Source organism: Jeotgalibaca sp. PTS2502, from assembly GCF_001975685.1.
GTDB lineage: Bacteria > Bacillota > Bacilli > Lactobacillales > Aerococcaceae > Jeotgalibaca > Jeotgalibaca arthritidis.
Window position 1 is genome coordinate 57,672 of sequence record NZ_CP019433.1, and the last position, 57,671, is coordinate 115,342.

Sequence of the window (57,671 nt, forward strand, 5' to 3'; positions counted from 1 at the left end):
ATTGGAGCTGGCTTCATTGGTTTGGAGATGGCAGAAAATTTGAAGGCAATCGGTTTGGATGTCACTATTGTTGAGAAAGCACCGCACATTTTGCCAACTTTAGATGAAGAAATGGCTGCTTTTGTAAGTCGTGAACTTGAAGCGAATCAGGTTAAAGTAGTGACCGGTCAATCGGCAACTAAGTTTAGCAATAAAGGTCGCTTAGTTTACTTAGAAGATGGTCAAACAATTGAAACAGATTTGATTATTTTATCTATTGGTGTTCAACCGGACAGTCGTTTAGCTGAAGAGGCTGGTCTTGCATTAGGATTACGTGGCGGTATTGTGGTTAACGAACAGTATCAAACATCAGACCCTGATATTTATGCGGTGGGTGATGCGATTATTGTAAAACAACAATTGACTGGCGAAGATAGCCTGATTTCATTAGCATCTCCTGCTAACCGCCAAGGTCGTCAAGTTGCTGATGTTCTTTCAGCTCTCAATCGAAAAAATAAAGGGAGCATTGGCACAGCTATTGTGCGTGTATTTGGTATAACAGCAGCTTCGACAGGTCTGACTGAGCGACTAGTAAAAAATAGTAACTTGAATTATAAAGCAGTTCATACAACAAACAAAGACCACGCGTCTTATTATCCAGGCGCAACAGATATTCAGTTAAAACTAATTTTTGATCCGACGACAGGTAAGATATATGGTGTTCAAGCTGTTGGAGCTAAGGGTGTCGATAAGCGAATTGATGTCTTAGCAACAGCTATTAAAGGCGGGCTAACGATTTTCGATTTGCCAGAATTAGAATTGACATATGCACCGCCATTTGGTTCGGCTAAGGATCCTGTGAATATGATTGGCTATGTCGCGATGAATATTGCTGAGGAGCTGAGCGATAATATTCAGTGGCATGAACTATCAGATGAACTAGCTAATGGTGCAGTCTTGCTTGATGTGCGATCAAAAGCAGAATTGGCAAATGGTCAATTTAAAGATGCGATTCATATTCCCTTGGATGAGTTGCGACAACGCATCGATGAATTAGATAGAGAGCAAACGTATATCATTAGTTGCCATAGTGGATTAAGAAGTTATCTAGCAGAGCGTCTGTTAAAACAACATCAGTTTAAGGTTAAAAATTTAGATGGTGCTTTTTCAATTTACCAAACAGTAAGACCGGAGGAGATTCGTTATGTATAGATCAAAAGGGATGGATGAATTTTACCAAGAAGATTATCGACAAGGCGCAACGATTATAGATGTCAGGGAAGTTGATGAATTTACACAAGGACATATTCCCTCAGCTAAAAATATTCCACTCAGTGGACTAGCTGAAAGCTTTTCTAAGCTAGAGAAACAAACAGACTATCATGTTATTTGCCATTCAGGAGGACGCTCTGCCATGGCATGTGAGTTTTTAGCTCAAAAAGGCTATAATGTTGTCAACGTTATGGGCGGCATGTCTTCTTGGAAAGGAGAAGTGACTAACGAATGACATCATGTGATAAAAAGGTTCTGAACAGGCTAAAACGAGCAGAAGGTCAAATTCGAGGCATTCAAAAGATGATTGAAGATGAGAAAGAATGCACGGATATTATCACGCAATTAAGTGCGGTCAGATCAAGTGTTGATCGGGTTATGGGAATTATTGTTGCTGAAAACCTACAAAACTGTATACAGAATCCTGATGAGGATCAAAATTTACAAGCGGAAAAAATCCAACAAGCCATCGATTTGATTATCAAAAAATAGATAGTTAAAAAAGATTTGTAAAACATCTCCGCAACTTGTATAATTTGCTTTAATAAGCTAAGTTGTAATGAAGTTGAACTATTTGAGCCAGAAGTTGCAGCGCCAAAATTACCGGTTGCTCGTATTCTATGGGAAGTAAAACCAAACTTCCATGATAGCGTCCGTTCATGGATTGAAGCAGGTGGTGGTCACCATACCGTCGTATCCTTGAATTTAACAACCCAACAAATTATTGATTGGGCTAAAATGGTTAACCTTGAGTATGTGGTGATTAAATAAAAATGAACGTTAAAAACCCCATTTATTTTGCTGAAAGGCAAAGTAAATGGGGTTTTTTTGTAGACTAGGGGATTATAAATTCAGCCATCAACGTCTAGCTCCCAAGTCCTGACCTAGTGAAAAAAAGATAAATTTGCCCCATTGCGCGCTTCGCTGCTCGCTAACGCATATCATTCGACTAACCCGCTGAAGCGTGAAGTCTCCTGACAATTCAGGGTCAAATTTCCTATTTTTTCATAGGCCAAGGCGGACTTGTCCGCTTTTCTTATGCTTTATATGAGACGCAATAAAAATTCCTTGACAACCATAGTTTACGAGTGTAGACTATGGTTGTAGGTTACGATTGTAAACGTAAAAGGGAAGTGAGAAATAATGGTGATGAATATCCAAATTAAAATTACAGACGCTGAATGGGAAGTCATGCGGGTTGTTTGGGCACACGGGTCAGTGACCAGTCGAGAAATCATCGAAATTTTAGAGAGTAAAATGCAATGGAAGGCCCCAACAATCAAAACGTTGATAGGCCGTTTGGTTGAAAAAGGCGCACTGGCTACTTATTCAGAAGGAAGAAAGTTCATTTACACTGCGAAAGTTAGTGAGCAAGAGAGTATGGATGTATACACAGAAGATATCCTTTCTCGGGTTTGTAACAAACATAATGGCAAGGTCATTGCTGATTTGGTAGAGGAAGCAGCACTGAGCAAAAAGGATATTGCAAGTTTAATGGAACTATTGCAGAAAAAATCAGAAAGCGCTTTGGAAGTAGTTCCGTGTGAATGTGTAACGGGACAATGTGAATGTCACTTACATCATACCTAACAGAGGGGGATAAGAATGGAAAGCAAAGTGTTTAATATTGAAGGCATGACCTGTGCGTCTTGTGCACAGACAGTAGAAAAAGCGGCAAAAAAGGTGGATGGGGTCACAAAGGCTTCTGTGAACCTAGCAACAGAAAAGTTGAGTATAGAATACAATGAACCAACTTTTTCGGTAGAAAATCTACAAAAAGCGGTGGATAATTCAGGGTATGAACTGATTGTCCAAGAGGGAAGGACGCAAACCTTTGCAATTGAAGGTATGACCTGCGCATCCTGTGCACAGACAATTGAAAAAGCCGTCGGAAAGTTGTCGGGCGTAGATAAAGCTTCCGTCAATTTAGCGACAGAAAAAATGCAAGTTTCCTATAACCCGGCAGCAATTTCAGTATCTGATGTGACTGGTGCTGTATCCAATAGTGGTTATGCAGCCGTATTAGAGACTACGGATACTCAAGATAATTCACGAGCAGAGAAGCGTGAGAAAAAAGAAAAAAGAATGAAGCAACTTTTAAATCGTTTTGGGATATCCATTATATTTACAATCCCTGTATTAATTATATCCATGGGTCCAATGGTAGGTATACCTCTACCAAATATCGTTGACCCAATGATAAATGCATTTAATTTTTCTCTTTTACAACTTCTTCTGACTTTGCCGATAATGGTAGTAAGCTGGGAATATTTCCAGAAGGGATTTAAAACTTTATTTAAAGGTCACCCAAATATGGATTCCCTGATTGCGCTTGGTACGGCGTCTGCATTTGTTTACAGCCTTGCTGCGACAATCGGGACAGGCCTGGGTTACGGCAATTTTTCCGATTTACTTTATTATGAAGTAACTGGAGTTATCTTGGCGCTCCATACATTAGGGCTATTTTTAGAAGAACGCTCAAAGGGGCAAATGTCCTCAGCTATTGAAAAATTAATTAACATGGCTCCTAAAACAGCTCGAGTAATACGTAATGGTGTGGAACAAGAGATTACTGTGGACGAAGTCGCTTTAGGAGATGTTATTCGAGTTCGTCCGGGAGAAAGTATGCCTGTAGATGGTGTTGTTGTTGAGGGACGCACTTCAGTCGATGAATCAATGCTGACAGGAGAAAGTATCCCCGTGGAAAAGAAAAGTGGAGACGAGGTTATTGGGGCTAGTATCAATAAAAATGGTTCCATTGATTACCGCGCGACTCGAGTGGGAAGTGATACAACTCTATCTCAAATCATAAAATTAGTAGAAGATGCTCAAGGGTCTAAAGCACCCATTGCTCGAATGGCCGATATCATTACCGGATATTTCGTACCGATTGTTATAGCATTAGCCGTTTTAGCAGGGATTGCTTGGTTAATTGCAGGTCAATCTGGTATATTTGCTTTATCCGTTATCATAACAACCCTTGTCATTGCTTGTCCATGTGCCTTAGGTTTGGCGACTCCAACAAGTATTATGGTTGGAACCGGAAAAGGGGCAGAACATGGTGTCTTGATAAAAAGTGGTGAGGCATTAGAAACCACTCATAATTTAGACACGATTGTATTTGATAAAACAGGGACACTGACAGAAGGTAAACCTATCGTGACGGATATTTTGGTAACTCCTCTTATTACTAAAGAAAATCTTTTATATTATGCAGCTTCCGGTGAAACAGGTTCTGAACACCCATTAGGCGAAGCCATCGTACAGAAATCAAAAGAAGAGAACATGACATTAGCTAAACCAGATCATTTTGAAGCGATTCCTGGACACGGGATTCGAGTTGAAATTGAGGGCAAAGATATGTACATTGGAAACCGTAAACTGATGATAGAACAAAAGATTGATTTATCAAGCATGGAAAAAGAATCCGATCGTTTAGCAGACGAAGGAAAAACACCGATGTATCTCTCTGTTGATGGAGAACTAGCTGGAATTATCGCAGTAGCTGACACACTCAAGGAAAATAGTATGAAGGCTGTTAAAGAACTTAGAAGACGCGGTGTTGAAGTAATCATGATTACTGGAGATAACAAACGTACAGCCAAAGCGATTGCTAAGCAAGTGGGTATAGACAGTGTATTAAGTGAAGTATTACCTGAAGATAAAGCAGAGGAAGTCAAAAAACTACAAGAGGCAGGCAAGAAGGTAGCGATGGTTGGAGACGGCATTAACGATGCACCCGCATTAGCTCAAGCAGATATCGGAATTGCAGTTGGGTCAGGTACGGACGTGGCGATAGAATCAGCTGATATTGTCCTAATGCGTAACGATTTAACGGCTGTATTGACTGCGATTGATTTAAGTCATACAACGCTACGAAACATTAAACAAAACTTGTTCTGGGCTTTTGCTTACAACCTTGTAGGTATTCCAGTTGCAATGGGTCTCTTGTATATTTTCGACGGCCCGCTGATGAGCCCGATGTTTGCGGCAGTCGCAATGAGTTTCAGTTCGGTGTCTGTGTTACTAAACGCCTTACGCTTGAAACGATTTAAACCTTCGGCTGTTAAGTGAATCAAATGTTAAAGGATGACAAAGATGAGACCAGGGTTGATTATTGAAGGGATTGGTTGTGTTAAGTGCGCCGAAGCAATAGAAGAGAAGTTTATGGCCAAATCGACCGTTGAAAAAATATTTAGCGGAATACACAAAAAAATGATTTTCGTCCATATAAGTAAGAATGTCACGCGAAAAAGTTTCCTTTCTTCGCTGATGGACGTGCCTCTGTTGTTAAAGGGAATCATTGAAGCGACTCACTGTCACTGTTGTAGAGAAATCCACTTTGACTTTCCGGCCGGTTAATTGTTTATTGGATTTATTTTTGACCTTCTTCGATTTGAAGAAGATAAAAAAATTAAAAGAAAAAGGAGAATGAATGATGAAAAAAGAAGTATTGATTGAAGGTATGAAATGTGAAGGTTGTGCGAACACGGTGCAAGAAAGATTTGCGGAAATTGAGGGAGTAGAATCTGTAAAAATCGATTTGGCTAATAAAAAAGTCACGATCGAAAGCCAATCCGAAATCTTAGAAAATAGATTAGTCGCTGCGCTAGCCGATACGAAATATTCGTTAGTGAAATAGAAACAAACTATAATTAGTGCGAATGTCACACGTATATTCATAAGACGGACCTCACATTTTTATATCAAGAAGAAAAAGTGAGGTTTTTTTTAGAGATTTAGGAGGAGCGTATATGGGAAATAAACACAGTAATCATTCGTCGCATAAACATACCGCGGACAATAAAATGGACCATAGCAAGATGGATCACAGCAAGATGGATCACAGCAAGATGGACCATAGTCAGATGGACCACAGCAAGATGGATCACAGCAAGATGGACCATAGTCAGATGGATCACAGTGAAATGGATCATGGCGCAATGGGAGGGCATGCCCACCACCATCACGGTAGCTTTAAAGAGATTTTCTTGAAGTCACTCCCATTAGGAATTGCAATCTTACTCATTACTCCTTTGATGGATATTCAGTTGCCTTTCCAAATTATCTTTCCTTATGCAGATGTTGTAGCAGCTGTATTGGCAACAATTATATACATTTATGGCGGAAAACCATTCTACATGGGTGCGAAAGATGAGTTTAATTCAAAAGCTCCAGGCATGATGTCCTTGATTACTTTGGGAATAACGGTTTCTTATGCCTATAGTGTTTACGCAGTGGCCGCTCGATATGTGACCGGAGAACATGTCATGGACTTCTTCTTTGAGTTTGCAACGTTACTTTTAATCATGTTATTAGGACACTGGATTGAAATGAAGGCATTGGGTGAAGCCGGAGACGCGCAAAAAGCTCTAGCAGAATTATTGCCAAAAGACGCTCATGTTGTTTTAGAAGATGATTCGATTGAGACTCGTCCTGTGACTGACCTTCAAGTTGGAGATGTTATCCGTGTTCAAGCAGGAGAAAATGTTCCAGCTGATGGTATCATTATTCGCGGAGAATCCCGTGTAAACGAGGCCCTCTTAACAGGTGAATCTAAGCCAATCGAAAAGAATGTTAAAGATCAAGTCATTGGTGGATCAACAAATGGTAGTGGTGTCCTATATGTAGAAGTAACAGAAACAGGGGATAAGTCCTTTATCTCACAAGTACAAACATTAATTAGCCAAGCACAAAGCCAACCTTCTCGAGCAGAGAATATGGCTCACAAAGTAGCTGGCTGGTTGTTCTACATTGCCGTTGTAGTATCTTTAATCGCCCTAGTAGCCTGGATGATCATTGCGGATCTACCTACAGCCGTTATCTTTACTGTAACTACGTTAGTTATTGCCTGCCCACACGCTTTGGGTCTTGCTATTCCCTTGGTAGTATCACGTAGTACTAGTTTGGGTGCAAGCCGAGGATTACTGGTTAAAAATAGAGAAGCTTTGGAGTTAACTACTAAAGCGGATGTTATGGTATTGGATAAAACAGGTACTTTAACAACTGGTGAATTTAAAGTGTTGGACGTCACTGTTTTGAGTGATAAATATTCTGAAGAAGAAATTACAGGCTTGTTGGCGGGTATAGAGGCGGGCTCCAGTCACCCGATTGCCCAATCGATTGTGAACCACGCTGAAGCGAAAGGCATTAAGTCAGTTTCCTTTGATTCCATTGAAATTGTTTCGGGAGCAGGAATAGAAGGGAAGGCGAATGGCCACCACTATCAATTAATCAGCCAAAAGGCATACGGAAAAGCATTGCGTATGGATATTCCGAAAGGCGCTACTTTAAGTATCCTTGTAGAAAATAATGAAGCAATCGGCGCTGTCGCATTGGGAGATGAACTGAAAGAAACCAGCAAAAACTTGATCGAGGTGCTGAAAAAATACGGAATTGAACCACTCATGGCTACTGGTGATAACGAGGAAGCTGCACAAGGAGTTGCAGAAGTTCTAGGTATTCAATACAAAGCCAATCAATCGCCAGAAGATAAATATAACTTGGTAGAATCAATGAAAAATCAAGGTAAAACAGTCATTATGGTTGGTGACGGCGTTAATGATGCACCTTCCCTTGCCATGGCAGACGTAGGTATTGCAATCGGAGCTGGAACGCAAGTAGCTTTGGATTCTGCGGATATTATCCTTACTCAGTCTGATCCAGGGGATATTGAATCCTTTATCGAGTTAGCAAACAAGACGACACGTAAAATGAAACAAAACTTGGTATGGGGAGCAGGCTACAATTTTATCGCGATTCCAATTGCTGCTGGGCTCCTCGCTCCGATCGGCATTACCTTGGGCCCAGCATTTGGAGCAGTCCTGATGTCCCTCTCTACGGTGATTGTTGCGATCAATGCCATGCTTTTGAAATTAGACCCTAAATAAAACGAAGCAGGAACGAAAAAAGCACTGGCTGGTTTGACCCCCTTCCAGAATCGGGTCAGACCAGCCAGTATGCTGTATAAGGAAAATCATAGATCGATAAATTTTCGATAAAAACAGGGCTCCCATGCTTTTGATGGAGAGCCCTGTTTTTCTTATGAACCATAACCTTTTTAATCAACGGCTTGGGGCAGAGATTCGATATTTAGTAGTGAAGTACCCCAGGATTAGGAAGACCTCGATTAATCCAAAGGCCAAGAGGAAACTGTGCATAAAGAACTCGGCAGGTAAAGCTAAGATAATAGGATCAGTAGTGGCATTGAAGAGCCAGGCGTCATTGTTAAAGAAAACTTGATGGAAAAGCACGAACAGCGTGTCGAAGCTAACCAGGAGAGCCAAAAGGATAGCAAGGGGAATAAGGATTCCCCAGCGGAAGTAGGGCAGGAGCCGCCAAGATTGTTGTCTCCTATTCAGATACCGAACAAATCCAAACGTGCCTACGCCGGAAAACAATAGGATTATGTAATCTAAGGCAAAGAGTTTTTTTACTTCAACAAAGTGGAATAGCCCACGCGCTGAACTGGGAAAATCCGGCATGTTAAGTTCTGCTATCCAAGGCATATTCAGGTAATTCAGGAGGATGCGGTAATTTGTTGAAATCTGTTCCTTTGGCATTTTAAGCGTTTCCGTTATTTCCAAATAATCGATGTCAAACGAATAGAGCGGCGTAAAGTTGATGGTGACGGCGATAGAAAGGGAAAGGATGAAAAGCGAAATCATGATGAATCCAGTTATGGAGAATATTTTTTGCCTCAAAACAGCAGCCCCCTTACCATTCGCTTTGGTTTAATCGGGCTTTCGTGTCACTCAGCTCTTCCCTTAATTGCTGGATTTCATCTTCCAGACGCTTTTTATCCTCCGCGTCGCCGGTATGGTCATGTCCTTTATGGTTATGACCGCCATGCATACCAGGCATGAGAAACATCATGAGCATGTGTCCAACCACCATCAGTACCACAAATATAATTGATTCCATCTTCAACACTCCTCTTTTATTTTTATGCCAATGCTACAAACGAAATAGATTGTGAATGGCAAACCCTGAAACAAGCAAACATCAAACCAAATGAGTGAGAACAAAGACTATTTTTCATCCTCTAGATAAGAGTAATAAAAAATTATGTAGATTTTATGGAGATGGGGCAACTCCATAAAATCTACATAATTCATTGGTATAGTCGATAAAAATAAGAAAGGAGGTTCCTATCTCATATAGTTGTAACGGTATAATGATTGAAATAACAGGCAACATTCGTTAACATTCGCCACCCAGCCTGAAACTAGGAGGACACATGGACAGAAAGCAGCTTGTCAAATTTATAAGTATCCCACTCTTATCGAGTTTGCTCATCCTTCCTATGGATGTAAATGCACAAAGTATTGAAGACCTGACACAAGAGAAAGAGCAGCTTGAGAAGCAACTGCAGGAATTAGATGGAGAAAGCACCAGCCAACAAGTAAAGTTGGATGGTTTAGAAGCAAGGAAGGAGCAGTTGCGAACAGAGACCATCGCACTTCAAGAAAAAATTGATGCGCTCACCTTACAAATGGCAGAGCAACAAATACAACTGAAAAATGCTGCGGAAAAAATAAAGGGGCTGGACAAGGAAATAGCTACCCTGGAGGAACGGATTGCGATTAGGAGAGAAAAACTCCAAATCCAAGCACGATCCGTTCAAACAAATGGCAACTCAAATCTCGTTCTAAAGGCAGTCTTTAATTCCGATAATTTAGCAGAAATGGTAGGGAACGTGAGCGTCATCAATCGTATCATGGGCCACAACAGGGACATCATGACAGAACAAAAAAATGATCAAATGATCCTACAAGAGAAAAAAGCAGAGGCGGAAGACGTGAAGCAAGAGCTGGAATTACTGAGTGCGAATGTGGAAGTGGCAAGAACCAACCTCGTGACCCAGAAGGGAGAGTTGGAAAACCAAATCGAACAGATTGCACAAGAGTATGAACTAACGGAAGCCGAAAAGGAAGAAATCGTGCAGCAGCAGCAAGCTATCATTCATTCGGTGAGCAACTTATCCGATGACATGAAGGAAGAACAACGCCGCATTGCGGATGAGGAGGCAAACAAACAAAGAGCGGAACAAGAGAAAGCTGAAAAGATGGCGGGAGAAATGGTTCCTGAAAGTTTCTTTGAAGAGAGTGTTCCGCTGGAATATACCTCGGCCGATCCGACGCCTTCAAATCCGCCTGAAGAGACGATCGTCAATGTGGCTGGATTTGTTGCTCCTAGTAATGGGTTTATATCAGATTCCTTTGGCTATAGGCTCCACCCCATAACCGGGGAATGGAAGTTACATGGCGGGATTGATTTCGCAGGATCCGGACCCATTGTAGCGGCTCAAAAGGGGACGGTTTTAGTGGCTGGCTATCACAGTCAATGGGGATACTATGTCAAATTAGATCATGGAAACGGCATTGAAACCCTCTATGCTCACATGGAGGCAGGAAGTCTTAAAGTCGCACCTGGTCAGGACATCCTTCAAGGCCAGGAGCTAGGGATAATGGGCACAACGGGAGAGTCGACCGGCGTCCACCTTCATTTTGAGGTATATGAGAATGGGACACGTGTAGATCCGGCTCCTTATTTGGGATTATAAAAAGTAGGTTCATAAAAAAAATAGTGGAAACAAGGAGAAAAAAATGGGACTGACATTCATGGGAACAATAAGTCGTGTCGCTCTATCATTTGGTCCATTTACCGTTTATTGGTATGGGGTGATCATCGGTGCAGCGATGTTGCTGGGCATTAACTTGGCTTCTAGAGAAGGCAAGAAACGGGGACTGGAAGAAGATGTAATTATCGATATGATGATATGGGCCATTCCCACAGGTCTTGTGGGAGCCCGTATCTATTATCTTCTATTCGAATGGCAATATTATATCCAAAATCCGGCCGATATTATTGCTATCTGGAAAGGGGGAATTGCCATCTATGGCGGTTTGATTGCAGGGGGGCTGGCCGTGTACTGGTTCACGAAGAAAAAAGGGATCCCTTTTTCATTGATGCTCGATATACTGGCGCCCTATGTTCTGTTGGCGCAGTCCATTGGCCGATGGGGGAACTTTATCAACCAGGAGGCCCATGGGGAAGCAGTGACCCGCACCTTTTTGGAGAACCTTTACCTGCCAAAGTTTATTATTGATCAAATGCAAATTAATGGCACCTACTACCATCCGACATTCCTGTACGAGTCCTTGTGGAGCCTCTTAGGCTTTGCCATCATTATCATGTTGAGGAATCGGAAAAACTTGTTGCGACGAGGCGAAGTGGCCCTCAGCTATGTTATTTGGTATTCGGTGGGGCGCTTCTTTATCGAAGGTATGCGCACCGACAGTTTATGGATAGGTGATTTTTTAAGGGTGTCCCAAGGGTTGTCCCTCCTCTTGTTCGTTGGCGCCATCGCCATTTGGATTTACCGTAGAAGGGATTATCCGCCAAAAGCCTACTATCTAAAAGGCTGGAAGCTGAAGTAAGGGCACTAAATCACATGGGCCACGTCTAAAATATAGAGAGGAGAGTTTTTATCATGATGGAATGTTGGAACAGCTTGACACGGGGCGGAATGGGGTCCATGATGTTTATGGGAATATTTTGGATCATCCTAGTGATTATTGTGGTGTATCTCTTCATTAAACTTGTTTCCGATAAGGGGAATCGGACGGTTGAAAAAGAAACGCCTTTGGAGGTCCTGCAAAAAGAGTTTGCCAAAGGAAACCTGACAGAAGAGGAATACCTGAAGCGTAAAAAGCACTTGGAGTAAACTGCTGACGAGAAGATAAATGGAAAAAGGAGGAAAAATAATGATAACGAAGTACATAAAAATGGTAAAACCCTTTGATGTTATTATTGTCTTCCTCCTTATTGTTTTGTCTTTTTTACCGACGGTTATCTTTGCAGTCCAACAGACGAATAATGATAATAACAACGTTTACGCGGTTATCTCGATTAATGGCGAAGAGGTGGATCGTTTCCTGCTGACAGGAAATGAGGAACACAGACTCATTACCTACTATCCGGCACCCGATAAATACAATATTGTCGAGATAGACGGCGAACGGATTCGAAATAAGGAAGACAACAGTCCGTACCAGATTGCGGTGCGAAGAGATTGGATTCAATCTCCTGGGGAAACGAGTCTCAATCTACCTCACCGATTATTAATTGAAATTGTAACTGAAAATCCAGAAGAGTCAGACATAGATGTGATGGCTCAGTGAAAAAGCAGAACCTTGCCAAACAAAATGTATCAAACTGCCAACAAATAGGGAAAAAAGAGGAGAGTGGGAAAAAAGGCGTTTAGCCCCGAATCGTTGGACCGAAAAAAACGCAGGGTGGCCGTAGACCATCCGAGTATTATTCGGGAAACGCATGTCGGGGCTGCCTTTTTGAGCACATTTGCGCAACAATTATTCGTATATAAAAAAGGGACTGGAGTTATTTCCCAGTCCCTCTTTTATGCTTTTATGTGGATTTCTAGCGGAAGACTGACAACAAAAGTCGTTCCTTTTTCGTATGTGCTTTCGACAGAGATGGTCCCATGGTGGGCGTTCACAATTCCTTTAACAATCGATAAACCAATCCCTTGGCCACCCAGTTTCCTGTTCCTAGAGGGTTCAGCCATATAGAACCTTTCAAAAACTTGATTGATTTCATTTGGAGGGATTCCTTGACCGGTATCGGTTATCTTAAAGGAAGCTGCGCCACTAATTTGGGAAACCTGAAGATCAATGTGGCCACCGGAAGGGGTAAATTTAATTGCATTGTACAAGAGATTAGTTACCACTTGATGAATCTTATCTCTATCAGCAGAAATTAAAACCGCTTCTCCGTTAATGGCACATTCAATGCCCTTCTCAATCAACAAAGCTTGAAAGGTGCCGGCAACTTGTTGCGTAAGTTCTAGCAAATCAAAGGATGACTTCTGCAGCTGGCTTTCATGGCTTTCAATTTCATTGATCCGATCAATTTGTCCAATCAGGCGGGCAATGCGGTTAACTTCCTCGTAACAGTGGTAGAGGCGTTCTTCCGATACTTCCCAGACCCCGTCAATCATGGCCTCAATATTGCCTTTCAAAGTCGTCAATGGTGTCCTGATTTCATGTGCGATGTCAGAGGAAAGGCGGTTACGAATCTCTTGTTGGCGTTGGAGTTGCCCAGACAATTCATCCACGGAATCCAAGAGGCTGTCAATTTCCTGAATCCCTGTTTCCTCAATCGCCAGGTGACTGTAGTGACCCTTCGCAATTTCCGTCGTAAAATTCTGTATTCTGACGATTGGTGAACTCAATTTTCTGGCAATCAATAACGCGAAAAATAAGGAGATAATTAGGGACCCAATCGCTACAAAAATCAAGTTGTTCCTCATATCGGCAAGGAATAACGCATCATGTTCCGAGTAAGCGAAAGGTCCAACGGATTGCACTTCGAGAGAACCGATTGGGTCTGTTTCGCTACCGAGGGGAACGATTGTCTGCACGTAGCCACTCTCTATATCGCCCATTATCTGCTCCATATGTAGGAGGTGGGTTTGAATCCTATTTTTTGACTCTTCTTCCTCTGAGGGAGAGGGGCCCCATACTTGGTTGCCAGCGTGGTCATATACTTTTAGGATGATGCCTTTCTGGAGAGCATCGCGTCCAATATGTTGGATTGTTGGAGGGGCATCTGCCCAAGTACCCGTTTTCTGATAGAAGTTTTCTAACTCAGTCTGGTATGCTGTTAACTCTGATTCTTGCCTTTCGCGCACATAGTCTTCGAAGTGGCTTTCCATTAAGTTTAGTGTTATCCAGCTGAAGGTCCCCACTAAGATAAAGGACAGAGAAACAAACGAGAGCAAGAGTTGCCATTTAATGGTTCGCTTCATTTTTGACCACCAAATCGATACCCCGTTCCATATGCGGTTAAGATGAAGTAGGGGTTGCGCGTGTCGTCCTCAATTTTTTGACGGATATTTTTGATGTGGGTATCGATCACCCGATCCGTTCCATCAAAATCGAGTCCTTTCACAGCGTCCAGCAGCTGTTCCCGTGAAAATAGGCGCTTTGGATGTGAGGCCAGAAGGGCTAATAAAGCATACTCGGTCGAGGTCAAAATGATTTCTTCACCTTGTTTGAATACTTGTTTTCGATCCGGGTAGATAACCAGCAAACCTTCTTCGAAAGACCACTTTTCTTCTCGGTATTCTGGTTGGACACGGCGTAAAACGGTTTCGACCCGAGCAACCAGCTCTTTCGGGCTGAATGGTTTTGTGATGTAGTCATCAGCCCCCAGGCTTAACCCTTCCAAGATATCTTTTTCGGCTGTTTTCGCAGTCAACATGATAATCGGTACAGTGGAGGAGTCCCTTATTTTTTTACAGACTTCGAGGCCAGATAAACCAGGCAGCATGAGATCCAACACAATCAAGTCAGGTTGGACAACATCAACCTTTGTTAAAGCCTCGTTTCCGCTCAAAGCGCGAAACACTTGATAGCCTTTTGCACTCAAATAGGCTTCCACGATATCCAGAATGCTTGCTTCGTCGTCCACAATTAAAATCTTCACGTAATCTTTCTCCTCCTATTTCGTTGGTATCTTCATTCTACTAAAATTTGACCCATCATGCCATTGTCTTCGTGCTCTAGGATATGGCAATGGTACATAAAAATCCCCTTTTCTGGGAATGTGACTTCAATCCTGACGCTATCGCCTGGATAAAGGGCGATGGTGTCTTTCCAACCCTGTTCATTGGCTGGTGGGGCGTTGCCATTCCGGCTTATCACCTTGAACTGGACACCGTGAAGATGGAAGGGATGAATCATGCCGCCCATCATGTCGGGGGCATTGTCGATTTCCCACACTTCTGTGGTTCCTACCTTTGCCCGCAAATCCACTCGCTCCATGTCAAATCGTTTCCCATCAATTGCCACCATGTGCCCCATACCACTGAAGGTGATTACTTTATCCGGGTTACCCGTATCATCCCCTTTAGAAATGATATTTAAGGTAGTTGGCAGGGAAGAGGGTTCTTCTGTGGTCTCCTCTGTGATAGTAAGAGCCAGGACGGGAACATTTTCTTCCATTAATTTGATTTTCTCTCCAGTAGAGTAGCTGCTTAAATCAACAATAATTTCCGCACGTTCTCCCGGAACCAGTTGCAGGTTCTCCATAGGGATAGGCTCATTCAGGAAGCCGCCATCCGAAGCGATTTGGTAGAAGGTACTGTTATCTGACAAACGGAATTGATAGTTCCGAGCATTGGAGCCATTGAGGAGACGCAGGCGGACTTTTTCATTCTTAACCTCAATATAAGAGTTAATGGTCCCATTCACCACCAAGGTATCCCCGTATGTCCCGTCAGGGTTGTAGGCTCTGGCATAGTCCAGTTGGTTATCCCGCTCGAAGAAGCGGTCTTGGATGACTACTGGGAAATCATTGATTCCGTACTCTTTGGGAAGGGGCAAAGTATCCGAGTTCTCGTCTTCAATGTAGATGAGACCTGCCAGCCCTTCATAAACTTGTTCTCCCGCTATGCCCTCCACATGCGGGTGGAACCAGAGCGTGGAGGCCCCCTGGTTTACGGTGAACTGAAGATTAGCCGCTTCTCCTGGTTCGATGGGATTGTGGGGGCCGCCGTCCACGTTGGAGGGAACCTTCAAACCATGCCAATGGAAGGAGGTACTCACGTCCATTGAGTTTTCCGTCTGGATATTAACTTTTTGGCCGCTTCGGATGCGGATAACGGGTCCTAATAGGGAGCCGTTATAGCCATACGTTTGGGTAGGGTTGCCTTTTTTCAGTTGCGTGCTTCCTTCCTGCGCCACGATCGTGTAGGAAATGCTGCCGTCTGGAGAAAGGGTTCCTTCCAGGAGAGGGGGAAGAGCGAGTTCCTTCTCCTTTTCCGTAGTGGTGACCAACTCGGTTGTGACTTCTCCGCGCATGCCCATGTTCGGATTCATTCCCATTTCTGGCATTCTACCATTTTGGCTGGGAAATAGCCCGGATGTACCAGTATCTATTTGTCTGACCAAAACGAAAGAGACGACAGCGAGTAACAGTATCGAAATCGCTAAAAGGGTGACTGCGGTCTGCTTTCTCATAATGCTTCCTCCTTGTTTTTTCTTATTTGGTTTATTATACCATTCAATTGTGTAGGTTTTATGGAGGTAAAGGCTACCCTCCCTCGCGTCCCTACCTAATTTTACATTTTCACCATGGAGTGGATGAGGCATTCATTAGCTTCTTTCAACCCATTGGGAAGGGGGCCTTCCCAATGGGTTATAAGGGCTGCTTCTTTTGCTTTTCTTTAATATAAGGATGATTTCAAATTGGTGTTATCTCTTTATCTAGATGTGTATAATTAAACACAAAGATTAGGACTATGGGTGATTATGAGGCTCATACCAAACATTTTTGTAAACAAGGAAGGGTAAGATAGGTTAAAGAAAGTCCATAATAAGAAAAAGTGACAGAGTCATAATTAGTCTAGTAAAGACCTAAGAGTTGTAGTCGTCTCATTTACATATACAGCCTCCACACAGTACTCGCCAGCGTATTTGCGGCTATTACGATTATTAATGATGAACACAACTATATGGGCATTTGGTGGCGGGAATTCTTGAGTCAGATTGTGACCCTGCTGTTGGAAATCGTATCGATGCTACTTTTTACGCAGATTCTCATGTCTGATGATTTTAATTGGGTGAAGATAGCTGGTCTGATTGGGATGGGGTTTGTCATTATCAAAGGCCCAAGTGTAGCAAAATCCATGTGGTTCACAACCGGAAGTGGAAGGAGCACGATTTCAGGTGCTAAGATGTTGGCGAATGCTGCAATTCGTAGAAGGTAATCTAGAATATAAAACTATCGTTATGACGTTTTTTCAAGGAGCTGTTCAGTGCGAAGCAGCAATTTTTAAGTGTAAAACTGGATATTTCGTATCTCATCATAGTGAACGTTTTGGTTCTTTATATAAACACCCAGCGAGTCGGATTTTTTAATCGATCCGATGATATCTTCCTGATAGAAGCCGTCGCAATCAATGGCTTCTATTTGTATGGCAACTTTTCTATTTGTTTGAATGGCTTCATGCAGCATATAGTAGATTTCAGTTGTCCGCATGCGGCTTTTTTGATGAAGTCCACGGTGTGGCAATTGACTGAATTGTTTTTCTTTCTGTGGTTGTAAGGAATACTAGCCGATAAATATCAAAACTTTTTCCAAAAAATTAATAACTACTATGATTTCAAACTTTGACCTTTAGAGGATTTACAAGAGAAGAGCGTAATTTTTAGAAGAAAATCTGAATTAATGCGTAAATGCGACTCCAATAATATAGAAAAACAAGAGAGAATGTGCTACACTTAATTCAAATGAACATTTGAATGAAAGGAGTGTAAATATGAAAAATATAGATTTGGACGTTTGTAAAACGACGATTATTCATGCAGAAAAAGTTGACCAGGTTCAAACGGAACTGAAAGATAAAGATTTTGCGGATTTATTAGTACTGAGCAAGTGTCTAGGGGATTCTTCAAGGATAAAGATTTTATATGCACTCGCTACTTATAAAGAGATGTGCGTATGCGATTTAGCCGCAATCATTAATGCCAGTATGGCGTCAACTTCTCACCACTTGCGCTTCTTGAAGAAAAGCGGTGTCACAGTATCGTATCAAGAAGGGAAGATGGTTTACTATTCGCTGGCCAACGAAGAAATAGTGACTTTTATTCGCTCGGTCTTAAGAGTGGGAGAAGACTTGCAACTTATATCTTAGATGGGAGCGCACCTATGTTACAAACAATTATATCTGCCCTTGCGGTTTATGTTTCTACCAGTATTGATTATCTCCTGATCCTCATGATTATCTTCTCTCAAAGCAGCACGAAGGGGAAGATGAAGGGAATCGTTGGGGGACAATACCTGGGAACGGGAATGCTCGTTGCGTTCAGTTTATTTGCAGCTTATGTTTTAAACCTCATTCCTGAAGACTGGATTATTGGTTTGTTGGTTTGTTGGGATTGATTCCACTGTACTTAGGAATTCGGATTGCTTTCAAGGGAGAGCAGGATGAAGATGAAGAGGAAGTGCTTGAAAAAATGGAAGCAGGAGGGGGAAACCGATTATTTTGGACGGTAGCCCTGATTACCGTGGCTTCCGGTGGTGACAATCTAGGTATTTATATCCCTTACTTTACATCACTAGCTGGAATTGAAATTGGTGTAGCGTTAATTGTTTTCGCCATCTCTGTGGCGATCCTTTGCTATATCAGTTACAGATTATCAAAAATTACCTTGATATCAGAAACAATCGAGAAGTATCAGCGGGTGATAGTCTCGCTGGTTTTTATTGGATTAGGAATTTATATTATGATGGAAAATGGCACCATTCAAACCCTGTTGGGATTATAGAGAAAGCCATTCAAACTAATATTCAATAAGGAGAGACGCAATGGACGAGAACAAGAAACAACACGAATGGATCCTCGATGGGATCGATTGCGCTAATTGTGCTAATAAAGTAGAAAGAGGCGTTGCGAAGGTGGCAGGTGTGGCCAACAGCAACGTGAACTACATGACCCAAACCTTGCGCTTCGAGGTGACTGGGGAAAGGGAAGACCAAATCCTCTCCCAAGTGAAACAGAAAGTGAATAAGCTGGAGCCCGACGTGATCCTGAAAAACAAGGCCGACGGTCGTCTAATCAAGCTGGAAACCCCTGTACACAAGGCTACCCAGCCAAAAGAGGACGAAAAACACTACGAATGGATCCTCGACGGGATCGACTGCGCCAACTGTGCGAGCAAGGTCGAAAGAGGCGTGGCTCAGGTAGCAGGTGTGGCCAACAGCAATGTGAACTTCATGACGCAGACCTTGAGCTTTGAAGTGACGAATGAGAAGAAAGACCAAATCCTCTCCCAAGTGAAACAGAAAGTGAACACGTTGGAGCCAGATGTGGTCCTGAAGAACAAGGCCGACGGTACATTGATTGCAATGAGCACGAAGACAGCCGAGTCGGAATCAGCAGCTGCTGAAGCGGTAGAGCAGGATAATAGGGAAGACGGGAAAAAAAATGAACTGAGGACAGCCATCATCCGCTTGGTGCTTAGTTTTTCCTTCATGCTGGCCGGGATCTTCCTGCCACTGGAAGGATGGATGTCTTTTGCCATGTTCGTAATTGCCTACCTGATCGCCGGCTATGATGTCGTCTGGCGTGCGGTACGGAACATGGTCCGCGGACAAGTCTTTGACGAGAACTTCCTGATGACAATTGCGACGCTGGCTGCCTTCTATGTACAGGAATATCCGGAGGCCATCGCGGTCATGCTCTTCTACCAGGTGGGAGAACTATTCCAGGATGTCGCCCTTTCCAAGTCCCGCCGCTCGATTGCGGACCTAATGGATATCCGTCCCGATTACGCGAACCTGGATACGGGAAACGGGATTGTGAAGGTCGCACCAGAAACCATCAGGGCGGGTGATTTCATTCTGGTCCGACCGGGTGAGAAAGTGCCGTTGGACGGGAAAATCGTGGAGGGAACCTCCGCTATGGATACGTCCGCTTTGACCGGGGAATCGGTTCCGCGGAGCGTGGCCCCAGGCGACTCCGTCCTGAGTGGCTTTATCAATCGCAACGGTGTGCTGAAAGTAGTGGTGGAGAAGCCCTTTGCGGAATCCACCGTTAAGAAGATTTTGGACCTGGTCGAGAACGCCAGCGGCCGGAAGGCGCCGACCGAGCAGTTTATCACCAAATTTGCGCGCTACTATACGCCCGTCGTCGTGGTCGCCGCACTCCTGTTGGCGGTTGTGCCACCCTTGGTACTCCCGGGAGCGACGTTCGATGAATGGATCTACCGGGCAGCGATCTTCTTGGTTATTTCCTGCCCGTGTGCCCTGGTCGTCTCCATTCCCGTCGGTTTTTTCGGCGGAATTGGCGCTTCTTCAAGAAAAGGGATCCTCGTGAAGGGCAGCAACTACCTGGAAGGCCTGAATGACCTGAAGTACGTGGTGATGGATAAGACCGGTACCTTGACCAAGGGGAAGTTCGAAATCACCGCGATTGAACCCCAACAGGGAATCCGTTCGGAAGAGCTGCTCGAAATAGCTGCCCATGCCGAGGCTTATTCCAGCCACCCGATTGCGGATTCCATCAAGGAAAGATATGGCCAAACAATCCAGGAAGACCGGATCACCACCTATAACGAAATCTCCGGACACGGAATCCAAGCCACCATTGACGGCAAGGAAGTGTTGGCCGGGAATGCCCGCCTGATGGAGAAGTTCGCGGTGAACTTCGAGGAAGTGAACGAAATCGGAACCATCGTGTACCTGGCTGTGGAAGGTGAGTACGCCGGCTCCCTCCTGATTGCAGACGCCATCAAGGAAGACGCCGCAGCCGCTATCGCCACCATGAAGGAGCAGGGAGTCGAGCATATCATCATGCTCACTGGTGACGCCCAGTCTGTAGGTGATGCAGTGGCCAAGAAACTGGGAATCTCAGAGGTCTACAGCGAACTGTTGCCGCAAGACAAGGTGGAAAAATTCGAAGAAATCCTCGCGCGAAAAGGGAAGAAAGAGAAAGTCGCCTTCGTCGGGGATGGAATCAACGATACCCCGGTCCTGGCCCGCTCTGATATCGGCTTCGCCATGGGTGGCCTGGGGTCCGACGCAGCCATTGAGGCCGCTGACGTGGTGATCATGGACGACAAACCCTCCAAGATTGGGACGGCCATGCAGGTGGCCAAGGATACCCGTCGCATTGTTTGGCAAAACATCTTCTTCGCCCTTGGGGTGAAAGGCTTGTTCCTCATTCTGGGTGCTTTTGGGGTGGCTTCGATGTGGGAAGCGGTCTTTGCGGATGTGGGGGTCACCGTGATTGCCGTCATTAATGCCATGCGAATCCTCAATAAATAGAATTAGTAAAAGGGAACTTCTTGTGATAAGAGAAGTTCCCTTTTCATTCTCTCCAGCCTTTTTTTAGGCAGGTATCCAGGTCAAGTGTACTTAAAAAGATTCCTCCAAGCTTTCATATAGTTTTACTATTCAATGTATTGACACAAGATAGATAAACTTCTATACATAGATGACTTTCTATGTATAGAAGTAGATAGTAAAAAGGAGATAATATGATGAATAAACTGGAATTATTTGAGCTGGCCATGTGTTGTAACACCGGGGTGTGCGGGCCTTCCGTGAATGAAGACTTATTGATGATGACGTCCGCTATTCAAGCCCTGAATACAGTTGAAGGCTACGAGGCAATTCGGTACAACCTGTCGAGCAGCCCGCAAGAATTTGTTAATAATGCAACCGTGACAACCATTTTGCAAGAAGAATTGGCCGATGCGTTGCCGATCACATTGGTGAATGGGGAAGTAAAGAAAAAAGGCGCTTATCCTACTTTAGATGAGATTTCGACATTCATGGGAATCCAATTCATCATGGCAGGATCAGCTGACGGTAGCTGTTGCGGCGGAGCTGGCTCCGACTGCTGTTAAAAGGAAGGAACGATGATAGATGGAAAATTATTCACCAATAGCAAGTGACTTAACAAAATACTTATTCTATACGGGAAAGGGCGGGGTTGGAAAGACTTCAACCGCCTGCGCGACAGCGGTCGCACTGGCTGACAGTGGCAAGCGCGTGATGCTGGTCAGTACAGACCCTGCCAGTAACTTACAAGATGTGTTTGGACGGGAACTGACCAATAAAGGAACGGCAATCGTAATGGGACTGGACGCAGATCACGAAGTATTGAGATTGGCTCAAAAAAAGCCCAAAAGAGTAAAGTAGCTGTTTCCTTCCAGCAGGGACTATCTTCCCACCTGCCTTTCGATGCTGATGGATTTGACCATGTCTTTTCCAGTCTACTCTTTCACCACTTAACGTTGGAAATGAAACATAAAATGCTACAAGAAGCTATTCGGGTGTTGGTCCCAGGCGGAAGCTTGCATATTCTTGACTTCGATAAGCCACAAAGTTTTTGGATGCGATTGGCCTTCTATCCTGTTCAAGTATTGGATGGATTTGAAAAGACAAGGGATCATGTCAAAGGAATTCTGTTAAAAACACTTCGAGAAGAGGGGTTTGAAAATATTCGTGAGACAGATCAGTTTAATACAATAGTAGGTACTCTCCGTGTGTACTCTGCCAATAAACCTTACTAATACCCTTTTTATAGGTCATTTTTCCTGGTATCAAAGTTGGAGAAAAAGGAGAGGCAGGCGGTGTTTCTTTCGATGGATAGACTAATCGACCTTTTGGTTTTTGAATCTAGGTTAATTTACGGTGGAATCGAGATTTAAGCGGATAATCCATTACAAAATAAAGGTGACAGAATAACAAAATCTAGAAAAAAATTCATGGGTAAATTGTAAAATGAAATGCATAAGGAAATAAACGAAAAAATCATGTAGATACGATATACTTATAAGCGACCAAACCAAAAGTATAAGGGGTATCTACATGACTAATAATAATTGTATCATAGAAAACCGCACCTTCACACACCTTACTGATATTCAACGGGGAAAGCTGGAACAGATGGCTAAAATCGGTACCTATAAACAAGCGGAGATGGCGCGTGAATTAGGAGTCAGCCAATCGACTGTTTCTCGTGAGTTGAAACGCGGCAGAACGCGCCAACTTGACTATCAACACAATTATTACGAGCAGTATATTGCCGCCTCAGGCGCTCGGGTTTACAAAGAAAATCGTGAGAACTCGCATGCGCGGAATCATCATAAATATTCTGCAGCTTTCCTTGCTGCCTTACCTGAAAATCTAGCACCCATGAAGGGGTTACGGATTCATAGTGTGGATACTTTTGTACACTCTTACAGAAAATCGCACCCTGACGAACACGTACCATGCACGAAAACAGTTTACGCCTTGATCAATGCTGCCGTACTCCCAATCCGTAATATCGATTTACCTATGAAGACCCGGATGCGGCCACGCAAGAAAAACGTTTCGGAACCGAAAGGTCATAACGCTAAGCACTTAGGTCGCAGTATCGAAGAACGCGATCCAGAAATACTCTCTAGAGAAGATTTTGGGCATTGGGAAGTCGATTTAGTATTAGGCAAGAAAATAAAAAATGAGCCTGTCATCATCACTATGGTTGAACGGAAAACCCGCTACTGTCTAACGAAGAAAGTTTGGGGAAAAGGTGCCATAGTGGTTCAAAAAGGTGTTCTTGATTTGATGAGAAAACAGGGACTGGAACAGTTTAAGACCCTAACAACTGATAACGGATCTGAGTTTTCAAGTCTGTCGCTTATCGAAGGCATTACTGAAGATGTTCAGGTTTTCTTTACTCATGCGTATGCTTCTTGGGAGAAAGGAACGAACGAGAGGCACAACCGCATGCTCCGAGAATTTATCCCAAAGGGAGTCACTCTGCGTCCATTGTCTTATGCACATTTACTGGCAGTAACTAATACGATCAACGACAGACCGAGAAAAATAATGGGCTATGCAACACCTGCAGAACGCCTGCAGGAAGAGTTAGCTAAGTTACAAGCAGCTTAAGGTATTTTGTTGGTTTTATAGGATAAGAGAACAGCTTAGCTGAGTCAAGAGCCGCTTCGCTCCTTCTCTTGACTCAGCCAACCTATTCTCTTGGGTCAGAACCACCAACAACTCACCTGAAAAATGGTAAGGGACGAAATACACACTGCCAACAAAGGCTTCAAACCATTGGTAATACTGGATTATTGAGTAATTCGCTGTCTATAAAGGTTTTTAAAATTTTTTATGCATTTGATATTGCAATTAAGCAAAAAAATTCATGCAAATATAAATGGAAAAACGATTTGAAATTCAAAAAAAAATTTGTTATAATAGTCACATGAGAATCAATGAAGCATATTAAAACTAAATAATGAAAGCTTTGGAATATAACAGATTTTGTTTGTTGGTTATATTCATTGTGATCTGAACAGGCGGTGGACATATAAAAGGTCCATGCAGCCGGGCTGCAATTTTTGCGGCAGCAGAGTATGTAAATAATAATGGCATACCTGTGGGACAGTTAATTCTGTTCTATAGGTGTGCCCTTTTTTATATATATATTTCTAAATAAAGGGGAGTGAAAAGATGAGATGAAATGGATTTGTAATAATTGGTAAGCAAAAAAACAAAAAATAAGAAAGAGGTTTTAGAAATGGTTGAGTATCTAACAAAAAGTAGGCAAGGACAATTTTTAGTTGTCGGTGTTTTATTTACAATCTTAGGGTTTATCTTTATCCCACTAAATGATGCATACAGTTCCATACTATTTTATATTTCAATTTTCTTTTTAGGCTTCTATGCGGCAAAACATGCTGTTGTTGAAACGATTAAAGATCGCTCACCAAATGTCGACCTATTAATGGTTTTGGCAGCAGTTGGTGCAGTAATCATTGATTTTGAGTCTGAAGGAGCGGCGTTGCTATTGATTTTTGCTGCTGCAGAAGTTTTGGAAGATTATGCAACGAAAAAATCCACCAGCGCGATTTCAGAATTAATGGCGCAAGTACCCGACACAGCCCAAGTGCTAAAAGAAAATGGGGATGTAGTGGTTACCCCTACGAAAGAGTTAGTTATTGGGGACATTGTCGTGGTATCAAAAGGTGATCAAATCCCTATTGATGGCTTGATCGACCGAAATGCAATCGTGAATGAAGCGGCTTTAACGGGTGAGTCTGTCCCAGTAGAAAAAGAGTTAAAGGAGGAAGTTTTTGCCGGAACGATTAATGAAGGAAATGTTTTTCATATAGAAGTAAACAAGACACTGAATCAAACCATGTTTTCCAATATTATCCGGATGGTTGAAGAAGCACAAAACAAACCTTCTCGAATCGCAAAGTTTATAGACCGTATTGAAAGTAAGTACGTGATTGGCGTTTTAATTATCGTACCTATTTTCATCTTCTTTCTATATTATTTCCTAAGCCTACCATTAGAAGAAGCATTTTATCGTGGAATGGTACTTTTAACAGTGGCTAGTCCATGTGCATTGGTGGCATCAGCTACACCGGCTACGTTAAGCGCGATAAGTAATGGAGCCAAAAACGGTATCTTATTTAAAGGTGGAGCCGCAATGGAAGCGTTAAGTACAATGAATATTTTGTATACAGATAAGACCGGAACATTGACGTATGGCGACTTCCAAGTGGTCGATTATCATTTGGACCAAGAGCTGTTAAAAGAAGTCATTTATATGGAGCAACAATCCAGTCACCCAATCGGAAGAGCAATTGTTTCTGCCTTTAAAGAGATTAACTTAGCACAAGTGAATCAAGCGGAATCGATTGAAGAAATTGCTGGTTCGGGAATTAAAAAAGGGGCAATCCTAGTTGGAAAACCGGATGCATTTAAGCAATATGATAAATTTGATCAGTTTGAAAAGCTACTGGAAAAAGGCGATACGACCATATTTGTAGCGAAGGGAAATGAAGTCGTCGGTTACTTCTCACTCCGGGATCGAATTCGTCCGCAGTCAGCGAGTACGGTTGCGGATTTCCAAAAAGAGGGCATCAAGGTTTATCTTTTAACGGGAGATAACGAAAAGGTTGCGGCACAGGTTGCAAAGGAAGTAAAGGTAGATGACTATATTTCTTCCATGTTACCGGAAGATAAAATAGATTTTGTCTTAAAAAGCCAAGGAAAAGAAGACGTTGTTGGGATGATTGGCGATGGGATCAATGATGCGCCCGCGCTAGCGAATGCAGATATCGGAATTGCGATGGGAAGTGGCTCGTCAGTCGCAATGGAATCCTCTGATGTCGTTGTAGTGAAGAATGATTTGTCTAAATTGTTTTATAGCTATCAGCTAAGCAAGAAATTAAATAAAATCATTATTCAAAATGTCATTTTCTCCATCGCTGTTATTGTCAGCTTGATTACTTTAAATATGTTCGGCGTTCTGGGACTTCCTTTAGCAGTACTATTCCATGAGGGCTCCACAATCCTCGTCATCTTAAACGGCTTGCGGTTGTTAGGGTCCGAAAAAACAAAAGCGGAATTAAGTGGTGCTTGTTAGACTGCATCATGATATTAGCTGAAAGGGTGAGCGGATATCTCCAGCTTTTAAATTTGTATCTGTAGGGAATGAAGCTTTCCCTTGGCGAAAGCCTAAATCGTCAAAAAAGCTGATAATTTCTGAACAGAAATTATCAGCTTTATCTATTTTAAATACATGCTAAAAATCGTTTATTCAAACTTGATTGTCATCAATTATTAAAAACTTTGATTTGTCAATTTAAGTTAGACGGATCGAAGTCTTCTATATTGCAGAAAATACTTAAAACATGCTCAAATGATGGTTTCAAATACTCTATAGACAGTAACTGCAAAAATATAAGTACTTGCGCTTCAAGTCGAACCAGTTAATGTCTTCAACGGCGGCATCGATAGGCGCACGAGCAAGATCTTGAAAAAACTCATTATAACGATTCTCGTATCGTTCAGTAGGCAAATCTTTATAATCAATCAACTCATCTAAAGTTATCATATGTAGCATCCTTTCTTTACTTGCATATTCGCTTCATAGATTCTATTTCTAACATGATTCTAGTTTTCCCTAGCACCGAATATTTTTTCACGACAAATTGTTTTCTACTATTATATTCTCCAAATACAACAATGCGCATTCCTTCCTCAATATCTGCCATGAAGCTAAGGCTGTTTTTAGCTATTAAGCAGTTGGTATCATCTAATCTAAAATATACGAGAGGGTAGTCTAGCATTTTAATTTTCGTTACAACACCATTCAGCATACCCATGATTATACACTCCATTCGTATTCTACTTTATACCATCCATTCCCCCGGCGTGGCCACCGACTAAACTACTTCGGTCAATGGCTGTTGCACCTTCCAAAAGGCTGCTAGCGTGAACCAATGCTCTAAATCCGTATTTGTCTCTAATTTTGTCAACCAAGTAATCCAAACGTTCGTTAGCGATTTGTTGGTCAGGATCTTCAAATAAATCCAGTTGAATATCGCTCGTATAAGAAAGTTTTGAATAGGAAATACCGATATTTCGGACAGCTTGTCCTTCATAATGCTTATCGAACAGCAACAAGCAATACTGTACCAGTTTCTTTGAGTTAGAAGTGATGGGAATCTTCATTTGCCTTGAAAATCCACGCTGTTCTTCATATCTCGAATAACCTACATAGAGGCTTACGCAGCCGGTCTTGGAGTGATGCTTACGAATCCGCGCTGCTACTTGCTCTGCAATCTCACGGATAACAATTTTAATCTCGTGAGTATACACGTAATCTCGAGGTAGCACTTGGGAGTTACCATAACTCTTTTCTAATGGTTTGTATCTCACACGAATATCACTACGATCAATCCCCCAAGCATTGGCATAGAGTTGCTGCCCAATAACTCCGAGCGATTGTTTGAGTTTATAGTAATCGTAATGCGCTAAGTCATACACCGAACGAATGCCCATGGCGTTTAAAGTCTGTTCTGTTCGGCTTCCGATTCCCCACATATCAGTAAGTTCTTTAATTTTCCAAACGGTATTGGGTACATCCTCGTATCGCCATTCTGCTACAAAATTCTTATTATGCTTCGCTTCATTATCCAAAGCTAGTTTAGCAAGCAGCAAGTTATCTCCTATACCAATCGTCACATATAAACCTGTTCTGCGATAAACATGCCACTGAATCATTCTGGCCAAGTCAAAAGCTGATTCCTTTTTAAATAGTTTTAGACTGGATCGAACAGATAAAAAAGATTCATCGATACTGTAAATATGCAGGTCCTCATCGCTCACGTATTTTCGGTAGATATTGTTGATTTCAGTATTCTTCTCGATATAATAATTCATTCGTGGCGGTACGATAATTAAATCAGGGTGGGGCGGTATTTCATACTTACGTGAGACGTTACTAATTCCCAATACTTTTTTTGCCATAGGAGAAGCTGCTAAAACTAAACCTCCAGCATTTACCGCATTACTCATGACGACTAACATTGCTTTCAAAGGATCCAATCCACGCTCTATGCATTCAACAGAAGCATAAAAAGATTTTACATCTATACAAAGAATATCTTCACTTCTTTCCAATGAATAATCGAAAGACATTTCAATCACTCCTTTACAAACATTGTAGCGAACGTGTGTTTGTTTTGTAAAGGGGAACAAAATATAAAAATGATAAAATCTCTCACTTAATCGAAAGTCAGAAATATTGTGACGTTGTGAAGATATTGAGAACCTAAGTTCCAGATACATTTAGACCAGTTAATCGATAAAAATCAAGTTCCTTGCTACATAGCGAAAGTTCGTTCAAATTTAAACCAAATAAGAATGAGATTGTTCTTCTCAGGTATGATGGCTACAAACTCAATCATGGGTGGTATTCTTCAATTGATCGATATGGTAATTATCGGAGCAATCTGGTATCCATTCTTGAAAGTACAAGACATCGCTAACCTAAAATTAGCAGCAGAAGAAGCTTAATTTTTATAATAGAAGAAGGGACTGGGAAAAAACTCAGTCCCTGAATAAAGAAAATCCCCAACTCTTTCTAAATTGAAGGAGTTGGGGATTTTATTGTTTTAAAAGACATAGTGAGCCAAATACCTTATAATTTAAGTACGACCAAAAACCAAAGGAGTGACTCACCATGTATCAAAATTATAACACAATGGAGACGGCCTTAGCACTACAATTGGATTTTACAATCCCGAGTGATCACGAAGCACGCCTCATCAGCCGTTTCGTCGATTCGATTCCTTCGGAATTTCTCCTGGAAGAGACGTCTCATACAGGTCGCCCTGCCTTTCATCCCGCGATGCTTTTGAAGATGTGCTTATTTGCCTATAGCCGCACCACATTTTCCGGACGCAAAATGGAACGCATGAATGAAGAATCGATTCCCATGAAGTGGTTGACAGGCGACACTTCTGTTAGCTACAAGACAATCAACAATTTCCGTTCAAGCGAGCATGCATCAAAGCTTATTAAGTATGCCTTCATTCTTTTCACAACACTCTTGAGTGACAACGGCTTGATTCACGAAGATGCGTTATATATCGACGGTACGAAGATACAAGCCGATGCAAATATTTATAGTTTTACTTGGAAGAAAGCAATCGAACGCTATGAAGCAAAACTCAATGATAACGTTTCGAAATTGTATGATGAACTCGTCCAAGCAAAAGTAAACCTCGCTTTATCGGAAGAGACATTGAAAACAGCAGAAGGTATTAAAGAAATAATCGGTTCTCTCGACAAGGAACTTGTGGCCGTCGAAGCTGCGATTACAGAAGAAAAAGTGGTTCCTAAAGGTGGTTCGGAACAGAAGCGACGTCGTCGCATCCTCAAAAAATACCGGAATAAATGTAAAAAAGATTTCTTACCGCGTAAGCAACGCTATGAAGAAGCAAACGCCACATTTGAAGACCGAAACAGTTTCTCTAAAACAGATACGGACGCAACGTTCATGTGCATGAAAGAAGATCCGATGAAGAACCGTGAGTTGAAACCGGGCTATAATCTTCAGGTCGCATCGAGCAATCAGTTTGTCATCGCCTATGATATTTTTTCAAATCCGACGGATACACGCACGTTTATCCCTTTTTTGGAATCCATTCAAACGTTGGATTTATTCACGTATATCGCTGCAGATGCCGGTTATGGCAGCGAAGAAAATTACGAGGCGGTTCTGGATACCTTTGGTAAGGTTCCGCTCATCCCATACGGCATGTATCATAAAGAAAACACTAAAGCCTATCGCTCTAATCCTAAACACCGCTATAACTGGGATTATGACGAGATCGAGGATGCCTATACAGATTTAGACGGTGTACGCTTTAGTTTCTCGCATTACAGTACGCGAAATGATAAGAATGGTTTTCAAAGACAATTTAAAGTATACAAGGCTGATGTGGAACAACAGGACGAGTCGCGCAATCAATTAGCCAAGACACCGAAAGGTGCCCAGCGCCAGACAGCGGTCAACTATAACTGGGAATACTTCAAGCAGCATGTAAAAGAAAGCCTTGAGAGCGATCGTGGAAAAGAAATCTACGCACAACGAAAAATCGACGTAGAAACTGTTTTTGGTCGTATGAAAGGTGTATTTGGCATGCGCAGAACTCATGTCAGAGGCAAGCAAGCCGTTCATAATGACATCGGGATCATGCTTATGAGCATGAATCTTACAAAACTAGCCCTTGAGGCTAGAAGAAAAGCGGAAGCTTTTTACAAAAATCCAGTGAAAAATAAAAATCGCAATGAAACAATCAGAATTATGATTATTTCATTACGCTTTTTTTATTTAAGGCTAGTTATTTCCCAGTCCCTTCTTCTATATATAGTGAAAACGAGTCAATTGACCAGTTTTTTTAAGACGTTGTCTAATAAAGGTTATCATTCAGGACGTATTTTAGCTATAATATAGGTATTAATAGAAGATAGTAGGCAGGAAAGTAGTTGAAGAGAAGATGAGCAAGAAGTATGAAGATATAGCAGAAGAATTACGTCGACGTATTGATCAAGGTATCTATCAAGAAGGACAAATGCTGCCGCAACAAATTGCACTGGCAGAAGAATTCGATGTCAGTCGAATGACATTGAAGAAAGCAATGGATATTTTAGCAATGGAAGGCTTGTTATTTCGCAAACGCGGGGTAGGTACATTCGTACACAAAAGTACATTATGGAATACATCAAGTTATAAGGCGAAAGAGTATCGGGGATTAACTGTACAATTGCCAGATAAGAAGGTAGAAAGTGAAATCATTTCATTTGATATCCAGTTTCCGTCTGAAGAGCTGCAAAAGATTCTTCTCTTAGACAGCAACGAAGCAGTTTATCACCTTGTTCGACTTAGAATTGTTGATAAAAAACCTTATATTCTAGAAGATACCTATTATGTTGTTGACATTGTCAAAAACTTAACAGAAGAAATTATTTACGAATCCATCTATGAATATATTCGTTCGGACCTTGAGTTAAAAGTTGGCGGTGCTTATCGTAAAATTAGTGCTGATACACCAAGTGATGTTGACATTAAACACCTGGATGCATCTGAAAATACACCAGTGTTAGAAGTAGAACAAGTTGTTTACTTGGCTAACGGCACACCATTTGAGTATTCGAAATCAAGAAGCCGGTTTGATATGCGTAGCTATACCATTACAGATATTATTCCTCATTAAAAAGATCGTCCCATTTATCATGTTGATGGATGGGACGATCTTTTTAATGATAAGAGATAAAAATATCGAGATTAAAGGCTTCTTCTTTTTCAAGAACGATTTTCTCTTCGATTGAATAAGTCTTATATGGACCACCGCTAACGAAAACGTAAGTGGTGAGCATATGCTTATCGGTATATCGTTTCATGTCTTGAATAATAGAAGAAGGAAGATTACCAAGAGTGATACCCTCTATAGTAATCACACCAGATTGCTGGAGGTTAATATCGACTGTCATGGTGCTCATTTCTGCATACTTATAAAGAGCGCGTTGCCGATTCGTTAAGTCTTGATCGCTGAGACCTTTATAAACGATTTGGAAAGGATCTTCATCAATGATTTTTCGCGCAATTCTTTCAATAATTTGATGGTCTGTTTGACAATCAGTAGCCTTCACCATGATATCATAGACAGGGGCACTTGATTCTGTTTCTTCTATTGTATGTTCTTCTGTTTGAGACGTCGATGTTTCTTTCTTCTGACGTTTAAATAAATCAAATAAACCCATAATCATTCAACTCCTATTACTGTTCTGCCCAAGCAGTTTCTAATGTTTTAGCAAACAGCTCTTGAGGCTGTGCACCGGAAATAGCATAGCGGTTATTAAAGATGAAGAGTGGCACACCTTGGATGCCAATTTGACGAGCTTGTTCAATGTCACCTTTAACATTATCACTGTATGCAGTTGATTGGAGAATGGATAAACTATCTTCTTTAGAAATACCAACTTCTTCTGCTAATTTCACGAGTGTATCATGGTCGCTAATTACTTCTCCCTCAGTAAAATAAGCTTTTTTAAAGCGTTCCATATAGGACGAGCCTTTATCGATTGACTTAGCGTATTGGTATAGTCGGTGAGCATCAAAGGTATTGGCATTTTTAGCGATGTCAAAACGGAAAGTCAAATCGACCTCTTTAGCAGCTGTTGTGAGGTGTTCTATCATTTGCTTGATTTGTTCTTGTGGCAAACCCTTTGTTTCAGAAAGGCTTTCAGTCATTGTTTTATCTTCTTCGTAGTAAGCATGGGGGTCTAACTGATAACTCTTAAATTCAACTTCAATTTGATCATGATGCTCAAACGCTTGGATAGCACGTTTTAATTTTTCATTTCCGATATAACAAAATGGACATACAAAATCTGTCCAAACTTGAATTCTCATATAATCACTCCTTTATTTTTATAGTATAACACGGATCAATCTTATGAAGGCGTTCAATGCTTTCTAAGTACATAACTATCAAGAAGAAAAAGGCATAGCAAGAGCGATTCAAATGCTTGCAGTTGCATTTAATCCAGATAAGGTTATTATTGGAGGAGGCATTTCAAGTCGTGATGACTTGATTACGGATGTATCAGATATGGTACAAGCATATTTAGAACGTACAAATGCGACTGATTTAGATGTTGAAGTCGTTGCTTGCCAGTATCATAATGATGCTAACTCAGTAGGTGCAGTTGCATCTTTCCTAGACCAAAAAAAATAATAACGAAGGAGTCGATAGGATGACTAGCTTTGATGATATAGCCGAAGATTATGATGATGATATTTACCCTTTAAATACAAATGAATTTATCCAGCCAACATTGAAAGCCTTGATGAAATTAGCTAAAGGAAAAGATATCCTTGAGTTTGGTATAGGAACAGGGCGTATTGCTATTCCATTAGCTAAGAAAGGCTATCAATTATCAGGCATTGATTATTCAAAAGAAATGCTAGCTGTTCTAAACCGTAAAAAAGGGTCAATCGATATGCTGACCTATCATGGTGATATGACGCTAACACGGTTAGATAAATCATTTGACTTAGTCTATCTTATCTTCAATGGCATCACCTATTTACTCACTTTGGATGAGCAACTTGAGTGTTTTTACAATGCGTCTCGTCATTTGAAATCAGGCGGTCGTTTTGTTGTAGAGACTTTTATACCAAAAGTCGATCAAATTGTTAAAGACAATGTGGCCACATATGCCTTGGAAGAAGGGTATATTGGCTTCGATAAATACAATCTCATTAATCAAAACATGACATCTTATCAATACAGTATTTCTGAAGACGGGAAGAGTGAAAGTTATCAAACAACCCATCGCTATATTTGGCCGTCAGAGCTAGCGTTAATGGGTAAATTGGCTGGTTTTAAACTTATCCATCAATGGCAAGACTGGGAAGGCAATGACTTAGAACCAGGCAGTGATGATTGCATTATGGTTTTTGAAAAATATAAATAAAAGAATGGCAGTAGCGAAAAAATGATATGTACCCCCATGCTTGGAGAAACCAACCAAAAGGATTGTTGATTGCTAAAGATAGTCGCCTGCCAGTTTTTCCCTTTAACAAATTACTATAGAAAAACAGGTCAGACTCCAGTCTGACCTGTTTTATAGAAATAAACTCAATATAATCGGTAAAAAGACAGCTGGTGAAAAATTCATCACTTTTAAATCGGTTAGTTTTAGCATATTAAGAGCTAACCCAATAATTAATAATGAACCGATACAGGTCATGTCGTTAATAACTGTTTCAGTTAAAAGGGGTGCTAAAAAACTGGCTAGCAAAGTAATACTCGCTTGATAACTAAAAACGAGTATGCCAGATAATAAGACACCAAAGCCTAAACTAGAGGCCATAATAATAGCTGCAATCCCATCGATTAAGGATTTAGCAAAAAGGGTATCATGGTTAGCGGATAATCCACTTTGTAGGGACCCAACAATAGCCATTGCACCCACACAAAAGACTAAGCTTGCTGTGACAAACCCTTGTGAAATAGAAGGGCCATCAGACGAGTCTGGTTTTAGAAGCCTAACTTCAAACCAGGCCCCAATTTGATTGATTTTAGCGTTTAAGTCTAAACTCTCACCAATTAAGGTACCAAGGACCATCGCAATAATGACCATCAAGACATTATCACCTTGTAAAACACCACTAATACCAATATATAAGACACATAAACTTAAAGCATTCATGACAGCTGTTCCAATTCGATCAGAAAGACCCTTTTTCAAAAAAAGACCAACGCCGCCTCCAAAGAAAATAGCTAAGCCATTTACTAAAGCACCAATTAAAATCACATACTCACTCCTCGGATAGAAATAATTAAATAAATTCGTTTAGAGCTTCTGAAAAGTGAGTTAATTCTGCTAAATCATCTTGAGTGGGATTTTCCACAGATAAGAGAAGTTCATCAGCTTGTAATTCACCGTTAGCATCTTTTGAAACAATGTATAAATCAGCGAATAAATCTTCAGCGTCGTTAATTTCTTTTAAATCAATAGCGTACGAATCCGCATGTTCTTTCTTTTTAAATGAGTCTATTTTTTTAAGAATGTCTTGAATATCCATAATCTACCTCCCTGTTTTTTTAGCATTATACCAGTGAATAATCAAACTGAATAGTCAAATAAAGTGTGTAAGCGTTATTTTGGTGTAGAATAGAAGTAGAGAGGAGGGGGTCAGACACGATGACTAAGCAATTAATTATCACGGCGGACGATTTTGGGATTGATCAGGCAACCAATGAAGTTATAGAAGAACTCGCTTTAGGTGGAAAAATTACGGCAACCTCTCTTGTTATGCCAGCCTATGCTGTAAAGGATGCAGCAGATCGAATAAAGGAGATTCCGCATATCAGTGTTGGCCTTCATGTCACATTGACATCGGATTTAACCCCTATCAAGTGGGAGTGCCAAGCGCCGATTGATGAGGAAAAACCACTTGTGGATAAGCAGGGCTATTTCCATAATAAATACGCAACTGCTGTTGAACAGTCGGATAGTGATGCTGTTTTATCTGAAATCGCAGCCCAATATTATGCAGGGGAACAATGAGGTTTTAAGTTTGATCACTTAGACCGTCATGATGGTATTTTATATGGTACAGATGACAAGTCCTTTCTTTCAGTTGCCCTTCATTTTGCCAAAGCCATCAGTTATCTTTCCGATTTCCCAGAAAGAAAACAAGTCTCTCAACAGCTTTAAAAAAAGACCATCAAAAATAGCTAACATTTGCAGAAGTAAAAGGGATCCAACTCCCCGATAGGATTATCACTCACCCAAATACAAGACACTTTTCATCTTATCCTGAATTAAAAGCTTACGATATGAACGAACTCATGCAACTTTCACCCGGTGTCACAGAATTGTGTCTACATCCATCAAAAGAGAGTAGTGACTTTGTCCACAATGACGATTGGCAAATGAGAGTATGGGAGTATCACTTACGATATGACGATGATTGTTTAAGGCTATTAGAAGAAGACTTTTCACTTGTATCATGGAAAACAGTTAGTCAATAAAAGCTCTAGAAGGTTATCTGTAACTTTCTAGAGCTTTTATTAGATCAATTAGTTAGTTTTTGCCTTAATGTGTCGAGTGAGCCCAAAATAATAGGTTAACTCGGTTACTCTCAGCACGTTTCCATAGAATGTTAGATGTTGTTGCCTTGGAGGTTATCAAAATCCGACCTCCTTCAACCTTAATGATACGATCTTGTATTTGATTTAAATGTTTAGGAATCATGCTGACGGTCATATGGTGATAGAGGGTTTGGTTTTTCATCAAGCTCATACTTTCCAGAATAAGCGTGATGACCATGAGCAACTACTGCCAATGACTTGTTCTTTAAATGATGTTTCAATACGAATACCACCTTTGTTTCGAATTAGAATGAATTGCAAGGTAAGAGAAAAATACAAAAAACCGACTTAAGACGGATGCGAAGAGGGTGGAACTTATCTATAATAAGTGAAGATAAAGAAAGGGGACCAAATGATGAGAAAAGGATATATGAAAGATGTTTTAAATGCCATCATGTCAGGACTTGTTAATTATATAAAAGCAACACTAAAATTATCAGCGCTTGTGTACCTGATTTTAGCCATTGGATTAAGATTGATTGGCGTTGATCTCTGGTCTCTAAAGGCATTAGGTATTGCCTTTGTTGACATGATCCCAATTCTTGGAAGTGGTATTGTAATGATTCCATGGGCGATTATTCACTTTTTAATTGGAAATACAACACTAGCATGGCAAATTGGATTGTTATACATTGTCATTGTCGTCTTTCGTCAAATCTTTGAACCGGTTATTACAGGAAAGGCAATTGGGGTGCGTCCGCTCTATACCTTTCTATCAACGATTGTCTGCATGATTTTGTTTGGCCCTTTAGGTGCTATTTTGGGTGCCATTATTGCAGTGGTTATTAAATCAATCCTTGAAGTAAGAACGTTTGATGAAAAAGGAGAGCCTTACTAGCATTTTTTCATAGACTAGGGGATTATAAGTTCAGCCATCAATGTCTAGCTCCCAAGTCCTGACCTAGTGAAAAAAAGATAAATTTGCCCCATTGCGCGCTTCGCTGCTCGCTAACGCCTATCATTCGACTAACCCGCTGAAGCGTGAAGTCTCCTGACAATTCAGGGTCAAATTTCCTATTTTTTCATAGGCCAAGGCGGACTTGTCCGCTTTTCTTATGAGTGTTTGCCAAATGGCAGCCTTTTAAGTATAATGAAAAATGTTGACTCGACAGATGGGTCGTATGTAATCGTAGAAAGAGGTAATCCAGATATGAAAAAAAGAATTGACTTAACAGGAAGACAATTCGGAGATTTAACAGTAATTGCTAAAGCTGAAGTTAAAGAAAAAGGACGTTTTTGGACGTGCGAATGTTCATGTGGAAAGACTGTTGTGGCTAAACAAGCTGATTTAAAAAATCAAATCGTAACAACATGTGGCCATGAAGAAGTAGCTGAAACTAAAAAAGTAGCAACTAAACCAGCTGTTCAGAAAAAAACTCCTGCTAAAAAAGCACCAACTAAAAAAACAACAAATGGCACAGGATATGTAGGAGTCAGCAAAGTTGAGTTGAAGAGCGGCACGCGCTACAAATCTAGCATCAGTGTTGATGGAAAATCAAAACATTTAGGCACATTCGATACACTTGAAGAAGCTGTTAAAGCTCGCCAAGAAGCAGAAAAAATGTACCGTTAAACGAATAAAAGGAAAGACTAAACTATTAATTGAGTTTAGTCTTTTTTCTACTTAATTTCTATAAAAAAAGACCGATTATGAGAGTAAGGCTTTTCATAAAAGTTAGAATCGGAGGAAAGTTATGAGTGAAAATGAAAACAAAAAGGTTATCTATCAAAAAAGTGTAGGGATATCGGCCTTACCGTATGTCTTTGCTGCAGTGGTTTTACCAGCTTTAATTGTTTATATTGGTGAGAAGGTCATCAGCCAAGAACTTGGGGATATAAATCGTATTTTGATTGGAACGGCCCTCATTCTTCTTTTAGGAGGAGTAGTAACGTTTATTGCTTATAAAAAGCTAAATAGTATTATCCAGCTTGTCATTAATATGCTATTAGGAAGCTATTTGAGAATTCGGGAAGGCGATTTGACAACGCAATTTACAATAAAGGAAAATCGTTTATTTACTTCTCAAATTGATCCATCCAAGCATTATACGCACAAAAATGAATTACAAAATATTACACGAGCATTCTCTGATATGACCCATAACTTTAAAGATATGGTTAGTCGTATTCAAGAACAAACTAATAGTGTCTTTCGTATGTCTTCTGAATTAACAGAAATCGCTAAGCAAACGAATAAATCAACGGAAGAGGTTTCTCAAACGATTGTTTCTATTGCAGAAGAAACATTTATCCAGACAATCGAAATAAAACAAATGGCAGAGGATGTTAAAATTCTTTCTGATTATTTCACCCAAATTGAGGAGTCATTACTTCGTATTGGTGGCTATATGGAAGAAACAAATGAGGCAAACTCTATCAATCAAACTCATATGACAAATATTGATATTAATGGTAAAAAGTCAAATGAAACCTTGAAAACATTGATGGATAGTATTTTTGAAGTGAATGACTATGTTCAAAAAGTTCAAACGATGACTAAAGTGATTAGTGATATATCAGATCAAACTAACCTCCTGGCCTTGAATGCATCAATTGAAGCTGCACATGCTGGCGAACAAGGAAAAGGATTTGCAGTTGTTGCAGAAGAAGTTAGAAAACTAGCTGAACAAAGTACGATTGCTTCAAATGATATTAGTGAGATCATTGAGATTGTTCAAGAAAAATCGAAAGAAATGGTTGATAACGTTCGCCAAACATCAGAAAATGGCGCGACTCAATCAGAGGCCATTAAAGAAACCCTATCTTCAGCAAAAATTGTTTCTGATCAAGTTATTTTAGTTACAAATGAAATAACTGAAACGATTAAACTGACAGATGAAATGAATGGTAAAAAAGACTTCTTATTAAATAGTACGAAAGAAATCTTGTTAGTTGCTGAAAATAATGCAGCAGGTATCCAAGAAGTGTCAGCAAATACAGAAGAAATATTGGCTACGATGGAAGAATTCTCAGCAAATATTGCTGAAATGAATGTAATCTCTCACCAATTGAAAGAAAAAACAGATCTCTTTATTACTCAAGATAATAAGGAAGCGACCCTAAAAATCATCGAAAAATTGAAGAAATAAAAAGAAGAACTTCGGCTCAGCTGAAGTTCTTCTTTTTTAGTTTAGTAGAAGACGGATAGTGTAAGAGCTGAGAGAGCGATTGATCTTGAGAATAGTCAAATAGTGTTCCCTCGTACTCCAACTTACAAGACAAGCTTTCCAAAATATCCATTGGACTAATTAAAGAAAGAGGCTTGTTAGTTTTAAAAATACCTGCTTCACTGAGAACTGTTGCGACAAACTGAGAACAGAAATAATGATTTTCTCGATCCCAATTAATTTCAAAAAAAGCTGTAATCAATCCTAAAAAATTATAATGCCAAATTTGTTTATCAGCTTCCATCTTGTAAATAAGCTCATCTAATTTTACTTTTTCATTCTGAGTAATTGTCAATGAATAGATGGCACAATCAGAGCGAAGAAAGAAATTCGAGCCCGTATCTTCCTTAACGAATCCACCTATAAAAGGATTTGAGATTTTTCTTCTACCGAAACTATAGGTGTTTTCGAGTTCATTATCGAAAGCAATGGAGATATGATTGTATTTTTGGCGGGTAAATAATTTAATGGTTTGTGTTAACAAACTACTTGTGTCTGTTAGCAATAAATAAATTTGAATATCCTCCATAGTAAATCCTCGTATTCATTATATTTTTCTGCCGCTCAATTAAATTCTACCATTGGATTTAATGAATAACAATATGAAGAAAGGAGGTATAAGTAATCTTAATAATTAAATCAATTTAACAGCTGTTCCGCTACAAGTCACCATAATCATGCCATTATCAGCGCCAAGTGTTTCATAATCCATTTTTACACCAACGACAGCATCAGCGCCAAGTTCTCGAGCACGATCCTCCATTTCAGCTAAGGCTTGCGTTCTAGCAGTTAAAATTTCATCTTCGTAGCCTTGAGAGCGACCACCAAAAAAGTTTCGCATGCCTGCTCCGATATCCTTCATAAAATTAATACCTGAAATAACTTCTCCAAATACAATGCCTTCGTAAGAACTAATCATTTTTCCTTCTACACTTGCGGTTGTTGTGATAATCATAGGATCATTCCTCCTTGAGTTTATTAACTAAAGTATACGCTCTTCATTCATCAATTGCATCTGAAAACTAAATAAATAGCCCATCATCTTCCATGGCCTGTCCGATAGCCAATAGCCAGTCTTCTTTTCCTTTAGGAGCTATGAATTGAACACCGATAGGTAAGCCGTTTTTGCTTAAATGAATTGGTAAGGAGATAGCTGGTTCGCCACTTAAATTTGCTTGCATACCAAATGGGGTGATGGGAAGACTGTCTGCAAACATATCCCAAACAATCTGTTGCTGGTCGTCCATAGAATAGTCTTGAATGTGTTTCATTTGTTCCATTAGGGCATCAGATTGCCATTTTGTACCAACTTTAGGAGCTGTCTCTGCCGTTGTAGGTGTGAGGAAGAGGTCATAATGTTTGCGGAACTGTGCCATCGTTTCAGCTGCTCTATCCCAAGCTTTAATGGTATTCGAGTAAGCAGCAGCGCTCACTTTTTTACCAGCGTGATACATGACCCAAGTAACTAATTCCATATCATCTAAGGTAAATGGTCGAGCCAGTTGTTCTTCTACACTTTCTAAGACAGCGGTAGTTTCACCGCAGTTCATAATGTAATAACTTTCCATTAAAGAAATCCCATCGATAGGAACATTTTTTTCCTCGACTAGATGTCCTTGTTTTTCCAACCATCTGACTGCTTTTAAAACGGCATTTTTTGCGTCCTGACTAACGTCAGAGTGGATAGGCGATTCCAATGAAAAGGCAATACGGAATGGTTTGTTTCTGTGCTTTTTCAAAGCTTGTTGATAGCCTTCCGTAAAGAGAGGGACTTGGAAAGCTGCGGCTGGTTGAACCACTTGCAAAGCATCTAGCATAGCGGCTGTATCGCCAATTGTTTTCGTTAAAGCAAAATCAATGGATGCGCCTTGCCATGCTCGGCCTGCACCGGGACCAACGGGTGTTCGACCGCGAGTTGGTTTTAACCCCACTAGACCGGTAAAGGAAGCAGGGATTCTAATAGAGCCACCGCCATCACTAGCGCCAGCAACTGACACCATGCCACTAGCCACTGCAGCAGAGGCACCACCACTAGACCCACCAGGAGAATAGGTGGTATGCCATGGATTGCGGCTAGGTCCATGTAGGTCCGGCTCAGTAATATTCTTATAGCCAAATTCAGGTGTGTTAGTTTGTCCAAGAACAATAAAACCGGCGTCTAATAACTTTTGCGTATAGTGACTAGTAACCGGACTAATGTAATTCTTAAATAAGCGGGCACCAGATGTATTCGGTTGCCCAGCTAGAGATTGTCCTAAGTCCTTTAATAAGATGGGGACACCGCCAAACGGTTTACCTTCAAAATTTCGTGTACGTGCTTCTTGGAGGGCTTGATCGAAACGTTGATGAACAACGGCATTAAGTTCTGGGTTTAAAGATTCGATTCGCTCAATAGCATCTTTCACAGCTTCCTCAGCAGATACTTGTTTAGAGCGAATTTTTTCGGCAATATAACGAGCATCTTTATTTCTATTTATAAGCATTGACTAACAGACTCCTTTCTCGTAACTAGGTGATTAAAGAACAGTATAACATGAAGTGATTATATAAAAAGTGGCAAAGCAACCATATTTTAGTTGCTTACAGATGTATTAATAGTATAATACACTTAAGATTTAAAATGCTTTCATATTCGAATACAGGGGAGAAAAAGATGAAAAAGAAAAAATGGTTAGTCATTGTATTGGTATTAGTGGTAGCCTTGGGACTTGTTATTGTGGTGCCACGCTTAGTTTCAAAGCAAACATCAAATGAAACATTCACTGAAGAGGACCCATTTGGTATTGAGTATTTTTATGTACCAGCTATTGATCAGATTTTTGTTAATGGAATGGTCACTCCGGAAGAATCACAAGAATTTCATCAAGATACCACTCTAGGTCGTTTAAGTGATTTAGAGGTTGAAAATGGTCAGATTGTAGAAGAGGGAACGATCCTTTATAGCTATACGAATGAAGAGTTACAAAAAGAAATCACCCAACTTTACAATGAAGCGGCTCGTTTAGAAACGAATCGGGCTAATACAGCCTATAAGCAGCAATTAGCTATTGATCGTTGGTATGAGATGGAGGTAGAAGAACGTAGCCAAACCTTGGAAGAAATTATGATGGATTTTAACTTATATGAACTCGATTCGCAGATTGCTGAGGCTTATAGTAACATCGCCATGATGGAAGAAAATGTTTATACAGAGGTTTTAGCACCTTTTAAAGGGAAAATTGTTATTCCAGAAGAAAAGAAAGCAGACATACCCCTTTTAAAATTAATTTCTGAAACATTCTATGTATCGGGAACATTAAATGAAAAAGATTTAGAAAAAGTATCAATTGGACAAGCCACAGACATCACAGTCATTTCAAATGGTTATACGACAACGGGAAAAGTCTCATTTGTAGATACGACACCAACGACCGAAAATTCAGATCCTTATGGTGGTTCAACGATGTCACAGTATCCTGTTAAATTAAGTTTTGATTCACTTGAAAACATCGTCAATGGCTACCATGTTCAAGCAACCATTAATTTAGAAGATAACTTGATTTTAATTCCAGATGAAGCCATTCATACAGAAGGCGATGTGACCTATGTTTTGGTGAATGATTTTGGTTCAGTTGTTAGACGTGTGATTAATATTGGTGAGAAAACAGCTGACGGTGTCCCAGTGACTAGCGGTTTGGAAGCTGAAGATGAAATTATTTTAAGTTCAGAAGTTGAGCTACAAGAAGGGGATATATTAGATCCAGGCTTGTTTGAAATGGATACTGAGCTACCAGAGGGGGAATAGCTTGTGGCGCAATTAGAACGAAAAAAACTAGTAGAACTTCGCGATGTTACGAAAGTATTCGGTAGTAACAACGTCACCAATACGGTTTTGAAACAGCTAAGCCTCAGTATTTATGAAGGTGACTTTTTAATGATTCTTGGGAAATCAGGTAGTGGGAAAACAACCCTAATGAATATTATTGGTTTTTTAGATCGTATTTCAGATGGCCAGTATCTTTTTTTAGGAGAAGATGTGTCTGAGCTAAATGAAAATAAAAAATCGACTATTCGAAATGCTCATTTTGGCTTTATTTTCCAACAATTCTTCCTGATTAACTCATTGAATGTGTTGCAAAATGTTGAATTACCATTGGTATATGCTAGCGAAACAAATAAAAAAGAACGACGTAAAAAAGTAGAGCATTATCTATCTTTAGTCGGTATTCCAGAAAAGGTATTAGCGAAAACAAAGGAATTATCTGGTGGGCAACAACAGCGGGTGGCCATTGCTCGCTCACTTGTTAATGAACCGAGTCTTATTATGGCTGATGAGCCAACGGGTGCTTTAGATTCTGAGACAGGAATAGGTGTTATGAACCTTTTGAAAGAATTGAATCAACAAGGAAAGACGATTGTAATGGTAACCCACGATGAGGATCTTCTCCAATATGCTACTCGCGTTATTCGTATGCAGGATGGTAGTTTTGTGGAAGAAGGTGACCAATCATGATTAGGAATATTATGATGAGTACTTTATTGAGTTTGCGTGCGCATAAATTAAGGGTGTTCTTAACGATGGTGGGAATTATTATTGGGATTGCCTCTGTTGTGACGATTGCAGCTCTTGGTGAAGGGGTTAAGAAAGAAAGTATGCAGTTAGCTGATACGACCCAAGCAAATGTCATGACCATTCAACATATGATGACGATGACAGACGACGGTGGTATGGCTTATGTGGAAGACCAGTTTACCTTTAATAAATCTGATATGAGGCGATTATCACGACTAGAGGGCGTTCAGTCTGTATTACCCAACTATTCCGCTAATGGTTCGGGTGGCGATAGTGTTGATATGAATATTAATTATTTTGGAGCAGAGTCTTACGCCATGATGATACCCTTTAAGTCTGAAAGTCGGATTCTGTATGGTCGTGATATTAGAAATGATGATGCCAATCAAGATGTGATTGTGCTCTCTCATGATGTGTTAGATTACGGTATTTCTTTAGATGATCCAGCGACTTTAATCGGACAAGCGGTTAATATTAATGGTTACATGTTCAAAGTGATTGGGATTAAAGAACCTTATAACTGGGAAATTACCTCATACGGTTTGGAATCTTATACTTGGGAAGATGCTATGACTAGTGTTGTTCCGCAAGCAGCGTATAATCATTTAACACGCTCAAAACCGATTCAGTCATTGAAGGTAAAAATTGCAGATGGCTATGATCGCTCGCTTGTCTCCATGACTGTGATTGATGATTTAATGCAACAATACACAGAGGATGATGGTTATTTCGAAGAGGATAGAAGTAATGAACAGATGATGGAAGAAGTGACGGCTTATATTAATGGCATTATGACATTTTTAATGGCCATTACTGCTATTTCACTTTTTGTAGGTGGTATTGGTGTTATGAACATTATGTACGTATCTGTAACAGAAAGAAAAAGAGAGATTGGAATTAGGCGAGCGATTGGTGCGAAACCACGTATGATTATGTTGCAATTTCTATTAGAAGCAGCTTTCATTACCTTTTTAGGTGGTGTGATTGGATTGCTTTTAGGATATGGCATTGCAATAATTGTAGGTACGATTATTAGTCTACCTGTTTATCTGACACCGACGATGATGCTTTTATCAACATCAGTGTCGATTGGAACAGGCCTTGTTTTCGGAATCATACCAGCCCTAAGTGCTTCTAAAATGGATCCGATTAAAGCAATCTATCAATAATAAACTTTCACGACAATTCTATAGGGATTGTCGTGATTTTTTTTTTGGAAATATGTTACTATTGGAACGGTAAGAAAAGACGCTAGGAGAATAGACGCATGAAAAAATTAAAATTCATTTGTACAACTGATATTCACGGTACAATCCATCCCCTTGATTTTTCATCTAATCAAGCAGTTGACTACGGATTGTCTCGTTTTTCCACTTATTTAAAAAAAGAAAGACAAAATCATGACGTTATCTTAATTGATAATGGTGATGTTAACCAAGGTAGTCCTTTTGTAACTTATGCTAATAAAAATGAAGAGCAAAATGTGATGGCTAAGGCACTTAATCAGTTGAACTACGATTATTTTAATCTCGGTAATCATGATTTTAACTTTGGTAGTGATTTCTTAATGACTTATATGGACCAAATGGAGAGTCAATCCTTAATAGCCAATGTTCTTTATGAGGGAAAAGCAATTGGTCAATCACAGATTATTGAAGTAGTAAAACACGGTGTGACATTTGGATTAATTGGTGTAGTAACAGATTACATTCCTAACTGGGAGAAACCAGCTCATCTAGTAGGACTAACTATTTTACCGGTTAAAGAAACGGTTCAAAAAGAAGTAGCAGCTTTAAAAGGAAAAGTAGATAAGATTATTGTCTGTTACCATGGTGGATTGGAAAGAGATCCAGAGAGCGGCGAACCAACGGAGACACTGACAGGTGAAAATGTCGGCTATGAAATGCTGATGGATATTCCTGGAATTGATCTCTTATTATCAGGACACCAACACCGTAGTATCGTGACGACTATCAACCAGACATTAGTTTTACAAGCAGCAAATACAGCTAGAGAAGTGATGGAAGTGGTCTATGAAGATGGAGAATTTACTGGTCGCCTCGTTGAAATGAGTCACTATGAGAGTGATAAGCAGTTTTTAAGCGCGTTTAGTGATATTTACGAAAAAACGCAAAATTGGCTGGATGAGAAAATTGGGCCTGGTGCTAAAGGGCTCTCAGTGCCAGATGTTATTTCGGTTCAAAAGAACCCTAATGCCTTTACACATATGATGAATCAAGCCCAACTAGCCTTTAGTGGTGCCGATATCTCATCATCATCTCTTTACGATACATCAATCGGATTTTCAGAAGAAATTACTTATCGTCAACTGGCAGCTAACTTTCCATTCCCTAATACCTTAGTATTAATGGAAATTAATGGGGAAATTTTAAGAGAGTACTTGGAATGGAATGCAGACTACTGGACCATTAGTGAGGGTGAAATCACTGTTCATCCAAAATACTTAGAGCCCAAACGTCAAATTTATAACTATGATTTCTTTGAGGGTATTAGTTATACGATTAATGTTTCCAAAGAGAGTGGCCAACGTATTGAAGATTTGATGTTTGATGGGAAAGCTATTTCTGATACAGATACATTTAAAATTGTTGTCAATAACTACCGTTCATCAGGTGGAGGAGACTACCATATGTTGAAAAAGGGTCGTATTTTAAAAGAGTACACGGAAGAAATTATTGAAGTGATGTATGCTTATCTTAAAGAGACTGATTTAAATATATTGCCTATACAAGAAGACAATGTGAAGTTGACTAAATAGCGTGATGTTGGTTAAAACAGTTGAAAAATAATCTTTGCAATGAATGCGTATCGTTGGAATGAAGTAGGATCTATTCTAATCGGACTTGTTGTCTTAGTATTAGTGATTGAGTATTTCTCTAACAAAGTACGTGACCGTTTAGTCAGAGGTTAAGTACAAAAATGAAGAAATCTGTCGTGTGACGCAAAAAGAATATCCGACTTGACGCTTTATCCAGTTTTTATGTCGAATGAGACAGAAAGTAACGCCAACTCGACACTTTACACCATAAAAAGAAGTTCAAGGACAGTTTCAACGTCCTTGAACTTCTTTTTTTTTAATAATCTTCGGTAACAACATCCACAACAATATTTCCTTGTGTCGCTTTTGAATACGGACAGAAGGCGTGAGCTTGATTAGCTAAGTCTTGAACGACTTCGGTAGGCTGACCGTCAATCGCAACAGTTAATTTAACAGAAATTTTAAAGCCATTGTCAGTAGGGTCTGAGTTTAATGTAACTTCAGCTGAAACGCGAGATTTTCCTTTTACACCCGCTTCTTTCATTTTGAGCTCTAAGGCACCGTTGTAGCAAGCACTATAACCTAAAGCAAATAATTGTTCAGGATTTTGTCCAGCATCTGATCCACCCAATTTTTTAGGAGTGGTAATTTTAACGGAATAGTCACCATCTTTTAAGTAACTTTCGCCATCACGGCCACCAGTATTAACTGCAGTTGTTTGATATAACGCTTTTGATTCAGACATTCTATTTCCTCCTTTTAGTCATCGGTAGTTGTCACTAAATTCAGTTTACACCTTAGAAAAAAGGAGTCAAATAAAACGCCTTACTAGTGAGAGCCATCTATTTGCTAAAAATAAAAATACTTCTTTTTCGAAATATTTTTTGAAAAGGTGTTGACAAAAAGTAAGAAGGCCTGTAATATATATTTCGAAAGCAAGATAATTTAATTCGTAATTAATGAATTCGAAAAACAGGGGGAACAATGATTGTCTAAACAAAGTTTTTTCGCTAGATTATTTTCTAGTTTTAAAGGGAACGAATCAGACTTACAAACAAACCAAACAACAAAGGAGATTGATCATATGAAAATCGGAATTATTTCAGGAAGTGTTAGAGAAGGTAATAATGCAGTAGCGGTATCACAATGGATAAATGACTTTGCAGTAAAACGTAACGACGAAGGTATTGAATACGAAGTGGTTCTTTTATCAGATTACGCCTTACCATTATTAGGAGCAGCAGTTCCAGCTGAATACCAAGAAACAGCTCAAGCAGCAGTAAAAGCATGGTCTGAAAAAATGGCATCATTTGATGGCTACATCTTTGTAACACCAGAATATAACCACTCAGTAGGTGGCGCATTGAAGAACGCAATGGATTACTTGAAACCAGAAGTAGCTAACAAAGCAGCTGCATTAGTTGGTTATGGTAGTTTAGGTGGCGCACGCGCTCACGAAAATATGCGTAGCATTCTAGGTGAGTTGAGTGTAGCGTCTGTTCATACGACGGTAAACTTCTCATTAATGAGTGATTTCGAAAACATGAGTGTCTTCAAACCAAATGCTTACAATGAAGTAAATGCAAATGGCATGCTAGATGACTTATTGTTATGGAGCAAAGCATTCCAAACAATTCGCTAAGATGACTGAAAGAACTTGGGCAATAGTCCAAGTTCTTTTTTGTTCTTATTTTTCAAATTTAACCGCCATCATGTACAATAGAAGAAAGTAGAGAATGATAGATGAGGCGGTTGGGAAATGGGATATAAAATTGGAATCGATATAGGAACGACAAGCTTAAAAGCGGTACTTTTTGATGAAGAACTCGATTATGTGTATCGTATTAGTAAGAGTTACCCGACCATCTATCCTTTGGCAGGACGAGCAGAACAAAAACCGGATGATATTTATCAGGCTTTTGAGGAAGCCGTTCAAACGATTAGTCTACAGTATTCAGACATAAAGATTGATGAAATAGCTTTTTCCAGTGCGATGCACAGCATCATTGCTGTTAATGAAGAGGGAAATCCGATAACCAACTGTTTATTATGGTCAGATAATCGGGCAGCGATAATAATTGATGACTTTAAGCGTGAGCAAGATTGGTTATCCTATTATAAAAAAACCGGTACGCCTGTTCATCCGATGAGTCCATTTGCTAAGCTATTATGGATGAAAGCAGAGACCAACCTGATTGAGGAAGCTTATAAATTCATAGGTATTAAGGAATATATCTTTTGGAAGTTAACAGGGCAGTATATTGTTGATTTTTCGGTAGCATCGGCAACGGGTTTATTTAATATTCTCGAGCTAGATTGGGATAAAGACATACTAGCTGCTACGTCTCTTAGACCTGACCAGTTGTCTAGAACAGTGGATGTTACTAGCCGTTTTGATATCAAGGACCAAGGGACTTACAACAAGCTAAACCTAAATCAAGACACTCAGCTTGTAATAGGCGCAAGTGATGGTTGTTTAGCTAACTTGGGAACTGGAGCAAGTGAAAAAGGTCAGACAACACTCACTATTGGAACGAGTGGAGCCCTACGAATGACCGTTGATGAGCCTTTACTAGATAATGAAGGTCGGACGTTTTGCTATTATCTCACACAAGGGAAATGGGTAGTTGGAGGTGCTGTTAACAACGGTGGCAATGTCATTCAATGGCTGGATCATATTTTGTTTGATGGAGAGGGACATCTCTTTAGCCAGTTGCCAGAGGTCATGCAAACAACGATTCCTGGCTCGAATGGTCTTTTCTTTTTCCCATATTTAAACGGAGAACGCGCACCATTTTGGGATGGAAATATGCAGGGGAGTTACTTTGGGTTGGGTATTTATCACCAAAAAAATGATATGATTCGTGCCAGTATAGAAGGGGTACTCTTTAATTTAAATCAGGTGCTTCACTTAATTGAAGAAATTGCAGGACAAACAGCGATTGTATTAGCTTCAGGAGGTTTCTTAAAGTCAAGCCAATGGGCACAGCTTGCAGCGGATGTGTTTGGAAAAACCTTAGTCATTCCTCATGAGGCAGAAAGTAGTTGTTTGGGAGCAGTCATGCTGACTGCAACGAGTGAGAAAAAAACAAATCATGATAACCATATCTACCCTCAAATCGATTCAGCAGCCAGTTATCGTACTTTGTTTGACACCTATAAGTGGTACAGTGAGAAATTATACGACTTACACCTTGTCGCTCAAAAAGAAAGCATGCTAAAATAAACAGAAGGAGTGATACAAATGACCATTAAAGAACAGATTAATAAAGATTTTATCCAAGCCCGTAAAGATAAGGAAGCATTGAAAATCAGTGTACTCCGTATTATCAAATCACATTTCGATTCATTTAAAATTGATAATGGGCGTGATATGGATGACAAAGAAGAAATTAATTACTTGCTGAAAGAACAAAAACAAACCGAAGAGGCGATTCAATTTGCCAACGAAGCAGGACGAGATGACCTTGTTCAAGAAAATAAAGAAAAATTAGCGATTATTAGCAACTATCTACCAACGATGATGACGCAAGAAGATATTGAAAGTTTCTTGTCTGAAAAAGGAGTTGCGGATATGATAATGAAGGACGCTATGAAATTTTCAATGGCTGAACTTGATGGCAAAGCAGATAAAAAAGTCATTTCTCAAGTTGTAAAAAACTTATTAGCTAAATAGAAAAATAAAGGACTGGATTCGCGAATCCAGTCCTTTATTTTAAGCTTTTATTTCGATTAAAATTCTTCGTATTCATCAGGATCCTGATTAGCGATACGACCATCTGGGCGTGTTAACTGATTAATATGCTGCATATCATCCTTTGTTAGAGAAAAATCGAAAATTGATTTGTTCTCAATTTGATGCTGAATAGAAGATGATCGGGGAATGGGAATAGAACCTAATTGAATATGCCATCTCAGGATGACTTGACTAATCGTTTTGTTGTATTTGTCGCCAATCGTTTTTAGTTCTTTATTTTCCAATAAATCATCAGCCAATTTTCTACCGACAGGGCTCCATGATTCCACATGAATGCCGTTATCAAGACACCACTGTACTGTTTCCATATTATTGAAATAAGGGTGAACTTCAATTTGATTAATGCTAGGTCGGACGCCTGTTTCTTTTTCTAGTCGTTCAATATGTTCGGGTAAGAAATTAGATACGCCGATTGACCGAATAAGGCCCCATTTTTGGGCATCAATTAATGCTCGCCAAGCTTCAACGTACTTATCTTGTTTTGGATTTGGCCAATGAATAAGATAGAGGTCATAATAGTCTAAGTTAGCACGATAGAGTGATTCTTGAATGGTATAAATAGCCTTGTCATAGTCATGATATCGGCCAGGTAGTTTGGACGTTACGATGATGTCTTCTCTAGGGACAGGGCTTTGGGCAATTGCTCTACCAACTGTCGCCTCATTTTCGTAATTATAGGCTGAATCAATGAGGCGGTAGCCGTTATTCAATGCATTGTTAATGATTTTAACGCCTGCTGCACCTTTAAAATAAACAGTTCCAAAACCAATTTGGGGAATAAGTAAGCCATCTGATAACCTTTTCATACTGTTGAATATAATTATTTTAAAGGTTAACATTAAAATGAAGTGAAAATAGTTCAAATAATATAGACAAATATTGAGAATTTGAGTTATTTTTAAAAAAGTTGATGATGAAAACAAAGTGGGTGATATAATGTTTAAAAAAGCACTGTTAAATGATATTCCTTTTATTATGGAAACGATTAATTTTGCAAAAGACAACTTAAAAAGAATGGAAATTGACCAATGGCAAAGTGGATACCCTAATGAAAGCACCATCAAGGCTGACATAGAGGCGGGCCATAGCTATTTATATTATGAGAATAATGAGGTTGTCGCTGTTTTAGCTCTATTATTTGGCGAGGATCCTTTATATCATGTCATAGAAGAAGGACAGTGGTTGACTAATCAACGCTATGTATCGATTCATCGTGTTGCTGTTGTTGAAGGACATTTAGGGAAAGGCGTTATTGGAAGAGTTTTTAATTTAACAGAACAGATTGCACAAGACCATGACTGTCATAGTACACGTGTGGATACACATCCTGATAACAAAAGCATGCAACGTGCGTTAGAAAAAGCTGATTTTAAATACTGTGGTCATGTATTTATGGCGAATGGTGATTTAAGGTATGCTTATGAAAAAGTATTTTCGACAAATTAGGAAGATTATTCAGTTGTTAAGATAGACAAAGTTATACTATATTTAATCATAAATGAATGAAATAAAGGACTTCCACTGAGATCTATGAGATAAAAAAGCCATCGGTGCTTGATACTGTTTTTAATTGTTTATGGTATGACTTATAAAGATTGAAGTGACGCTGGTATTGAAAGAAATACAGCAGAATAAAAAATAAGCTAAGAGAGTGGGAAAAAAGGCGCGTAGCCCCGAATCTTCTAACGCATACCATATCCGTAAGCAGCTAAAGCTACAACGGCTATGGCAACTGGAACGAATCAGCACAGGACGGTCGTAGATCATCCGAGCATTGAAAGATGCACTGTGGGCTTTTAGCCCAAGTGTATCATCATTGTAAGTTTCTAAAGCAACAACAATGATGACAAAGTGACGTCGGGGCTGGCTTTTTGAGCACGTTTACGCAACAATTAGTCGTATCTATTTTAGGAACTGGTGTTAGTTCCCAGCCTTTTTTTTAATGGTATAAGGCTGATTAAGTAAAGGAGATTTTAAGTGAGCATTACCGTTAGATTGGGCATGTGTTATAATAAAGAGAATGAGAACTTTTCAGGGGGCCTATCCGAGATATGAAATGGAAGTTAGTGAGTGAAGAAGTGATAAGGGAAACAGCTTTGTCTGATTCTGCTATTCGTTTTGGTAGACGCATTTATCGAGAGCAAGCTTTTCGTAATATTGTCTTAACGGAAATGCATGATGTGATTGAATTGTCAGCTTATGTTGATCGAGAATGTCAAGTCAAAATACGCCTAAATACGTCAGATAAGCTACAATTAAAGTGTGCGTGTCAAAAGTACTCAGATCATTTGGCTTGTAAGCATAGCATAGCCTTGCTATACCTTTACAATGATATTATCAATGATGCCCAAAAACGGCAGGGATTTTCGAAAAAAGTAGGTTCATTGACTTATAGCGTCCATAGCCGGAAATATGTGGCAGCAAAGTATATTATGGAACAAATGTCTGATTTCTTAGATGCCCAAACAGGTTTTAGAGGACGTAAAAAATTAGTTTTTGATTATCAATTTGCGTTTCGATCGCTAGAAAATGATGACGAAAGCTCAGTAAGAATAAAAGTAGGTGAAGACAAGCTTTATCAAATGAAAGATATTGAAGCAGCAGCCTTATCCTTTTTAAAAGAACAGCCCATGATGTTTGGTAAGTCATTTACTTATGATCCTGCCGAACATTATATTGATAGCAAAGACAGGGATATGCTGTATTTCTTATTGGAGATTAAAAACTATCAATTTCAAAATCAACTCTACCGCCAATATACGGCGACTAATAAAAGTGAAATTGATATTCAGCCAGCTCTAATTAAACGAACCTTAGAAAAAATAACCCTTATGAGCCACTACTCCATTAAAATAAACCATCGTGACTCTGAACAAGAACGGTTAAACGATCCTGTTTTATTTGAAGAAGGCGAATTGTTATTACCTGTTCCTTTTCAGATGGCAGAGCTTGAAGATGAGCCAGACCATTTTCATTTTTCATTAATTGATCCGGAAGCTAATATGTTTTATCTTTTCCCGACCCAAAAAGTATTGATTCAGCGCAATGATATTTTCTTCTTAACAGATGAAGAAATTCGGATGCTGACGATTTTAGCGAATGCTTTGTCAGAAAACGAAGATCACCATGTGATTATTCCTAAGTCTATGATGAAAGACTTTTTGACAACCTCATTGCCGTCTTTATCAAAACGATTTCCAATTACATTATCAGAGACCGTTAAACAGAGCTTTAAAAAGGAACGGTTACTACCGAAACTCTACTTGGATTGGACGACTGATCATTTAATTGTTGATCTTGAATTTCACTATGGTGATTATGTTTACCATCCAACAACTGTTTTTAACGAGGAAGAAGGGTTACCTGATTCAGTTGTATTGGATTTAGAAGGAGAAGGCCGTGTTTTAAATTTGCTATATAGTTTTGATTTTGATTTTGAATTTGAAGACCAGCATATGTTACTTTCTGATTTCGATGAAGTCTACCGCTTCCTTTACGAAGCATTACCCGAATTCAGTCAACTGATGGATGTATATACATCGTCAAGTTTTGATCATTTACTTTATAACTCACCAAGTCACGCTCAACTTGTCGTTGATATGGATAGGGAATCCAATCTCTTGCAAGTCACTTTTGACATGGAAGGAATTGACGATAGTGAATTAAAGAAAATCATGCAAGATTTGATCGCTAATAAAAAATACCGACGCCTATCGAATGGGAAGTTAGTCAATTTACAAGACCGTGCGTTCCAAGAATATCAGTCTATTTTACAGAAAATGGATATTCGAACCAGTAAAATAAAAAAAGAAATGGCACTTCCTTTGCATAAGCTCTTTTCTATTGACGATGATGTTTTAGAGCGGTCTGAATTAAAAGAGAATATTATGACCTTCTTAAATCAAATGACCACTGTTGATAGTCAAGATTACCAACTACCGCACTCACTTGTAGCGGATTTAAGACCCTACCAAGTGGAAGGTTATCAATGGTTACGAACGTTGGATGAGTTTGGTTTTGGTGGTATTTTAGCTGATGATATGGGATTAGGGAAAACCGTTCAATCACTGGCATTTATTGCCTCTTTAATTGAATCACAGGACAAGCCTATTCTCGTTGTTTGTCCGTCGAGTGTTCTTTACAATTGGAAAAAAGAAAGTCAGCAATTTATCCCAGATGTGCCGACGATACTCATAACAGGAAATAAAGAAGAACGTCAGCAACAAATTAAATACGCGAAAGAGCAAGCAATCCCATTGTGGATTACCTCTTATCCTGTTTTAATTCGTGATGTAGATGATTATAGTGATACTCTGTTTCGAACGGTTATTTTAGATGAGGCTCAAATCGTTAAAAATAATACTGCTAAAACAACTAAAGCGGTGAAAGAATTACAGTCGGTTAATAAGTTTGCTTTAAGTGGAACGCCTTTAGAAAATCAACTAGGAGAGCTATATTCAATCTTCTCAATTGCAGTACCGGGTTTATTAGGAACAAAAAAAGCCTTTAAGGAAATGCCGATAGCCGACATTAACCGTCGCATTAGTCCGTTTCTACTGAGACGATTGAAGAAAAATGTGCTAAAAGAACTGCCAGAAAAATTTGAAACGATTGAATACATTGACTTTAGTGAAGAACAAAAAGCCCTGTATTTATCGCAATTAGCCTTAGTCCGAGATGAAGCCAATACTTTTATGGCTGAAGGGCAGTTGGCAGAAAATAAAATCAGAATTTTGGCAGGCTTAACAAGACTCAGACAAATTTGCTGTGACCCAAGATTAGTTATGCCAAACTACGAGGGAGAATCAGCCAAATTACTGAGACTACTTGAGTATTTAGAAACTGCTAAAGAAAATGGTAACCGGGTTGTCTTGTTCTCGCAGTTCACTCAAATGTTAGCTTTAATCCAAGACGAGTTAGTTAAATTAGGATATGATTATTTCTATTTAGATGGCAAAACACCAAATGAAGAGCGTTTAGCTTTGACAACCCGTTTCAATGAAGGGGAAAAAGACCTATTCCTTATTTCATTAAAAGCTGGTGGAACGGGCCTCAATTTGACGGGTGGCGATACGGTTATTCTATATGATAGCTGGTGGAATCCTGCTGTAGAAAGCCAAGCGACCGACCGTGTCCATCGCTTTGGACAAAAGAATGTCGTTCAGGTGATTCGAATGATTTGTGGCGGCACGATTGAAGAACGTATTAGTGAACTTCAAGATAAGAAACGCCAATTAATCGATCAAGTTATTTCCGATGAGCAACAATCACTGACTTCGTTAAGTAAAGAGGAATTAATGGCTATACTAAGTGAATAAGCTTTTAAGAGAGATTGGGATTAAACTCCTGACCTCTCTTTTTGATTTGCTGCTTGACAAACTGAGGCTCTATCAGCCATGCTATAAAAAACAATTAATCTAAATGAGGTATGATCCATGAATCCACTTTTTAAAGTTGCCTTAAAATTATTATCTTCGCCGAAAATTGATATGCAGGAGGACTATGTTTGGGTAAGGAAACTACAAGATTTCTTTGCTTATAAACCTAGAAATACTTATCGGGTATTTGATAGAAGTGTTTATTCTGAAGATGGCAGTCATTCCATTCCCATTCGAGTTTTTCATCCTAAAGAACGAACAGCACGCGATGTGCTATTGTTTTTTCATGGCGGTGGTTGGGTATTAGGAAATAACGATACCTATACAAAAGATTGTATTCGAATGGCAGATTTAACAGGTCGAACAGTGCTGTCGGTTGATTATCGCAAAGCACCGGAACATCCTTTTCCAGCAGGATTTGAAGACTGCTACCGCGTGATTGACATCATTACCAATAATACTGAATTAACTGGCATAACCGATATATCTAAAATCAATCTGATTGGGAATTCAGCAGGTGGTAATTTGGTAGCTGCTGTTTGTCAGAAGCTACGAGATGAAGGTAAAGCTCTGCCTGGTAAACAAATATTAATTAATCCCGTCACTTATTGGGATCATTCAGAAGAGGCACCATTTGACAGTATTCGTGTGAACGGTCATGACTATGGATTGACCTCTAAAAAAATGCAGGAATATATGGAAATGTATGAACCTGATGAGGAGTTAAGACAGTCACCTTATATCTCACCTTTGATGGCAGATGACTTTTCTCGTTTGCCTGAAGCGCTAGTGATTACGTCTGAATTTGATCCACTTCGCGATGAGGGAGAAGAATATGGCATCCAAATGAAAGAAGCTGGAACACCAACACGTATTTTCCAAGCTACTGGAACGGTCCATGATTTTATAACAGGATCTAGCATGACTGATATTACTGAAAAAACCTATCAACTCATTAAAGATTTTCTAGATGGAAATTTAGAAGGAAGTGAAACAAGTGGAAAACAGAATGATACGACATCGAAAAAATTGGGTGAGGCTGGATAATGCTTCTAATATCTTTCTAGCTGCTATGTCACGCAAAGATACAAAAGTATTCCGTTTTAGTGCTGAGCTTTCTGAAACAATCGATCCTGATATTCTACAGCAGGCCTTAAATAAAGTTTATGATCAATATTTGCTTTATCACAGTGTCTTGAGAAGAGGCTTGTTTTGGTACTATTTGGAAGAAAGTGACTTACGACCGATCGTCCAATTAGACACCAATCCCAGTTGTGAAGCACTATACCATTTCGATAAGCGGGAACTCTTATTTAGAGTTATCTACTGGAAAAAAAGAATTAGCATCGAAGTGTTTCATGTTTTGTCAGATGGAACTGGTGCGTTGTGGTTTTTACAAGATTTGTTAAAGGAATATATTTTACTTAAGCATGAAGAGGTTACGATAACAGAAGACATAACAACTTCTGATTTAACCCATCAACAATTGCTAGAAGATAGTTTTGCGACTTACTTTCGTAAAAAAGGCAAGAGTGGCTTCTTAGAGTCAGTTGAATCAGCCATCCAGTCACTAAGTGAAATTGGTAAAAAAACTGGCTTTTCTGTTAGCCAATATGTTAAAAAGCCGGCAAGTATTTTAATGCCAGTGGCTGAACAACGACAATCACAAAATATCTATCAAGTAACGGGAACCTATACGGCTGATAACCGGCCACGAGTCGTTGAACTTGAGATGCCAGTCAAGGATATATTAACTGAATCTAAAAAAATTGGGGCTTCATTAACCATATATTTAACAGCGCTCTTTATTGAATCAGTTAAACAAACTGCTAAGGATTTTAAAGGAATTGAAACGATTGCGGTATCTGTACCCGTAAACTTAAGACAATTTTTCCCGTCTCATACTGCTCGTAATTTTTTCTCTACAACCCGTTTGACTTACACTTATTCACTAGAGAAAGAAAACAGTCTTACAGAAATATGCCAAGAACTCAAAAATCAGCTAGAACCGCAATTGACCAAGGAAAGTCTAGAGGAATGGCTGACTCGTTTGATTATGTTTGAGTATCATCCAATCGGCAGAATTATTATTCGTCCTTTGAAGGATATCGTATTAAAGTTGATTAATAAACGGAACAACAAAAATCTAACGCTAGCAATTTCAAATCTTGGAAGAGTTGCTTTTCCTGAAGAGATTGACCCGTATGTTAATCAAGTTTACT

58 protein-coding genes, 4 pseudogenes and 1 riboswitch (2 of these 63 cut by a window edge) are annotated in these 57,671 nt (G+C 39.8%); of the genes and pseudogenes, 43 read left to right on the plus strand and 19 right to left on the minus strand.

Translation table 11 applies throughout. The features are described from left to right. The 9 genes and pseudogenes from BW721_RS00265 to BW721_RS00305 form a co-directional block, all read left to right on the plus strand. Positions 1-1,191: the 3' portion of an FAD-dependent oxidoreductase gene (locus BW721_RS00265; protein ID WP_076765083.1), read on the plus strand. It extends 465 nt beyond the left edge of the window; 1,191 of the gene's 1,656 nt are visible here — the last part of the coding sequence; its start codon lies beyond the left edge, outside the window; its stop codon occupies positions 1,189-1,191. Further along, positions 1,184-1,486, plus strand: a complete 303-nt coding sequence (locus tag BW721_RS00270; RefSeq protein ID WP_076765085.1) for a rhodanese-like domain-containing protein — start codon at positions 1,184-1,186, stop codon at positions 1,484-1,486. Before BW721_RS00265 ends, BW721_RS00270 begins: the two co-directional genes overlap by 8 nt. Beyond that, positions 1,483-1,743 (plus strand): metal-sensitive transcriptional regulator, encoded by a 261-nt coding sequence (locus tag BW721_RS00275; protein ID WP_076765087.1) that lies wholly within the window; start codon positions 1,483-1,485, stop codon positions 1,741-1,743. Before BW721_RS00270 ends, BW721_RS00275 begins: the two co-directional genes overlap by 4 nt. Positions 1,744-1,797: 54 nt before the next feature. Then, positions 1,798-2,022, plus strand: a pseudogene (locus BW721_RS00280) (L-arabinose isomerase); the annotation flags it as partial. Positions 2,023-2,391: 369 nt separating this feature from the next. Then, complete coding sequence (locus tag BW721_RS00285) at positions 2,392-2,841, plus strand: CopY/TcrY family copper transport repressor (protein ID WP_198031416.1); 450 nt, start codon at positions 2,392-2,394, stop codon at positions 2,839-2,841. Positions 2,842-2,856: 15 nt separating this feature from the next. Further along, positions 2,857-5,325 carry a heavy metal translocating P-type ATPase gene (locus BW721_RS00290; RefSeq protein WP_076765090.1) on the plus strand — a complete coding sequence of 823 codons (2,469 nt, stop codon included), beginning with the start codon at positions 2,857-2,859 and terminating at the stop codon, positions 5,323-5,325. A 24-nt stretch (positions 5,326-5,349) separates the two neighbouring features. Further along, positions 5,350-5,613 (plus strand): hypothetical protein, encoded by a 264-nt coding sequence (locus tag BW721_RS00295; RefSeq protein WP_232222928.1) that lies wholly within the window; start codon positions 5,350-5,352, stop codon positions 5,611-5,613. Between the two features lie 76 nt (positions 5,614-5,689). Continuing rightward, a complete protein-coding gene (locus BW721_RS00300) occupies positions 5,690-5,893 on the plus strand; it encodes a heavy-metal-associated domain-containing protein (protein ID WP_076765095.1) in 204 nt (67 codons plus the stop codon). Positions 5,894-6,059: 166 nt separating this feature from the next. Beyond that, positions 6,060-8,141 (plus strand): copper-translocating P-type ATPase, encoded by a 2,082-nt coding sequence (locus BW721_RS00305; protein ID WP_156892255.1) that lies wholly within the window; start codon positions 6,060-6,062, stop codon positions 8,139-8,141. 174 nt (positions 8,142-8,315) lie between these two features. Here the strand turns inward: BW721_RS00305 and BW721_RS00310 are convergent, their stop codons facing one another. Then, positions 8,316-8,918, minus strand: coding sequence for a TIGR01906 family membrane protein (locus BW721_RS00310; protein ID WP_076768602.1), 603 nt, complete (start codon positions 8,916-8,918; stop codon positions 8,316-8,318). A gap of 49 nt (positions 8,919-8,967) precedes the next feature. Next, positions 8,968-9,174 carry an adhesion protein gene (locus BW721_RS00315; RefSeq protein WP_076765099.1) on the minus strand — a complete coding sequence of 69 codons (207 nt, stop codon included), beginning with the start codon at positions 9,172-9,174 and terminating at the stop codon, positions 8,968-8,970. A gap of 316 nt (positions 9,175-9,490) precedes the next feature. Between BW721_RS00315 and BW721_RS00320 the strand changes: the two genes are divergently transcribed. Genes BW721_RS00320 through BW721_RS00335 form a run of 4 tightly spaced genes read left to right on the plus strand, consistent with a single transcriptional unit; the run spans position 9,491 to position 12,437 of the window. Continuing rightward, a complete protein-coding gene (locus BW721_RS00320; RefSeq protein WP_076765101.1) occupies positions 9,491-10,816 on the plus strand; it encodes a murein hydrolase activator EnvC family protein in 1,326 nt (441 codons plus the stop codon). A 58-nt stretch (positions 10,817-10,874) separates the two neighbouring features. Next, positions 10,875-11,693, plus strand: a complete 819-nt coding sequence (lgt, locus tag BW721_RS00325) for a prolipoprotein diacylglyceryl transferase (RefSeq protein WP_442905236.1) — start codon at positions 10,875-10,877, stop codon at positions 11,691-11,693. Between the two features lie 53 nt (positions 11,694-11,746). Beyond that, the gene (locus BW721_RS00330) at positions 11,747-11,980 is read left to right on the plus strand and encodes an SHOCT domain-containing protein (RefSeq protein WP_076765105.1); all 234 of its coding nucleotides are present in this window, start codon (positions 11,747-11,749) and stop codon (positions 11,978-11,980) included. A 40-nt stretch (positions 11,981-12,020) separates the two neighbouring features. Then, a complete protein-coding gene (locus tag BW721_RS00335; protein WP_232222929.1) occupies positions 12,021-12,437 on the plus strand; it encodes a NusG domain II-containing protein in 417 nt (138 codons plus the stop codon). A 236-nt stretch (positions 12,438-12,673) separates the two neighbouring features. On the opposite strand, the gene BW721_RS00340 is transcribed toward BW721_RS00335, so the two are convergent. Genes BW721_RS00340 through BW721_RS00350 form a run of 3 tightly spaced genes read right to left on the minus strand, consistent with a single transcriptional unit; the run spans position 12,674 to position 16,298 of the window. Continuing rightward, a complete protein-coding gene (locus BW721_RS00340) occupies positions 12,674-14,083 on the minus strand; it encodes a sensor histidine kinase (protein WP_076765107.1) in 1,410 nt (469 codons plus the stop codon). Then, a complete protein-coding gene (locus tag BW721_RS00345) occupies positions 14,080-14,763 on the minus strand; it encodes a response regulator transcription factor (RefSeq protein ID WP_076765109.1) in 684 nt (227 codons plus the stop codon). The genes BW721_RS00340 and BW721_RS00345 overlap by 4 nt, the downstream gene beginning before the upstream one ends. Positions 14,764-14,795: 32 nt before the next feature. Beyond that, on the minus strand, positions 14,796-16,298 hold the full coding sequence (locus BW721_RS00350; protein WP_076768604.1) for a multicopper oxidase family protein: 1,503 nt from the start codon (positions 16,296-16,298) through the stop codon (positions 14,796-14,798). Positions 16,299-16,816: 518 nt separating this feature from the next. Between BW721_RS00350 and BW721_RS00355 the strand changes: the two genes are divergently transcribed. Next, the gene (locus tag BW721_RS00355; protein ID WP_076765111.1) at positions 16,817-17,047 is read left to right on the plus strand and encodes a hypothetical protein; all 231 of its coding nucleotides are present in this window, start codon (positions 16,817-16,819) and stop codon (positions 17,045-17,047) included. Between the two features lie 65 nt (positions 17,048-17,112). On the opposite strand, the gene BW721_RS11705 is transcribed toward BW721_RS00355, so the two are convergent. Continuing rightward, positions 17,113-17,352 carry a hypothetical protein gene (locus tag BW721_RS11705; RefSeq protein WP_156892162.1) on the minus strand — a complete coding sequence of 80 codons (240 nt, stop codon included), beginning with the start codon at positions 17,350-17,352 and terminating at the stop codon, positions 17,113-17,115. A gap of 247 nt (positions 17,353-17,599) precedes the next feature. On the opposite strand from BW721_RS11705, the gene BW721_RS00360 reads away from it, so the two are divergent. The 9 genes and pseudogenes from BW721_RS00360 to BW721_RS00395 all read left to right on the plus strand — a co-directional run bounded on the left by BW721_RS00360 (position 17,600) and on the right by BW721_RS00395 (position 26,221). Next, positions 17,600-17,974 (plus strand): ArsR/SmtB family transcription factor, encoded by a 375-nt coding sequence (locus BW721_RS00360; RefSeq protein WP_198031371.1) that lies wholly within the window; start codon positions 17,600-17,602, stop codon positions 17,972-17,974. Between the two features lie 14 nt (positions 17,975-17,988). Further along, positions 17,989-18,608, plus strand: a pseudogene (locus BW721_RS00365) (CadD family cadmium resistance transporter). Positions 18,609-18,648: 40 nt separating this feature from the next. Next, positions 18,649-18,789, plus strand: a pseudogene (locus BW721_RS11990) (cation transporter); the annotation flags it as partial. 114 nt (positions 18,790-18,903) lie between these two features. Continuing rightward, positions 18,904-21,108: a heavy metal translocating P-type ATPase gene (locus BW721_RS00370; RefSeq protein ID WP_232222949.1), complete on the plus strand. Its 2,205-nt coding sequence runs from the start codon at positions 18,904-18,906 to the stop codon at positions 21,106-21,108. Between the two features lie 215 nt (positions 21,109-21,323). Then, positions 21,324-21,692: an arsenite efflux transporter metallochaperone ArsD gene (gene arsD / locus BW721_RS00375; protein ID WP_198031372.1), complete on the plus strand. Its 369-nt coding sequence runs from the start codon at positions 21,324-21,326 to the stop codon at positions 21,690-21,692. A 19-nt stretch (positions 21,693-21,711) separates the two neighbouring features. Next, positions 21,712-21,918: pseudogene (locus BW721_RS00380) on the plus strand (ArsA-related P-loop ATPase); the annotation flags it as partial. Positions 21,919-21,953: 35 nt separating this feature from the next. Next, positions 21,954-22,361, plus strand: coding sequence for a class I SAM-dependent methyltransferase (locus BW721_RS00385; protein ID WP_232222950.1), 408 nt, complete (start codon positions 21,954-21,956; stop codon positions 22,359-22,361). 298 nt (positions 22,362-22,659) lie between these two features. Beyond that, the gene (locus BW721_RS00390; protein ID WP_076765119.1) at positions 22,660-23,727 is read left to right on the plus strand and encodes an IS30 family transposase; all 1,068 of its coding nucleotides are present in this window, start codon (positions 22,660-22,662) and stop codon (positions 23,725-23,727) included. Positions 23,728-24,122: 395 nt separating this feature from the next. Next, positions 24,123-24,231, plus strand: a riboswitch (NiCo riboswitch). A 130-nt stretch (positions 24,232-24,361) separates the two neighbouring features. Continuing rightward, positions 24,362-26,221 carry a heavy metal translocating P-type ATPase gene (locus BW721_RS00395; protein WP_076765121.1) on the plus strand — a complete coding sequence of 620 codons (1,860 nt, stop codon included), beginning with the start codon at positions 24,362-24,364 and terminating at the stop codon, positions 26,219-26,221. Between the two features lie 294 nt (positions 26,222-26,515). Here BW721_RS00395 and BW721_RS11710 read toward each other — a convergent pair whose 3' ends face one another. The 3 genes from BW721_RS11710 to BW721_RS00405 are packed head-to-tail and all read right to left on the minus strand — an operon-like array spanning position 26,516 to position 28,281. Then, entirely contained in the window at positions 26,516-26,692 is a 177-nt protein-coding gene (locus BW721_RS11710) for a hypothetical protein (RefSeq protein ID WP_156892163.1), read from the minus strand. 16 nt (positions 26,693-26,708) lie between these two features. After that, entirely contained in the window at positions 26,709-26,963 is a 255-nt protein-coding gene (locus BW721_RS00400) for a hypothetical protein (RefSeq protein ID WP_076765123.1), read from the minus strand. 22 nt (positions 26,964-26,985) lie between these two features. Further along, positions 26,986-28,281: a Y-family DNA polymerase gene (locus tag BW721_RS00405; RefSeq protein WP_076765125.1), complete on the minus strand. Its 1,296-nt coding sequence runs from the start codon at positions 28,279-28,281 to the stop codon at positions 26,986-26,988. 544 nt (positions 28,282-28,825) lie between these two features. Here BW721_RS00405 and BW721_RS00410 point away from each other — a divergent pair. Then, the gene (locus BW721_RS00410) at positions 28,826-30,604 is read left to right on the plus strand and encodes an IS1182 family transposase (protein ID WP_076765127.1); all 1,779 of its coding nucleotides are present in this window, start codon (positions 28,826-28,828) and stop codon (positions 30,602-30,604) included. A 43-nt stretch (positions 30,605-30,647) separates the two neighbouring features. Then, positions 30,648-31,364, plus strand: coding sequence for a GntR family transcriptional regulator (locus BW721_RS00415; protein WP_076765129.1), 717 nt, complete (start codon positions 30,648-30,650; stop codon positions 31,362-31,364). 43 nt (positions 31,365-31,407) lie between these two features. On the opposite strand, the gene BW721_RS00420 is transcribed toward BW721_RS00415, so the two are convergent. Continuing rightward, positions 31,408-31,911, minus strand: coding sequence for a hypothetical protein (locus tag BW721_RS00420; RefSeq protein ID WP_076765131.1), 504 nt, complete (start codon positions 31,909-31,911; stop codon positions 31,408-31,410). A 16-nt stretch (positions 31,912-31,927) separates the two neighbouring features. Continuing rightward, positions 31,928-32,563 (minus strand): DsbA family oxidoreductase, encoded by a 636-nt coding sequence (locus tag BW721_RS00425; protein WP_076765133.1) that lies wholly within the window; start codon positions 32,561-32,563, stop codon positions 31,928-31,930. Positions 32,564-32,675: 112 nt separating this feature from the next. Between BW721_RS00425 and BW721_RS00430 the strand changes: the two genes are divergently transcribed. Together BW721_RS00430 and BW721_RS00435 are read left to right on the plus strand one after the other, a co-directional pair. Beyond that, positions 32,676-32,888: an ROK family protein gene (locus BW721_RS00430; protein ID WP_076765136.1), complete on the plus strand. Its 213-nt coding sequence runs from the start codon at positions 32,676-32,678 to the stop codon at positions 32,886-32,888. Between the two features lie 19 nt (positions 32,889-32,907). Then, on the plus strand, positions 32,908-33,630 hold the full coding sequence (locus BW721_RS00435) for a class I SAM-dependent DNA methyltransferase (protein WP_076765138.1): 723 nt from the start codon (positions 32,908-32,910) through the stop codon (positions 33,628-33,630). A 150-nt stretch (positions 33,631-33,780) separates the two neighbouring features. Here BW721_RS00435 and BW721_RS00440 read toward each other — a convergent pair whose 3' ends face one another. Both BW721_RS00440 and BW721_RS00445 read right to left on the minus strand, forming a co-directional pair. Next, the gene (locus tag BW721_RS00440; protein WP_083686731.1) at positions 33,781-34,473 is read right to left on the minus strand and encodes a DUF554 domain-containing protein; all 693 of its coding nucleotides are present in this window, start codon (positions 34,471-34,473) and stop codon (positions 33,781-33,783) included. Between the two features lie 25 nt (positions 34,474-34,498). Further along, entirely contained in the window at positions 34,499-34,744 is a 246-nt protein-coding gene (locus BW721_RS00445; protein WP_076765140.1) for a hypothetical protein, read from the minus strand. Between the two features lie 119 nt (positions 34,745-34,863). Here BW721_RS00445 and BW721_RS00450 point away from each other — a divergent pair, with 119 nt between their 5' ends. Continuing rightward, on the plus strand, positions 34,864-35,229 hold the full coding sequence (locus tag BW721_RS00450) for a ChbG/HpnK family deacetylase (RefSeq protein ID WP_076765142.1): 366 nt from the start codon (positions 34,864-34,866) through the stop codon (positions 35,227-35,229). Between the two features lie 272 nt (positions 35,230-35,501). Further along, on the plus strand, positions 35,502-35,696 hold the full coding sequence (locus BW721_RS11720; protein ID WP_156892164.1) for a hypothetical protein: 195 nt from the start codon (positions 35,502-35,504) through the stop codon (positions 35,694-35,696). A 212-nt stretch (positions 35,697-35,908) separates the two neighbouring features. On the opposite strand, the gene BW721_RS12195 is transcribed toward BW721_RS11720, so the two are convergent. Continuing rightward, positions 35,909-36,037 carry a hypothetical protein gene (locus BW721_RS12195; RefSeq protein WP_257787744.1) on the minus strand — a complete coding sequence of 43 codons (129 nt, stop codon included), beginning with the start codon at positions 36,035-36,037 and terminating at the stop codon, positions 35,909-35,911. Between the two features lie 134 nt (positions 36,038-36,171). Here BW721_RS12195 and BW721_RS00455 point away from each other — a divergent pair, with 134 nt between their 5' ends. From BW721_RS00455 to BW721_RS00465, 3 genes are all read left to right on the plus strand, one after another. Next, positions 36,172-36,654 (plus strand): AI-2E family transporter, encoded by a 483-nt coding sequence (locus BW721_RS00455; RefSeq protein ID WP_076765144.1) that lies wholly within the window; start codon positions 36,172-36,174, stop codon positions 36,652-36,654. Positions 36,655-36,966: 312 nt separating this feature from the next. Continuing rightward, positions 36,967-37,389: a hypothetical protein gene (locus BW721_RS00460; protein ID WP_076765146.1), complete on the plus strand. Its 423-nt coding sequence runs from the start codon at positions 36,967-36,969 to the stop codon at positions 37,387-37,389. A gap of 121 nt (positions 37,390-37,510) precedes the next feature. Then, on the plus strand, positions 37,511-38,905 hold the full coding sequence (locus tag BW721_RS00465) for a methyl-accepting chemotaxis protein (RefSeq protein ID WP_076765148.1): 1,395 nt from the start codon (positions 37,511-37,513) through the stop codon (positions 38,903-38,905). Between the two features lie 16 nt (positions 38,906-38,921). Here the strand turns inward: BW721_RS00465 and BW721_RS00470 are convergent, their stop codons facing one another. From BW721_RS00470 to BW721_RS00480, 3 genes are all read right to left on the minus strand, one after another. Next, complete coding sequence (locus BW721_RS00470; protein ID WP_076765150.1) at positions 38,922-39,512, minus strand: hypothetical protein; 591 nt, start codon at positions 39,510-39,512, stop codon at positions 38,922-38,924. A 105-nt stretch (positions 39,513-39,617) separates the two neighbouring features. Next, positions 39,618-39,938 (minus strand): putative heavy metal-binding protein, encoded by a 321-nt coding sequence (locus BW721_RS00475; protein WP_076765152.1) that lies wholly within the window; start codon positions 39,936-39,938, stop codon positions 39,618-39,620. A 67-nt stretch (positions 39,939-40,005) separates the two neighbouring features. After that, positions 40,006-41,466, minus strand: coding sequence for an amidase (locus BW721_RS00480; RefSeq protein WP_076765154.1), 1,461 nt, complete (start codon positions 41,464-41,466; stop codon positions 40,006-40,008). A 170-nt stretch (positions 41,467-41,636) separates the two neighbouring features. Here BW721_RS00480 and BW721_RS00485 point away from each other — a divergent pair, with 170 nt between their 5' ends. The 4 genes from BW721_RS00485 (at position 41,637) to BW721_RS00500 (ending at position 46,314) form a co-directional block, all read left to right on the plus strand. Continuing rightward, positions 41,637-42,767, plus strand: a complete 1,131-nt coding sequence (locus BW721_RS00485; protein WP_076765156.1) for an efflux RND transporter periplasmic adaptor subunit — start codon at positions 41,637-41,639, stop codon at positions 42,765-42,767. A 3-nt stretch (positions 42,768-42,770) separates the two neighbouring features. Next, positions 42,771-43,475: an ABC transporter ATP-binding protein gene (locus BW721_RS00490; RefSeq protein WP_076765157.1), complete on the plus strand. Its 705-nt coding sequence runs from the start codon at positions 42,771-42,773 to the stop codon at positions 43,473-43,475. Continuing rightward, a complete protein-coding gene (locus BW721_RS00495; RefSeq protein ID WP_076765159.1) occupies positions 43,472-44,704 on the plus strand; it encodes an ABC transporter permease in 1,233 nt (410 codons plus the stop codon). Before BW721_RS00490 ends, BW721_RS00495 begins: the two co-directional genes overlap by 4 nt. A 98-nt stretch (positions 44,705-44,802) precedes the next feature. Continuing rightward, positions 44,803-46,314: a bifunctional metallophosphatase/5'-nucleotidase gene (locus BW721_RS00500; RefSeq protein WP_076765161.1), complete on the plus strand. Its 1,512-nt coding sequence runs from the start codon at positions 44,803-44,805 to the stop codon at positions 46,312-46,314. Positions 46,315-46,630: 316 nt separating this feature from the next. On the opposite strand, the gene BW721_RS00505 is transcribed toward BW721_RS00500, so the two are convergent. After that, positions 46,631-47,059: an organic hydroperoxide resistance protein gene (locus BW721_RS00505; protein ID WP_076765163.1), complete on the minus strand. Its 429-nt coding sequence runs from the start codon at positions 47,057-47,059 to the stop codon at positions 46,631-46,633. Positions 47,060-47,302: 243 nt separating this feature from the next. On the opposite strand from BW721_RS00505, the gene BW721_RS00510 reads away from it, so the two are divergent. The 3 genes from BW721_RS00510 (at position 47,303) to BW721_RS00520 (ending at position 49,990) form a co-directional block, all read left to right on the plus strand. Continuing rightward, positions 47,303-47,956 carry an NADPH-dependent FMN reductase gene (locus BW721_RS00510; protein WP_232222931.1) on the plus strand — a complete coding sequence of 218 codons (654 nt, stop codon included), beginning with the start codon at positions 47,303-47,305 and terminating at the stop codon, positions 47,954-47,956. Positions 47,957-48,073: 117 nt separating this feature from the next. Next, the gene (locus BW721_RS00515) at positions 48,074-49,540 is read left to right on the plus strand and encodes a gluconokinase (RefSeq protein ID WP_076765165.1); all 1,467 of its coding nucleotides are present in this window, start codon (positions 48,074-48,076) and stop codon (positions 49,538-49,540) included. An 18-nt stretch (positions 49,541-49,558) separates the two neighbouring features. Beyond that, complete coding sequence (locus BW721_RS00520) at positions 49,559-49,990, plus strand: GatB/YqeY domain-containing protein (RefSeq protein ID WP_076765167.1); 432 nt, start codon at positions 49,559-49,561, stop codon at positions 49,988-49,990. A gap of 56 nt (positions 49,991-50,046) precedes the next feature. On the opposite strand, the gene BW721_RS00525 is transcribed toward BW721_RS00520, so the two are convergent. Next, a complete protein-coding gene (locus BW721_RS00525) occupies positions 50,047-50,877 on the minus strand; it encodes an aldo/keto reductase (RefSeq protein WP_076765169.1) in 831 nt (276 codons plus the stop codon). 130 nt (positions 50,878-51,007) lie between these two features. On the opposite strand from BW721_RS00525, the gene BW721_RS00530 reads away from it, so the two are divergent. The 4 genes from BW721_RS00530 to BW721_RS00545 form a co-directional block, all read left to right on the plus strand. Then, a complete protein-coding gene (locus BW721_RS00530) occupies positions 51,008-51,517 on the plus strand; it encodes a GNAT family N-acetyltransferase (protein ID WP_083686733.1) in 510 nt (169 codons plus the stop codon). A 605-nt stretch (positions 51,518-52,122) separates the two neighbouring features. Further along, positions 52,123-55,389: a DEAD/DEAH box helicase gene (locus BW721_RS00535; RefSeq protein ID WP_076765171.1), complete on the plus strand. Its 3,267-nt coding sequence runs from the start codon at positions 52,123-52,125 to the stop codon at positions 55,387-55,389. 117 nt (positions 55,390-55,506) lie between these two features. Next, positions 55,507-56,496 (plus strand): alpha/beta hydrolase, encoded by a 990-nt coding sequence (locus BW721_RS00540; RefSeq protein ID WP_076765172.1) that lies wholly within the window; start codon positions 55,507-55,509, stop codon positions 56,494-56,496. After that, positions 56,459-57,671: the 5' portion of an alcohol acetyltransferase gene (locus BW721_RS00545; protein ID WP_076765173.1), read on the plus strand. Its footprint extends 194 nt past the window's final position; the window shows 1,213 of its 1,407 coding nt (coding positions 1-1,213); its start codon is at positions 56,459-56,461; the stop codon falls past the right edge of the window. The genes BW721_RS00540 and BW721_RS00545 overlap by 38 nt, the downstream gene beginning before the upstream one ends.

What these genes read in the sequence shown, in the direction of transcription:
- BW721_RS00270 (WP_076765085.1), top strand. Translation starts at nt 1,184, where the DNA reads ATGTATAGATCAAAAGGGATGGATGAATTTTACCAAGAAGATTATCGA.
- BW721_RS00275 (WP_076765087.1), top strand. Translation starts at nt 1,483, where the DNA reads ATGACATCATGTGATAAAAAGGTTCTGAACAGGCTAAAACGAGCAGAA.
- BW721_RS00290 (WP_076765090.1), top strand. Translation starts at nt 2,857, where the DNA reads ATGGAAAGCAAAGTGTTTAATATTGAAGGCATGACCTGTGCGTCTTGT.
- BW721_RS00295 (WP_232222928.1), top strand. Translation starts at nt 5,350, where the DNA reads ATGAGACCAGGGTTGATTATTGAAGGGATTGGTTGTGTTAAGTGCGCC.
- BW721_RS00300 (WP_076765095.1), top strand. Translation starts at nt 5,690, where the DNA reads ATGAAAAAAGAAGTATTGATTGAAGGTATGAAATGTGAAGGTTGTGCG.
- BW721_RS00305 (WP_156892255.1), top strand. Translation starts at nt 6,060, where the DNA reads ATGGACCATAGCAAGATGGATCACAGCAAGATGGATCACAGCAAGATG.
- BW721_RS00310 (WP_076768602.1), bottom strand. Translation starts at nt 8,918, where the DNA reads ATGATTTCGCTTTTCATCCTTTCCCTTTCTATCGCCGTCACCATCAAC.
- BW721_RS00315 (WP_076765099.1), bottom strand. Translation starts at nt 9,174, where the DNA reads ATGGAATCAATTATATTTGTGGTACTGATGGTGGTTGGACACATGCTC.
- BW721_RS00320 (WP_076765101.1), top strand. Translation starts at nt 9,491, where the DNA reads ATGGACAGAAAGCAGCTTGTCAAATTTATAAGTATCCCACTCTTATCG.
- lgt (WP_442905236.1), top strand. Translation starts at nt 10,875, where the DNA reads ATGGGAACAATAAGTCGTGTCGCTCTATCATTTGGTCCATTTACCGTT.
- BW721_RS00330 (WP_076765105.1), top strand. Translation starts at nt 11,747, where the DNA reads ATGATGGAATGTTGGAACAGCTTGACACGGGGCGGAATGGGGTCCATG.
- BW721_RS00335 (WP_232222929.1), top strand. Translation starts at nt 12,021, where the DNA reads ATGATAACGAAGTACATAAAAATGGTAAAACCCTTTGATGTTATTATT.
- BW721_RS00340 (WP_076765107.1), bottom strand. Translation starts at nt 14,083, where the DNA reads ATGAAGCGAACCATTAAATGGCAACTCTTGCTCTCGTTTGTTTCTCTG.
- BW721_RS00350 (WP_076768604.1), bottom strand. Translation starts at nt 16,298, where the DNA reads ATGAGAAAGCAGACCGCAGTCACCCTTTTAGCGATTTCGATACTGTTA.
- BW721_RS00360 (WP_198031371.1), top strand. Translation starts at nt 17,600, where the DNA reads ATGAAAAATATAGATTTGGACGTTTGTAAAACGACGATTATTCATGCA.
- arsD (WP_198031372.1), top strand. Translation starts at nt 21,324, where the DNA reads ATGAATAAACTGGAATTATTTGAGCTGGCCATGTGTTGTAACACCGGG.
- BW721_RS00390 (WP_076765119.1), top strand. Translation starts at nt 22,660, where the DNA reads ATGACTAATAATAATTGTATCATAGAAAACCGCACCTTCACACACCTT.
- BW721_RS00395 (WP_076765121.1), top strand. Translation starts at nt 24,362, where the DNA reads ATGGTTGAGTATCTAACAAAAAGTAGGCAAGGACAATTTTTAGTTGTC.
- BW721_RS11710 (WP_156892163.1), bottom strand. Translation starts at nt 26,692, where the DNA reads ATGATAACTTTAGATGAGTTGATTGATTATAAAGATTTGCCTACTGAA.
- BW721_RS00400 (WP_076765123.1), bottom strand. Translation starts at nt 26,963, where the DNA reads ATGGGTATGCTGAATGGTGTTGTAACGAAAATTAAAATGCTAGACTAC.
- BW721_RS00405 (WP_076765125.1), bottom strand. Translation starts at nt 28,281, where the DNA reads ATGTCTTTCGATTATTCATTGGAAAGAAGTGAAGATATTCTTTGTATA.
- BW721_RS00410 (WP_076765127.1), top strand. Translation starts at nt 28,826, where the DNA reads ATGTATCAAAATTATAACACAATGGAGACGGCCTTAGCACTACAATTG.
- BW721_RS00415 (WP_076765129.1), top strand. Translation starts at nt 30,648, where the DNA reads ATGAGCAAGAAGTATGAAGATATAGCAGAAGAATTACGTCGACGTATT.
- BW721_RS00420 (WP_076765131.1), bottom strand. Translation starts at nt 31,911, where the DNA reads ATGGGTTTATTTGATTTATTTAAACGTCAGAAGAAAGAAACATCGACG.
- BW721_RS00425 (WP_076765133.1), bottom strand. Translation starts at nt 32,563, where the DNA reads ATGAGAATTCAAGTTTGGACAGATTTTGTATGTCCATTTTGTTATATC.
- BW721_RS00430 (WP_076765136.1), top strand. Translation starts at nt 32,676, where the DNA reads ATGCTTGCAGTTGCATTTAATCCAGATAAGGTTATTATTGGAGGAGGC.
- BW721_RS00435 (WP_076765138.1), top strand. Translation starts at nt 32,908, where the DNA reads ATGACTAGCTTTGATGATATAGCCGAAGATTATGATGATGATATTTAC.
- BW721_RS00445 (WP_076765140.1), bottom strand. Translation starts at nt 34,744, where the DNA reads ATGGATATTCAAGACATTCTTAAAAAAATAGACTCATTTAAAAAGAAA.
- BW721_RS00450 (WP_076765142.1), top strand. Translation starts at nt 34,864, where the DNA reads ATGACTAAGCAATTAATTATCACGGCGGACGATTTTGGGATTGATCAG.
- BW721_RS11720 (WP_156892164.1), top strand. Translation starts at nt 35,502, where the DNA reads ATGAACGAACTCATGCAACTTTCACCCGGTGTCACAGAATTGTGTCTA.
- BW721_RS00455 (WP_076765144.1), top strand. Translation starts at nt 36,172, where the DNA reads ATGAGAAAAGGATATATGAAAGATGTTTTAAATGCCATCATGTCAGGA.
- BW721_RS00460 (WP_076765146.1), top strand. Translation starts at nt 36,967, where the DNA reads ATGAAAAAAAGAATTGACTTAACAGGAAGACAATTCGGAGATTTAACA.
- BW721_RS00465 (WP_076765148.1), top strand. Translation starts at nt 37,511, where the DNA reads ATGAGTGAAAATGAAAACAAAAAGGTTATCTATCAAAAAAGTGTAGGG.
- BW721_RS00470 (WP_076765150.1), bottom strand. Translation starts at nt 39,512, where the DNA reads ATGGAGGATATTCAAATTTATTTATTGCTAACAGACACAAGTAGTTTG.
- BW721_RS00475 (WP_076765152.1), bottom strand. Translation starts at nt 39,938, where the DNA reads ATGATTATCACAACAACCGCAAGTGTAGAAGGAAAAATGATTAGTTCT.
- BW721_RS00480 (WP_076765154.1), bottom strand. Translation starts at nt 41,466, where the DNA reads ATGCTTATAAATAGAAATAAAGATGCTCGTTATATTGCCGAAAAAATT.
- BW721_RS00485 (WP_076765156.1), top strand. Translation starts at nt 41,637, where the DNA reads ATGAAAAAGAAAAAATGGTTAGTCATTGTATTGGTATTAGTGGTAGCC.
- BW721_RS00495 (WP_076765159.1), top strand. Translation starts at nt 43,472, where the DNA reads ATGATTAGGAATATTATGATGAGTACTTTATTGAGTTTGCGTGCGCAT.
- BW721_RS00500 (WP_076765161.1), top strand. Translation starts at nt 44,803, where the DNA reads ATGAAAAAATTAAAATTCATTTGTACAACTGATATTCACGGTACAATC.
- BW721_RS00505 (WP_076765163.1), bottom strand. Translation starts at nt 47,059, where the DNA reads ATGTCTGAATCAAAAGCGTTATATCAAACAACTGCAGTTAATACTGGT.
- BW721_RS00515 (WP_076765165.1), top strand. Translation starts at nt 48,074, where the DNA reads ATGGGATATAAAATTGGAATCGATATAGGAACGACAAGCTTAAAAGCG.
- BW721_RS00520 (WP_076765167.1), top strand. Translation starts at nt 49,559, where the DNA reads ATGACCATTAAAGAACAGATTAATAAAGATTTTATCCAAGCCCGTAAA.
- BW721_RS00525 (WP_076765169.1), bottom strand. Translation starts at nt 50,877, where the DNA reads ATGAAAAGGTTATCAGATGGCTTACTTATTCCCCAAATTGGTTTTGGA.
- BW721_RS00530 (WP_083686733.1), top strand. Translation starts at nt 51,008, where the DNA reads ATGTTTAAAAAAGCACTGTTAAATGATATTCCTTTTATTATGGAAACG.
- BW721_RS00535 (WP_076765171.1), top strand. Translation starts at nt 52,123, where the DNA reads ATGAAATGGAAGTTAGTGAGTGAAGAAGTGATAAGGGAAACAGCTTTG.
- BW721_RS00540 (WP_076765172.1), top strand. Translation starts at nt 55,507, where the DNA reads ATGAATCCACTTTTTAAAGTTGCCTTAAAATTATTATCTTCGCCGAAA.